At 61.4% G+C, this 57,671-nt stretch carries 45 protein-coding genes and 1 CRISPR repeat array (2 of these 46 running past the window's edge); of the genes, 27 read left to right on the forward strand and 18 right to left on the reverse strand.

Going from position 1 to position 57,671, the window contains the following annotated elements:
• The 3 genes in view from HZ994_15310 to HZ994_15320 are tightly spaced (at most 54 nt apart) and all read right to left on the reverse strand, a layout consistent with a single transcriptional unit that may run on beyond the window.
• A protein-coding gene (locus tag HZ994_15310; GenBank protein QTN33618.1) for a type II toxin-antitoxin system ParD family antitoxin crosses the window boundary here: on the reverse strand, nt 1–22 show its 5' end (the start). 215 nt of this gene lie to the left of the window's left edge; 22 of the gene's 237 nt are visible here — the first part of the coding sequence; its start codon is at nt 20–22; its stop codon lies beyond the left edge, outside the window.
• Between the two features lie 54 nt (nt 23–76).
• Nucleotides 77–2,068, reverse strand: coding sequence for a DNA phosphorothioation-associated putative methyltransferase (locus HZ994_15315; protein QTN33619.1), 1,992 nt, complete (start codon nt 2,066–2,068; stop codon nt 77–79).
• Between the two features lie 6 nt (nt 2,069–2,074).
• Nucleotides 2,075–2,407, reverse strand: a complete 333-nt coding sequence (locus HZ994_15320) for a hypothetical protein (GenBank protein QTN33620.1) — start codon at nt 2,405–2,407, stop codon at nt 2,075–2,077.
• Between the two features lie 706 nt (nt 2,408–3,113).
• Between HZ994_15320 and HZ994_15325 the strand changes: the two genes are divergently transcribed.
• Nucleotides 3,114–3,371 carry a hypothetical protein gene (locus HZ994_15325; GenBank protein QTN33621.1) on the forward strand — a complete coding sequence of 86 codons (258 nt, stop codon included), beginning with the start codon at nt 3,114–3,116 and terminating at the stop codon, nt 3,369–3,371.
• A gap of 37 nt (nt 3,372–3,408) precedes the next feature.
• On the opposite strand, the gene HZ994_15330 is transcribed toward HZ994_15325, so the two are convergent.
• On the reverse strand, nt 3,409–4,464 hold the full coding sequence (locus tag HZ994_15330; protein QTN33622.1) for a WYL domain-containing protein: 1,056 nt from the start codon (nt 4,462–4,464) through the stop codon (nt 3,409–3,411).
• An 85-nt stretch (nt 4,465–4,549) separates the two neighbouring features.
• Between HZ994_15330 and HZ994_15335 the strand changes: the two genes are divergently transcribed.
• The 3 genes from HZ994_15335 to HZ994_15345 all read left to right on the forward strand — a co-directional run bounded on the left by HZ994_15335 (nt 4,550) and on the right by HZ994_15345 (nt 7,825).
• Nucleotides 4,550–5,002 carry a hypothetical protein gene (locus HZ994_15335; GenBank protein ID QTN33623.1) on the forward strand — a complete coding sequence of 151 codons (453 nt, stop codon included), beginning with the start codon at nt 4,550–4,552 and terminating at the stop codon, nt 5,000–5,002.
• A gap of 234 nt (nt 5,003–5,236) precedes the next feature.
• A complete protein-coding gene (locus HZ994_15340; GenBank protein ID QTN33624.1) occupies nt 5,237–6,286 on the forward strand; it encodes a cytochrome c in 1,050 nt (349 codons plus the stop codon).
• Between the two features lie 69 nt (nt 6,287–6,355).
• Nucleotides 6,356–7,825 carry a hypothetical protein gene (locus tag HZ994_15345; GenBank protein QTN33625.1) on the forward strand — a complete coding sequence of 490 codons (1,470 nt, stop codon included), beginning with the start codon at nt 6,356–6,358 and terminating at the stop codon, nt 7,823–7,825.
• Nucleotides 7,826–7,837: 12 nt separating this feature from the next.
• On the opposite strand, the gene HZ994_15350 is transcribed toward HZ994_15345, so the two are convergent.
• Nucleotides 7,838–8,050, reverse strand: coding sequence for a hypothetical protein (locus HZ994_15350; protein QTN33626.1), 213 nt, complete (start codon nt 8,048–8,050; stop codon nt 7,838–7,840).
• Here HZ994_15350 and HZ994_15355 point away from each other — a divergent pair.
• Nucleotides 8,040–8,393: a hypothetical protein gene (locus tag HZ994_15355; protein ID QTN33627.1), complete on the forward strand. Its 354-nt coding sequence runs from the start codon at nt 8,040–8,042 to the stop codon at nt 8,391–8,393. The genes HZ994_15350 and HZ994_15355 overlap by 11 nt on opposite strands.
• A 259-nt stretch (nt 8,394–8,652) precedes the next feature.
• Here the strand turns inward: HZ994_15355 and HZ994_15360 are convergent, their stop codons facing one another.
• Both HZ994_15360 and HZ994_15365 read right to left on the reverse strand, forming a co-directional pair.
• Nucleotides 8,653–10,032, reverse strand: coding sequence for a hypothetical protein (locus HZ994_15360; GenBank protein QTN33628.1), 1,380 nt, complete (start codon nt 10,030–10,032; stop codon nt 8,653–8,655).
• 45 nt (nt 10,033–10,077) lie between these two features.
• Entirely contained in the window at nt 10,078–10,368 is a 291-nt protein-coding gene (locus tag HZ994_15365) for a hypothetical protein (protein QTN33629.1), read from the reverse strand.
• Between the two features lie 88 nt (nt 10,369–10,456).
• Between HZ994_15365 and HZ994_15370 the strand changes: the two genes are divergently transcribed.
• Entirely contained in the window at nt 10,457–11,374 is a 918-nt protein-coding gene (locus tag HZ994_15370) for an aldo/keto reductase (GenBank protein QTN33630.1), read from the forward strand.
• Nucleotides 11,375–11,376: 2 nt separating this feature from the next.
• Entirely contained in the window at nt 11,377–12,069 is a 693-nt protein-coding gene (locus HZ994_15375) for a hypothetical protein (protein ID QTN33631.1), read from the forward strand.
• 21 nt (nt 12,070–12,090) lie between these two features.
• Here the strand turns inward: HZ994_15375 and HZ994_15380 are convergent, their stop codons facing one another.
• Nucleotides 12,091–14,613: a DUF3516 domain-containing protein gene (locus tag HZ994_15380; protein QTN33632.1), complete on the reverse strand. Its 2,523-nt coding sequence runs from the start codon at nt 14,611–14,613 to the stop codon at nt 12,091–12,093.
• A gap of 191 nt (nt 14,614–14,804) precedes the next feature.
• Here HZ994_15380 and HZ994_15385 point away from each other — a divergent pair, with 191 nt between their 5' ends.
• The gene (locus tag HZ994_15385) at nt 14,805–15,083 is read left to right on the forward strand and encodes a hypothetical protein (protein ID QTN33633.1); all 279 of its coding nucleotides are present in this window, start codon (nt 14,805–14,807) and stop codon (nt 15,081–15,083) included.
• Nucleotides 15,084–15,197: 114 nt separating this feature from the next.
• Here HZ994_15385 and HZ994_15390 read toward each other — a convergent pair whose 3' ends face one another.
• Nucleotides 15,198–15,590 (reverse strand): translation initiation factor, encoded by a 393-nt coding sequence (locus tag HZ994_15390; GenBank protein QTN33634.1) that lies wholly within the window; start codon nt 15,588–15,590, stop codon nt 15,198–15,200.
• A 126-nt stretch (nt 15,591–15,716) separates the two neighbouring features.
• Between HZ994_15390 and HZ994_15395 the strand changes: the two genes are divergently transcribed.
• Nucleotides 15,717–17,018, forward strand: a complete 1,302-nt coding sequence (locus tag HZ994_15395; protein ID QTN33635.1) for a hypothetical protein — start codon at nt 15,717–15,719, stop codon at nt 17,016–17,018.
• On the opposite strand, the gene HZ994_15400 is transcribed toward HZ994_15395, so the two are convergent.
• From HZ994_15400 to scpB, 3 genes are read right to left on the reverse strand one after another with little or no spacing between them, the layout of a single operon-like run.
• Entirely contained in the window at nt 17,008–17,733 is a 726-nt protein-coding gene (locus HZ994_15400) for a hypothetical protein (GenBank protein QTN33636.1), read from the reverse strand. The genes HZ994_15395 and HZ994_15400 overlap by 11 nt on opposite strands.
• A gap of 53 nt (nt 17,734–17,786) precedes the next feature.
• Nucleotides 17,787–18,857: a prephenate dehydratase gene (gene pheA, locus HZ994_15405; GenBank protein QTN33637.1), complete on the reverse strand. Its 1,071-nt coding sequence runs from the start codon at nt 18,855–18,857 to the stop codon at nt 17,787–17,789.
• Nucleotides 18,854–19,594 carry an SMC-Scp complex subunit ScpB gene (gene scpB / locus HZ994_15410; protein QTN33638.1) on the reverse strand — a complete coding sequence of 247 codons (741 nt, stop codon included), beginning with the start codon at nt 19,592–19,594 and terminating at the stop codon, nt 18,854–18,856. Before scpB ends, pheA begins: the two co-directional genes overlap by 4 nt.
• A gap of 782 nt (nt 19,595–20,376) precedes the next feature.
• Between scpB and HZ994_15415 the strand changes: the two genes are divergently transcribed.
• The 11 genes from HZ994_15415 (at nt 20,377) to HZ994_15465 (ending at nt 36,039) form a co-directional block, all read left to right on the forward strand.
• Nucleotides 20,377–20,778: a TraR/DksA C4-type zinc finger protein gene (locus HZ994_15415; GenBank protein ID QTN34420.1), complete on the forward strand. Its 402-nt coding sequence runs from the start codon at nt 20,377–20,379 to the stop codon at nt 20,776–20,778.
• A gap of 30 nt (nt 20,779–20,808) precedes the next feature.
• Nucleotides 20,809–20,982 (forward strand): 50S ribosomal protein L33, encoded by a 174-nt coding sequence (gene rpmG / locus HZ994_15420; GenBank protein QTN33639.1) that lies wholly within the window; start codon nt 20,809–20,811, stop codon nt 20,980–20,982.
• 4 nt (nt 20,983–20,986) lie between these two features.
• The gene (rpsR, locus tag HZ994_15425; GenBank protein QTN33640.1) at nt 20,987–21,229 is read left to right on the forward strand and encodes a 30S ribosomal protein S18; all 243 of its coding nucleotides are present in this window, start codon (nt 20,987–20,989) and stop codon (nt 21,227–21,229) included.
• A gap of 106 nt (nt 21,230–21,335) precedes the next feature.
• A complete protein-coding gene (locus HZ994_15430; GenBank protein QTN33641.1) occupies nt 21,336–22,112 on the forward strand; it encodes a GTP cyclohydrolase I FolE2 in 777 nt (258 codons plus the stop codon).
• Nucleotides 22,113–22,197: 85 nt separating this feature from the next.
• Nucleotides 22,198–23,676: an arylsulfatase gene (locus HZ994_15435; protein ID QTN33642.1), complete on the forward strand. Its 1,479-nt coding sequence runs from the start codon at nt 22,198–22,200 to the stop codon at nt 23,674–23,676.
• A 177-nt stretch (nt 23,677–23,853) separates the two neighbouring features.
• Entirely contained in the window at nt 23,854–24,861 is a 1,008-nt protein-coding gene (locus HZ994_15440) for a MoxR family ATPase (protein ID QTN33643.1), read from the forward strand.
• A gap of 65 nt (nt 24,862–24,926) precedes the next feature.
• Entirely contained in the window at nt 24,927–25,856 is a 930-nt protein-coding gene (locus HZ994_15445) for a DUF58 domain-containing protein (protein ID QTN33644.1), read from the forward strand.
• Nucleotides 25,853–28,027, forward strand: a complete 2,175-nt coding sequence (locus tag HZ994_15450) for a BatA domain-containing protein (GenBank protein QTN33645.1) — start codon at nt 25,853–25,855, stop codon at nt 28,025–28,027. Before HZ994_15445 ends, HZ994_15450 begins: the two co-directional genes overlap by 4 nt.
• A complete protein-coding gene (locus HZ994_15455) occupies nt 28,020–30,404 on the forward strand; it encodes a hypothetical protein (protein ID QTN33646.1) in 2,385 nt (794 codons plus the stop codon). The genes HZ994_15450 and HZ994_15455 overlap by 8 nt, the downstream gene beginning before the upstream one ends.
• On the forward strand, nt 30,401–34,825 hold the full coding sequence (locus HZ994_15460) for a hypothetical protein (GenBank protein QTN33647.1): 4,425 nt from the start codon (nt 30,401–30,403) through the stop codon (nt 34,823–34,825). The genes HZ994_15455 and HZ994_15460 overlap by 4 nt, the downstream gene beginning before the upstream one ends.
• A gap of 122 nt (nt 34,826–34,947) precedes the next feature.
• Nucleotides 34,948–36,039 (forward strand): hypothetical protein, encoded by a 1,092-nt coding sequence (locus tag HZ994_15465; protein ID QTN33648.1) that lies wholly within the window; start codon nt 34,948–34,950, stop codon nt 36,037–36,039.
• A 68-nt stretch (nt 36,040–36,107) separates the two neighbouring features.
• On the opposite strand, the gene HZ994_15470 is transcribed toward HZ994_15465, so the two are convergent.
• Complete coding sequence (locus tag HZ994_15470) at nt 36,108–37,022, reverse strand: LysR family transcriptional regulator (protein QTN33649.1); 915 nt, start codon at nt 37,020–37,022, stop codon at nt 36,108–36,110.
• Between the two features lie 128 nt (nt 37,023–37,150).
• Here HZ994_15470 and HZ994_15475 point away from each other — a divergent pair, with 128 nt between their 5' ends.
• Both HZ994_15475 and HZ994_15480 read left to right on the forward strand, forming a co-directional pair.
• Entirely contained in the window at nt 37,151–37,963 is an 813-nt protein-coding gene (locus tag HZ994_15475) for a class I SAM-dependent methyltransferase (GenBank protein ID QTN33650.1), read from the forward strand.
• Nucleotides 37,960–39,723: an FAD-binding oxidoreductase gene (locus HZ994_15480; GenBank protein ID QTN33651.1), complete on the forward strand. Its 1,764-nt coding sequence runs from the start codon at nt 37,960–37,962 to the stop codon at nt 39,721–39,723. The genes HZ994_15475 and HZ994_15480 overlap by 4 nt, the downstream gene beginning before the upstream one ends.
• Here HZ994_15480 and HZ994_15485 read toward each other — a convergent pair.
• The gene (locus tag HZ994_15485; GenBank protein ID QTN33652.1) at nt 39,698–43,129 is read right to left on the reverse strand and encodes a hypothetical protein; all 3,432 of its coding nucleotides are present in this window, start codon (nt 43,127–43,129) and stop codon (nt 39,698–39,700) included. The genes HZ994_15480 and HZ994_15485 overlap by 26 nt on opposite strands.
• Nucleotides 43,130–43,414: 285 nt before the next feature.
• Here HZ994_15485 and HZ994_15490 point away from each other — a divergent pair, with 285 nt between their 5' ends.
• From HZ994_15490 to HZ994_15500, 3 genes are all read left to right on the forward strand, one after another.
• Nucleotides 43,415–45,286 (forward strand): hypothetical protein, encoded by a 1,872-nt coding sequence (locus HZ994_15490; protein ID QTN33653.1) that lies wholly within the window; start codon nt 43,415–43,417, stop codon nt 45,284–45,286.
• A gap of 36 nt (nt 45,287–45,322) precedes the next feature.
• Nucleotides 45,323–47,260 (forward strand): hypothetical protein, encoded by a 1,938-nt coding sequence (locus HZ994_15495; GenBank protein QTN33654.1) that lies wholly within the window; start codon nt 45,323–45,325, stop codon nt 47,258–47,260.
• 94 nt (nt 47,261–47,354) lie between these two features.
• Nucleotides 47,355–47,996 carry a hypothetical protein gene (locus HZ994_15500; protein QTN33655.1) on the forward strand — a complete coding sequence of 214 codons (642 nt, stop codon included), beginning with the start codon at nt 47,355–47,357 and terminating at the stop codon, nt 47,994–47,996.
• A 36-nt stretch (nt 47,997–48,032) separates the two neighbouring features.
• Here HZ994_15500 and HZ994_15505 read toward each other — a convergent pair whose 3' ends face one another.
• From HZ994_15505 to cas1, 3 genes are all read right to left on the reverse strand, one after another.
• The gene (locus HZ994_15505) at nt 48,033–49,433 is read right to left on the reverse strand and encodes a hypothetical protein (GenBank protein QTN33656.1); all 1,401 of its coding nucleotides are present in this window, start codon (nt 49,431–49,433) and stop codon (nt 48,033–48,035) included.
• A gap of 176 nt (nt 49,434–49,609) precedes the next feature.
• Nucleotides 49,610–53,417: a CRISPR direct-repeat array (repeat unit 36 nt; unit sequence CCGTCTCAAGCTCTTCCACATCGCGGGAACTGCGGC).
• Nucleotides 53,418–53,685: 268 nt separating this feature from the next.
• A complete protein-coding gene (cas2, locus tag HZ994_15510; GenBank protein ID QTN33657.1) occupies nt 53,686–53,976 on the reverse strand; it encodes a CRISPR-associated endonuclease Cas2 in 291 nt (96 codons plus the stop codon).
• A 42-nt stretch (nt 53,977–54,018) separates the two neighbouring features.
• Nucleotides 54,019–55,677 (reverse strand): CRISPR-associated endonuclease Cas1, encoded by a 1,659-nt coding sequence (gene cas1 / locus HZ994_15515; GenBank protein QTN33658.1) that lies wholly within the window; start codon nt 55,675–55,677, stop codon nt 54,019–54,021.
• Nucleotides 55,678–55,718: 41 nt separating this feature from the next.
• On the opposite strand from cas1, the gene HZ994_15520 reads away from it, so the two are divergent.
• Together HZ994_15520 and HZ994_15525 are read left to right on the forward strand one after the other, a co-directional pair.
• Complete coding sequence (locus HZ994_15520) at nt 55,719–55,988, forward strand: type II toxin-antitoxin system prevent-host-death family antitoxin (GenBank protein ID QTN33659.1); 270 nt, start codon at nt 55,719–55,721, stop codon at nt 55,986–55,988.
• Nucleotides 55,985–56,374, forward strand: a complete 390-nt coding sequence (locus tag HZ994_15525; protein ID QTN33660.1) for a type II toxin-antitoxin system VapC family toxin — start codon at nt 55,985–55,987, stop codon at nt 56,372–56,374. Before HZ994_15520 ends, HZ994_15525 begins: the two co-directional genes overlap by 4 nt.
• Before the next feature lie 4 nt (nt 56,375–56,378).
• Here the strand turns inward: HZ994_15525 and cas12b are convergent, their stop codons facing one another.
• Nucleotides 56,379–57,671, reverse strand: the final stretch of a protein-coding gene (cas12b, locus tag HZ994_15530; GenBank protein QTN33661.1) for a type V CRISPR-associated protein Cas12b. Its footprint extends 2,844 nt past the window's final position; only the last 1,293 of its 4,137 coding nucleotides appear in the window; its start codon lies off the right edge, out of view; its stop codon occupies nt 56,379–56,381.

The raw sequence follows: 57,671 nt of genomic DNA on the forward strand, positions 1-57,671 counted from the left end.
CAGGCGGAAGGGTGACTGTCATGCCGACATGGTAATCCACAGCCGGATTCTGTCCAGACCGGGATTGCGGTGATTGTCACCGCATATCGCGATTCCATCGCTCCCACTTTTCCTTCGACGGGCCGTAGCCGATGGTTTCCTCGCGGAGGCCGAGCTTGCGGAGTTTCGCGCTGAAGCGGTTCATCTTCGGGCGATCAGGGTGATCCTTGGGGAGGAAGCGTTCCTTGAAGAAGAGGAGCTGGTGTTCGGCTCCCGTGGTGTGGTCGGTTACGGTGACGAAGAGCCGCTTGAGATCGATCTTGATGCGGGTGAGCAGCTGGGGGAGCGCGGCTTTATCGAAGTCCCGGTAGTAGTGGAAGGTGAGCTTGCGGGAATGCAGGTGGATCTTGATTAGGTCGGCCTCGCGCGGGTTACCGTAGAGACGGGCGGCGCACTCGACATAGACGCGGAGGATGACGGGCAGCTCGTCGAGCAGGCTGCGGTGGAAAGTGAAGTGGGCTTCGTTCGGATCGAGGTGGCCGAAGTCGAGCTGGGAGGCGGCGATTTCGAGTTCGTCGGGATCGCCGGCGGCGAACATGAGTTCGCGGGCTTTTTCCTCGGCGTTCGCGTAGCTGCCGAAGAAGGAGCGCAGGTCGCGCTGGAGGCGGAGGGAGAGCTGGTTGAAGGGAATTTTCCACCGGAGCTGGGCGGCGGCCACGAAGACGAGGAGATCCTCTTTGCGGCGCTGGCGGGCGGCGTTGAAAGTCGGTTCGCCGAAGCGGTCGATGAAGAGCTGGAGGGCGCGCGGCAGGGAGCCGCAGGCTTGGCGGACTTCCGCAAGGCGGTCGAATTCCTCCTCGCGGGGCATGCGGCCGAGTTCGAGCACGGACTCCCAGTAGGCGTCGAGAAGCTCGCGGTGGATGTCGTAGGGATCGCGCTTCGCCTTGAGCGCCCGTAGCAGGCCGAGCTTCCGCGAGAGCGATTCCCAATCGATGAAACGGCGGGAGCGCTGCACGAGGAAATCATGGAGATCGGCGGTGTCGCGGAAGACCAGATAGATGCCGAGGCCGACGGGAACGGCTTCGGTGTGGAGGGAGTCTTCAATGAGTGACTGAATTTCAGACGGTTCGAAGAATTTCTGGAAGGTGTCGCGACTGGTGATCACACCATCCCCGAAGGATCGGATGTCGTCGTAGGCTTCCTGGCCGGCGATGAGGGTGGATACGAGCAAGGCGCGGCGGGTGTGTTGCCAGGCATCGACAAGCGCCTCGACGCGCTCTGCGGGATCTTCGATGACATTGAGCACGAAGCCGAGGTTGACGACATCGGCGGGTTGCTTCGGTGCATCGGGTGCATGGACAGGATCCCAGCCGCCGGACTCGTGGCCGAGTTTGGAAACCGCTTCGACATCGCCGCCGTGGCCGCAGCCGTAGTCGAAGAAGGAATCGCCGCGGCGGAGCTGGCCGAGTTCGATCAGGGTTTTTACCGGCTTGGAGATTTCACGGCGGACGAGGGCGGTCTTGTGGCGCTGGATTTTCCTTTTCGGGGTGGTGGTTGCCTGGAGTGGCTTATCACCGGTTTCAACAAGCCGGTGGCCCTTGAAGCAGAGTCCGCGCTCGGAAAGGGCGCGTTCCCAGTTCAGGCGGAAACCGATGCGGGAGGTGTCTTCCAAGAGGCCGGCGGCTTCCTCCTGCTTCGTGAGCTTGGCAAATTTTCCGTGGTGCGGGTGATCGGCAGGGATGAAGGTTTCCTTGCGGTGGAGGATGGGCGGGTTGGCGCGGCTGCGGTAGTCGTCGCGGCGGGATTTCCCGGTGACCAGATCCACGAGCACCGCCTCCGCGAGTTCCGGGTGGGGATCCTTTTCAAAGTCGGGATAGGAGAGGAACGAGACCTTCGGCGAGCCCGTGTGGATTTTGAGCAGGTTGAACGCGGAGCCGATGTCCAGCCGTTTGCGGAGCTCCGACACCGTGATGCGGAGAAGCGGAGGAATTCGCGGGTCGTCGCCGGGATCGAGCAGATACACCGCGCCGGGAAGCCGCTTGCCGTAGGGCAGGGCGTCGAGGGCTTGGCGGTATTCGGCGGCGGTCATCCCGTTTCATGGAATCCACTTAATGCCGCTCTGGAGCCAGCCTTCCGGGCCTGTGGTGCGGCCTTTCTTTCCGGGAGTCTCACGGAACTTGAAGTAGGTTCTCATCTTTGTTTTGCCGTCGCGTGGATCGGAGTAGTTCCGGCGTTCGAAATCGAGGATAGTCCCGGCGTTGAACGAGGGCTCAGTCTTGTTCCGATGAATGTGGAGATCGGCACCCACCATGGATGCCGCCCTTGCCACGGAAACATACCATGCGCCGGTTTCACAGATTCCATCCACAGGGTCAGCAGGCTGCGGGAGTTCGGTATCCGGTTTGTTGTGAAGATGAAGCGTGGCCATGGCTTGCAGCTTGGCAGCGGGCTTCTTGCAGGGTCAATGCACAAGACCAGAGGGCGGTCGCGTAAAGGGCTTCGCCCCCCCAGCGCTACGTTGCAAGGTGGCTGCCCTTGGTTTCATGCCCTTTCCGGTGAATGCGCCTTTGCGTTTTGGATCAGGGCCGACCGGGCCGGATCAGCCCTACCTTTGGGGGGCGCTGTCAAGGCAATGGGCTGCGGCGACGACGAGGCCAACGAGGCGATCCGGCTGAGCTGGTGCCACCTGACGCCGGAGGTGGATTGCCCTCCATCGGGCCAGCCGGAATGCGTCCTCCGGATCGCTTGCTATGAGGCGCAAATGCGCCCACCGGATTGGGAGGCTGTGGCGGAGCGGGTGAGGGGTTTGCTTTGAGCGGCAATCACGAATCACGCGCTTCATTCCGAGTGTATGCCTCCCACTTTTCCTTCGAAGGCCCGTAGCCGATGGTTTCCTCGCGGAGGCCGAGTTTGCGAAGCTTGGCGCTGAACCGCTGCATCTTCGCGCGATCCGGATGATCCTTTGCGAGGAAGCGTTCTTTGAAAAACAGGAGCTGATGTTCCAGGCCGGTGGTGTGGTCGATGACGGTGACGAAGAGGCGCTTGAGGTCGATCTTGATGCGGGTGAGTAGCTCTGGGAGGGGTGCTTTCTCGAAGTCCCGGTAGTAGTGGAAGGTGAGTTTCCGCGAGTGGAGGTGGATCTTGATGAGATCGGCCTCGAGCGGGTTTCCTCATTTACGGATCTCGTCAGGATTGTGGAATCGGGACAGGCCGCCGCCGTCCTACCCGATCTCGCCGCCGTGGACTTCGATCCAAAGCGATTCGCCGCGCAACCTATCGGTGAGCTGCCACGCAGGGAATTTGTTTTAATCGCCAATGCCAGGAGCCTCGATCGCTCGGGAATCCCAAGTGGGGTTGCTCCAAAAATGGGCAAGCTGCTGAAGCGGGGCTGAGGATTCTCATACCACTGCATTGGATTCTGCCGGAGCGTCAGCCCTTCTGCATCTCGCTCACTTCCTTGCGGACCATTTTGGCCAGTTCGGGCGGGAAAATGACCTTTGCATGGCTGCCGAAGCTGAGCACCCACCGGACAACTTCCTCAAGGCGCCCCACCTCGAAGCGCACCTCGACCTTGTTGCCGTGGTCGTCGAGAGGCGTCACCTCCTGTGTCGGGTGCCAGCGTCGCTCCTGGGCCAGCCGCGCGGCGTAATTCCGCAGCTCCAGCCTGACGATATGGCGCGTATCGTCGCCCTCGACATTCCAGACCCCGAATGACCGGTTGAGATAGGCCGCCCCGTTGAAATCCTCCGGCCGCTCGAACTGGCTCTGCAGAATCCGCACCCGCGACATGCGGGGCAGGGCGAAGGTGCGCAGCGCACCGCGGTCGAGGTCATGGGCGATGAGATACCACCCGCCTTCCACCTCCCCGAGATGGAGGGGCTGCGCCTTGCGCGGTTCCGCGCGTTCGCCCGCCAGCTTGCGGTAGTGGAAGGCAATTTCCGTCTGGTCCAGGATGGCCTTGGCAAGCTGCCCGAAGGGTTTGATCAGGCTTTGGTCTTGCTGCACGGATTTGTGGGAAAACGCCTCGTCCAGATCCGACCACGTGAACTGGATCCGCCCCAGCATGCCGCGTGTGATCTTGGCGAAAGCCGAGCCGAGCGCATCGGCAAGGCGCGTGCCGCGGATCCCCTGGAGAGCTGTGCGGGTGAAGAACAAGGTCGCCAGCTCATCGGTGGAAATCTCGAACACCGGGAAATCCGAAACATCGCCGTCGTAGCGGTAGCCGTGGAGGTCGTCGCAATAGGTCAGGGGCAAGCCCATGGTGTCTCGCATGAAGGTGATGTCCCGCTGGATGGTTTTTCGATCCACTTCGAGGGCTTTGGCAAGCGTCGAGCAGTTGGGCAGATCCCCGCTTCTGATGCGTGCGTGGATCTCGTAGATCCGCTGCATGGGTCGCCGCGTCCTGCCATCCCGCTGGGCAGTTTCCTTTTGAATCTCGGCCGAGGCTTCCATCTTCGACTTGCGTTCGCTGGGTTTCGCTTTCACGCGGTTGCTTGTTGTGGATTTCGCCATGCCTCCGTAAATCTATGGGATAGCGGCGGGGTAGGGGAAGGAGGATCCGCGGCGTTACATGCCGCAATCTCGCGAGCAGTTTGTTTCGGAATTGATCCTAACGATTTGTTTTCAGGGTTCGGGCTTGATAAAGGATGGTATGTGCGATCCGTCAAAAGAGAAGACGCCCACGGTAGAGGGGCTGCGTGCCGCGCGGCATGCGGGGTTCGCTGCAGCGATCAGCCTCTGTTCTGCAAAGGAGCGTAAACGCTCACTGAAATCCTACGTGGCACAGGATGCCAGGCGGGGATCGCAAGTCATGAAACTGGGAGAGGCTTTGAAGGGGTGCGGAGGATCCATCGACGAGAAACTCGCCGAGGAGACGGAGCGCTTTGGTGAGGTCTTCCCCGTTCTGGAAAATTCCGTTTGCGCATCCAAACCGGATGTTTCGACAAAATTTCAAATAAGTGCCTTCTTGCGGCTCATTTTCGGTGGGGTGGTCGTGGATTTTCCCTTCACCTTATTCACCTAAAATGGCCTGGGATGCGTGGCATGAGCCAAGCACCCAGAAAATGGCCATTGATGGTCAACGAGTTATGCGTTTAGGCGTAGCCTTCGCCATGAGCAGGACGTCGGCTTGAATCCGACCAGGGGCTCCATTGTCATTTCAACTGGGGACGGCCTGTTTCATCGGACGGACATTTCGGAATTCCGGCTATGAGTTTGGGTTTGTAGGGAGGAGTGAGACTTGGTTGACTGCGTCGAGATGCAATTCCAAAACCCCCTTGTCGTTTTGTTTGCCATCGCCCCGATGGTTGCAGCGGATCCTCTCAGCTATGACAATCTGCCCCTGGGATCTGAGGAGAAGCCATTGGTGTTGCGCACCTACATGCCGGATCCGGGGCTTGATCCAGGCTACTTCGCCCACCACGGGAAAGCATCCAAATCGCCGAAATACAATCCCGGCACAGGCATGGACGTGAAGGGCGAATACGCGCCCATCAAGGGGTTGCCCGCAGCCATCGGTGTCAACCACGGGCCGGCGCTTTCCTATGCCTTCGATACCATCGAGTGCCGCATCGCCTATGCGTGGCAGGGCGGTTTCATCGACATGTATCCGTATTGGGGGGATGTCCAGCGGGGCAGCCGCCTCAGCTACAACTACGTCCCGCATCTCGTTGGCATCCTTTTTTACAAAGCCGATCCGATGTCGGAAATCCGTGTCGACGGGAAACGGATGACCGATCTGGGGAACCCGAAGTTCATCGGCTATGACATGGAGAAAGGGATCCCGGTTTTTCTTTTCTCGCGGGGCGGGCATGATTTCAGGCTCAAGGTGGGACCTGAAACCGGAACACCGCTTTCTTACTCGTTCACACTGAGCTCGCCGCAAAAAATCGGCCTGACCTACGGAGCCGCTCCGGGAGAAAAGGCCACCAACATCCTTACCCACACGCTCACCGGCACAAGCCTTGCCAGTTTCCAGGGTTTTCCCCGCGACATGAAGCTCAAGGAGGCCAGCATCGCCAACGGCCAACTCCTCTTCGACAGCCTCGGCTGCTCCGCCTGCCACTCCATCGACGGATCCCTCGGCCACGGCCCCACGCTCGCCGGGGTCTATGGAGGTGAGCGTATTGTCGAGGGGCAAAAGGATGCCGTGAAGGCGGACAAGGAATACATCATCGAGTCGATCAAGGCACCCGCGGCGAAGACAGTGAAAGGCTTTCCGCCAAACTACATGCCTCCCTACGCCCTCAAGGATCTCGAATATGAATCCCTGTTTCTCTTCATCGAATCCATCGCCAAGGGTGAATGAAAAGCCCGAAAGACCGTTGGCTGCCGGACTTCCCCTGATTGGTGCCTCCATCTTTTCCCCGCCTTCGCCATGAAATCCCTCCTGTTTCTCGCAATCCTCAGTTCCGCCGTCGCGGCGGAATTCAAGGCCTCCTACAGGCTCGATGACATCCTCCTCCCGGCGGGTGTCCCTCCCGAGGTCGGCGGCATCACCTTTGGTCCCGACGGCTTCCTTTACGTCTGCCTGCGCCGCTCCGACGTGTTCCGCGCCATGCCTGTCGCCGATCCGAAGGCTTTCGGTTGGAAGCACTTCGCCAGCGGGTTTCACAACGGCTGCGGCATCGTTTCCCCGGAAGCCGGGAAAATCCTCGTCAGCCAGATGGCCGAGCTCACCTCCGCCGCCGACACGGATGGCGACGGCGTCGCCGACCAGTACCGAAAGGTTGCCGATGACTGGGGTCTTTCCGGGAATTATCATGAGACCAACCACCTCACGCCGGACGGCAAGGGCGGTTACTTCCTTGCCATCGGCACCGCATCCTACAACGGCCCGACCTTTGAGCATACCAAGGGCGAATATTCGGAGATCGGGCGGCGCGGGCGGAATTTCTCCGCCGTGAAAAACCGTGGCTGGGTACTCCACGTCGACAGCAATGGGATCATCCGCCCCTGGGCCTCCGGTTTCCGCATGCACAACGGCATCTACACCGATCCCGACGGCGAGACGTGGTGCGGCGACAACCAAGGGGACTGGAAGGCCGTCACCCCTTTCTATCATGTTGAAAAGGGCAAATTCTACGGCCATCCCGCCTCCCTTGTCTGGGACAGGGATTGGCCTGCGGACAAAGACCCGACGCTCACCTACCGCAACGATCTCGATGCTTACAACAGGCATCGTACCGAGGCCGCCGTCCTCATCCCGCACGGCTTCTGCCGCTCCGCCTCCGAGCCGGCCATGATCCCTCGCAACGGCTCTTTTGGCGAAGCATACGCGGGTCAATACATCCTTCCGGACAACAACGGCACCCGCCTCTGCCGGATTGCCGTGGAGAAAATCAATGGGCGGTTCCAGGGCATGGCGACCTATCTCCAGGACGGCGGTGGCCTGCGCTCGGGCAACAACCGCCTCGCCTTCTCGCCGGACGGGAAGCAGCTCTACATAGGCCAGACCGTGCGCGGCTGGGGCAAGCCGGCCGAGGGGCTGCAGCGCATCACCTATCTGGGCGGAACGCCTTTCGACGTGAAGGACATCAGGATCACCAGGGACGGATTCCGGCTGAACTTCACCGCCGATGTGCCGGAAATCGCCGCCGACTCGGTCAAGGTCTCATCGGCGGTTTACCAATCGAAATGGACCTATGGGAATTCCGCCGAGAGACAGGAAAGCCACAAGGTTGGAAAGTCCAGCAGGTCGGGCGCCCGCTCCATCGACATCACGCTCTCCGGATTCGTTGCCGGGAAAGTCTATGAGATCAAGCTCCCGGAATTGGTCTCCGCCGATGGCTCCAAGCTCCACAACAGGACCTTCCACTACACGGCCCATAACATTCCCGGGGAGTGAAGCCGGAAGGGTTCACCGCAAGGCCTGCAGGTAGTTTTTCCGGAGCTTCTCGGACTGGCGCTTGGCATCGCTGAGGGATTTGATCGCGTTGTCCACGCCGCTGCGCGTTGCTGCGAGAGATGCCTCCATGTCCCGGAGGGTGTCGGAAAGGTTTTTTACCGAGGCATCAAGGGCGCGGAGCGTTGCCAGGGCTTCATCGCACCCGGTCGCGGAGGTGCCAAGCATCGCGGCGAACGCATCGCGCTCGGATCGCTTCGCGGCAAGCGCGGAGCTCGGGCCGTCCAGGGTGGAAAGCGCCTGGTGGAAGGTGCCGATCTCCGCCTCGCAACGTTCCGTCAGGGCGAGCGCTTCCCTGGCGGCCTTGAGGGCGTGGGTGTTGATCGCCGCAGCCGTCCATGATTTTTCCTGCTCGCGGAGCGATGCGATCTCCGCCCTGGCGGATGCGATGATGTCTTGGGATCCCCCCGTCGGCTTGGCTGCTTGTGCCTGCTTTTTGGCCGCCTCAAGCGCTGCCAGGGCAGGGGCGATCCTTGCCTTTGCGGCATCGCGGGTTTTCGCAGCGGCCTGAAGTTCCGCAGCGGCTTTCCCGGCCTCGGGCGTGCTGCCTTCGGAAGGATTAAACTTCGCAAGGTTCCTTGTGGCCTGCTGGAAGCCGCTTTCGCAGGCCGCGAGGATTTTCTCCGCTTGCCGGTGGTTCTTCTCCGCCGTGGAGAGGCGTTCTGCGGCTTCGGCGGCGGACTTTGCGGCGAGGCCTGCGGAGGCTTCCGCCTGTGCGATTCTTTTCTGGGCGGTGGTGATGCGCTGCGCGATGAGGTGCAGGCGGGTTTCTATGCTAGGCGGGTTGGAGGGCAGGGTGGCGAGTTCCGCGTTTCCCTTTTCCTCTGAGGAAAATGCGTGGACGCTTCCGGCGGCATCGGCGACGAAGGCGCGTTTCCCATCCCAGGCGATGGCGGCGGCGGTGGGCAGGGCGGGGATTGCGATCTCACGGAGCTGGTTGAAATCCGGCTTCCAGAGCCTGGCTTTCCCGTCGCGGTAATGGTGACGAATGCGCCGCCCTTCGCGAAGGCAAATGCGGTGACCCCGCCGGGATGCGCATCGAGCTTTTTCACCTCTGTTCCGTTGTTCATTTCCCAGAAGCGCACCGAGCCTTCCTCGGAAGCGGAGGCGAGCAGGTTGGAATCCGAGCGGAAGGACAGTGCGGTGATGCCGGCCTGGTGGCCGCGCAGGGTGTGGAATTCGTTCGCCGTTTCCGCCTCCCAGACCCAGACGCCGCCGTTGCGGTCGCCGCTTGCCAGCAAGATTCCGTCCGGGGAAATGTCGAGCGCGGTGATCCAGTCTGTGTGCTTCTTGATGGAGTGAAGCTGGTCGCCGGTGCGGGTGTCCCAGAGCTTGAGCAGCTTCGAGGGGCCGCCGGTGGCCACGATGTCGAAGGACGGGCGGATGTCCGCCGCGAGTATGGAGTCGAATTCCTTTCCGGCGGAGACGGCGCGGGATCCGTCGGTGACATCGAAGGTAACGGTCAGGCCGTTTTTTCCGGGGATGCCGCCGCCGACGATGAGGTAGCGCGCGTCCGGCGTGAAGGCCAGGGAGATCGGATCGCCCTCGGGAAAGGGAAGGATTCCGATGAGTTCCAGCGTGTCGGTATGGTGGAGCAGAACCTGTTTCTGGCCGGTGACGGCAAGCAGCGGTGCCCAAGGCGAGGCGGCGATCGCATGCACGGCGGATGCCTTCTCGGTGATCACCTGCGGCTCTAACAGCAGATGCTCCGGCATCGGGGGCGGGCCGTCCCGGCTTCGCCGAGGATCGGAGCGGAGGCTTGTCTCGAACTTCGGCTTGGATGCCTTCCGTGCGGTGGAGGACTTGGTTTCCAAGAGGCCTCCCTCGATCCATTTCACGATGAGGTCGATCTGGGCGCCTGAGAGCTTTTCACCCTCGGGAGGCATCTCCGGCTCCACGGTGTGTTTTACGCAATTCACCAGCGTGGAGGAGGTGTCGCCGGGCTCGACGACCTTGCCTGAGGAGCCGCCCCTGATGGTGCCCGCGTAGTTGGAGAGATCGAGGCCGCCCTTGGTCTTGTCCGGGTTATGGCAGTTCAGGCAGGCTTGCTCGAAGATCGGGAAGATATGGTCGTCATAGGAGACCTTCTCCTGGGCGGGGAGCAGCGCTGAGGCGATCAGGGAGATGGCAGTGAAGCGTAGCAATGCCACGAATACGGCAATACAGCCCCGCAGATTTCAGGAAACCCGCTTGCTTCATTCGATCCCGAGTTCCTTCCGGAGCAGGAGATCCAGCTCGGTCTTGCCAGGTTTGAGGCATTCGGAATCACCGAGCTTGATGATCTGTGTCCGCTTTTCCGTCTCGCCGATCGCGAGGTAGGTGATCTTTCCGTTGGGCAGGCCGGCATACATGGTGGCGGCGACCTTGCCGAAGAAGCGCCCGTCACCGCCCTCGTCAGTCATGATTTCCCCGGACTCCGAGGTGAAGCCGTCGAAGCGGGAGCGGATCGCCGAGTCGATGTATTGCTGGATTTCCTGCGTGGTCATGGGATGTTGGTCGGCACATATGCTCGCAGAGGGCAGGGTTATATCAAGGTCGGCGTGCCCGGCCCGCACCAACAACCGATCCCAGGCCATGAACATCACCCGCAGACACTCGCTCAAGCTCATCGGCACCGGCGCCACCGCGCTGGCCGCCTGCCCCGGCACCACATTCGCCGGTGAGACATTCCGGAAAATCCCCGCCAGCGGAGAATCGCTCCCCGTGATCGGGATGGGCACCTGGCGCACCTTCAACGTAGGCGGCGACAATGTCCTGCGCGACGCCCGCACCGAAGTGCTCAAGGCATTCTTTGCCAACGGCGGGCGCATGGTCGATTGCTCCCCGATGTATGGCTCCGCCCGCGAAGTCCTGGGCCATGCCCTGCGCAAAGCCGGCATCCCGGAGAAACTTTTCTCCGCTGAGAAAATCTGGACCGAAGATGGCTCGGCGACGCGCGCCCAGGCGGCGGAGTCGGCGGGTATGTGGGGCGTGAAACGCTTCGATCTCATGCAGATCCACAACCTGGTTGGATGGAAGGAGCATCTCGCCGCCCTGCGTGAGATGAAGCAGGAAGGGATGATCCGTCACATCGGCATCACCACCTCGCACGGGCGACGGCATGGGGACCTTGAAAAAATCATGGGCAGCGAGGATCTGGATTTCGTTCAGCTGACGTACAACCTCACGCACCGCGAGGTCGAGGCGAGGCTCCTTCCGTTGGCTGCGGAAAAGGGCATCGCGGTGATCGCGAACAGGCCTTTCGACGGAGGCGATCTCATCGGTTCCCTGGTTCGGAAGAAAGCCCCGCTCCCCGGCTGGGCGGCGGAGATCGATTGCGAGAGCTGGGCGCAGTTCCTGCTGAAGTTCGTTGTTTCCCACCCCGCCCTGACATGTGCCATTCCTGCCACCAGCAAGGTGGCGCACATGAAGGACAACATGGCGGCCCGCCTGGGGCGGATGCCGGATGAGGCGATGCGCAAGCGCATGATCGGATATGTCGCCAATCTGTGAGGATGAACGGGGGTTTGGGCAGCTACTCTGTGAGCCATTTCATCCCGTTCACGGATGAGGTGTATTTCCGTCTCTTCGAGCGGCAGTCAGAGGCATGGTGGCCCGCGCACCTGTTGATGCTCGCGATGGGTGCCGCAAGCATCGTGCTGGCATGTCTCGGGACGATGCGCCCGCTTTCGGTTTTGCTCGCGCTTACCTTCGCGGCCTGTGGGATCACCTTTCATCTGAAGCTGTACGCGGAGCTTACACCTGTGGGCACGATCTTCGGCAGGGCGTTTCTCCTGCAGGCGGCGCTCATCGTGATCTGGGGTTTTGCCACAAGATCCCGCGATGTGTTCCGCCCTTCTGTCCATGCCATCAGCGGGGTGGTGATCGCCGTTTCCGGCATCGTCCTCTTCCCCATCCTGTCGCTGCTGGCAGGACGCGGATGGGCGGGGGCCGAGTGTTTCGGCATGGCGCCGGATCCCACGGTTTGCCTCTTGCTTGGGATCGTTCTCCTCTGTGCGCGTCCCGCATGGCTACTGCTCCTGTTGCCCATCCCCCTGCTCTGGGCGGTCACCACCGGGGCGACCCTCGACGCGCTGGGAGCGCCCTTCGCGAGGTGCCTGCCTTTCATCGCCGCGGGCAGCGTGGTCATCGCGATCTGGAAAGCCGTGCTGCCGCGCTTGCGTGGATCCGGCGCGGGCGGTGGATGAGTGCGGGAATTCCCCCTTTGGTCATCCCTGTGTTTCCAGACCGATGAAGTGCAGGATCGGTTGTTTCCCCTGGTCGCTGGCTGCGAGATCCAGGTGGAAGGTGGCGAGGTGGTCGTTGGTTTCCCCGTGATCCACGAGGGTCTGTTCGATGATCCAGGTGGATTTTTCCGGCAGCTCCCGGACACGGGTGTGCTTGCGGTTGCGGGCTTCGGGGTCGAGTCGGAATGCTCCGCGCGCTTCGCCGAAAGCGGCAATGCCTTGCTGGAGTGTGGCGGCGGATGATTCGGATCTGACGAGAGACAGGGCGTGTTCGGTACGGCCTTGGGCGAGGGATTTGATGAACTCGAAGACGACGGCGCGGGTGGCTTTCAGCAGGGCGGCCTTGTTGCGGGTGTAAGGGATTTCGCGCTCCGGTTTTTGGTCGGGTTTCGCGGTAATTGTCTCCGGATTGCGGAGTTTCTCCCATTCATCGAGGAGGGAGGAGTCGGTGTTGCGGATGATGTCCCCGAAGAAATCCTCGGCTTCCTCCAGCTCCGGGGTCTTTTGATTGGTCGGGACGGTCTGGGCGAGGATCTTGTAAACCTCAGTCAGGTGGCGCAGCAGGATCGCCTCGCTTTTCTCCAAGCCGTAATTCTTGATGTAGTCCTCAAAGGACGAGTAGTCCGAGAACATTTCCCGGGCGATGGATTTCGGGCGCACCCCGGCTTCCTTGGCCCAGGGATTGTTGAGGACGAATTCGTTGTAGGTCGCGTAGATGAATTCCTTGCCGGGTTTGGGATGCTCCACCTGTTCCAGTGCGTCCATCCGTTGGTCGTATTCCATCCCGTCCGCCTTCATTTCCGCGACGAGCCTGTCCTTCGCCTTGTCCACCTGCTTGCGCAGCACCTGCGATGGATCCTCTACGATGGCCTCGGCGAGCGAGATGACATTGAGGGTGTGGGCAGGGTCGTTGGCATCGAGTTTTTGGAGCGCCTCGATCATGTAGGTCGCCAGCGCCTGGTTGAGCGAAAAGTCATCCTGGAGCTCGATGTTCAGCGCCACCTTCGCCGGGCCGGTGCGCTGATCCTCAGGGATAATGCGCAGGATATTTCCCTCTACTAGGCCACGGAAAAGCTCGAAGGCGCGTTTGCGTAGTGCGGCTTTTTTCGAGGGAGTCTCATGGCAGTCCCGGATGATGCGGCGCAGCTCCGCGCAGCCATCATGATCCGAGCGGGAAAGGACGTTGAGCAGCATCCCGTGGCGCATCACGAAGGACGAGCTGAGTTTTTCCGGGGGCGAGTCGATGAGTTTCCGGAAGGTGTTCTCATCCCAGTTCACGAAGCCATTTTCCGGCGGCTTTCGTTTCATCGCCTTGGATTTCCCTCCCTTTGCGGCAGCCTTGGCATCCGCCTTGATGTTGGCGATGACATGCTCGGGCGCCTGCGCGACTACGAACCCGAGGTCGTCGAAGCCCCGCCGTCCCGCCCGTCCGGCGATCTGTTTGAAATCCCTAACGGCCAGTGTTTTCGTGGACTGGCCGCCGTATTTGAAAAGCTGGGTGAAGACCACCGTGCGGATGGGGACGTTGACGCCGACCCCGAGCGTATCCGTTCCGCAGATGACTTTCAGCAAGCCCTTCTGGGCGAGCTTTTCCACCAGCGTACGGTATTTCGGCAGCAGCCCGGCGTGGTGGATGCCGAGGCCGTGGCGGAGGAGTTTTTTCATCTCTTTCCCGTAGGGGCTGCGGAAATCTGCATCGATCAGGATCTCGGCGATGGCTTCCTTTTCCTCCTTGGAGCAGAAATTCCGGCTCATCAGATCCTGCGCGGTCTTGGCGCAGGCGAGCTGTGAAAAATGGACGAGGTAGATCGGCGCGCGGTTTGCTTCGACAAGTTCCTCGATCTTTTCCTCAAGCGCCGTCGTCGAGTAATCGAACTCCAGCGGCACCGGTCTGTCCTCCGATTTCACCAGCACCGCCGGCGCTCCTGTTAGCTTGGTGATGGATTCCTGGAAAAATGCGGTGTCCCCGATCGTGGCGGACATGAGCAGGAAGCGTGATTGCGGCAGGGTGAGCAGCGGGATCTGCCATGCCACCCCGCGCTCATGATCCGAGTAGTAGTGGAACTCGTCCATGATCACGTCATCGGCGGAGGCGCTGGCACCCTCGCGCAATGCCAAGTTGGCGAGGATTTCCGCCGTGCAGCAGATCACCGGGGCGGAAGGGTTCACCGTTGCATCGCCGGTGATCATCCCGACCTTTTCGGGGCCGAAGGTGTTGCAGAGGGAGAGGAATTTCTCGTTGGCCAGCGCCTTGATCGGGACGGTGTAGTAGGATCGACGACCGAGGCAGATCGCGCGGAACTGCAGCGCCAGCGCGACCAGGGATTTCCCCGATCCCGTGGGGGTGTTGAGGATCACGTTGTTCCCTGCGAAGAGTTCAAGGATCGCCTCCTCCTGGTGGTCGTAAGGCGTGGTTCCGGATTCCTCAAGATAGGCCAGGAAGACTCCGAGGATCTCGTCGGAGGAGGTCGGGTCTGGAACATTTTCGGGCGAGAGGGCGGGCATCTGGGGAGGAGTTTAGGCGGGGATTTCCGGAACTCCAAGGCTTGGCAGCAATGGGTTATGAAGAATGGCTCGCACATTGCCCGGGATTCAAAGCCCGTCATCCAAAGTACGGGTCTTTAACCGGTAATCATTGCTAATACCGGAAATTTGAAGTTTTGGAAACTTATGAATAATGAATTTGCGTCTTATGCATGAGGATAACCTCGGACATCGAAAAACCTGTTCTGGAATGCCTCAAAAGGCTTCAGAAAAAGGAAAAATCCCGTTGGGCAAAAATCGCCTCCCTTCTGCTTGCGGAAGCGCTGTCGCGTGAGTCTTCAAGGAAACCGAGCGAAGCACGCCTGCGGTGGATTTCCGCGCCGATGGGGGCGAAGGTGGATCTCGCCGATAAGGCTGCCCTCTACCGCGAGATGGAGACACCCTGGTGCCCGATGCGCACATCGCCACAATCCTGCGGTTGCATGGGGTGAATCGCATCTACACTGCGGACACGGATTACCTGAAATTCGGTTTCCTCGAGATCATCAATCCGCTGGCCTGGGGGGCGGCGAGCCTCGCGGTCGCCCTCCATCCGTAAGCATTGGCTAGCCGCCTGCGAATACCGGGTTGAAGCCGGCTTCTGTGAGAATGCGTTTCACCTCTTCGCGCTTGTCGCCCTGAATCTCGATGAAGCCGTCTTTCACGGTGCCGCCGACACCGCAGGTTTTCTGGATTTTCTTCGCGAGATCCTGTTTCTCTGCAAGTGAGATCCCGATGAAATTCTTCGCGATTGTGACGCCTTTCCCGCCACGGGCGTTCTGGCGGATGATGTCCACGCGGCCTCGCTTGGTGTTCTTCTGGCCGCGCTTGGAAGTTTTCAATGGGGTGGCCTGGATATGCTCGATTGGCCCGGCAGGTAAGTCCGCGAATGTGTCCAGGGCTGTAAATGCGTTTGGGTTCCGCGCTGCATCCGTGGCGTTTTTTTTCTTCCTGCTCATAGTGACCATTCAACGCCTGTTTGTTCGGAGTTCACGCTTTTTCCGGGAAATTTGTCGGGATCTTCGGGTGGCTTTTTCTCCATCCGACACCTTGCGCTTCCTAGCTTTTGGATTAGCGTCCGCCAAATGTCAGGAAAATCTTTGAAACTACATCTGCTCTGGGGATTGGCTGCGATCGGCGCCTATGCGCTGGGGTCTGTCATCGCTTCGCGACCCGCTGAGTCTTCTGCTGCTGTGGGCAGGGAAACAGGCGATGGCACCCGCGCCACGAATGGAGGCCTATCGCGACCCGATGGCAATGAGTCCGCGACCCGGCGCACCCGGTCGCAGAGGGATGCGGACGCGGCGGAGCGCAGCCGGATTTCTGAGCTTTTCGGGGCGTTCAAGGCGGGTTCCGTGAGCTTGGACGAGCTCGCAAAACAGGCTTTCAAGGATCCGAATCCGATCACACGGCGGCTTGCCTTCGGCGAGTTGCTTGCGTCCATGACACCGGAAAACGCCGCGGAGCTGAGGGAGAAGCTCCTTGCCTACGGGGCTCGGGAGACGGAGTGGAATGATTTCAATTACAGCTGGGGTGCCATGGCCGGACGGGAGGCGCTGGAGGTGGCTGCAGCATCCAAGGAAGATGATCTTTCCGCAGTGATGAGCGGCTGGGCTGCGGCTAATCCCACGGAAGCCATGGCGCTGCTCACCAATCTTCCGGAAAATATGGTCAACTACAGATCGCAGATTGCCGAGGCGCTTGTTGCAGGATTGGCAGATACGGACACGTCGCTTGCCACCAGCCTCGCCCTGCGTCTCGCGCAAGAGGGGACGGGTCGTGCCGACCGGATGATAGTCGGGATCGCATCGGAGGTCTTGCGGATGCAAGGTGGGGCCGCAGCCTCGGTGTGGGCAAGCGGTCTGCCGGATGGTGCGGCGAAAGGTGCGGCGATGTCCCGCATCGCAGGGGACTTCGCGCGAGAGGATGCGCAGGCTGCGGCGAAATGGGTGGAGGGTTTCGCGTCCGACAGCTTCGCCAGCAGGGCGGTTGCGGAGGTGGGAACCGAGCTTGGCAGGCAGGATCCGGACATGGCGGTCAACTGGCTGGAGAGCCTGCCCGCAGGGCCAGGGCAGTCGGAGGGCTTCAGGAATGTCATGGGCGATTGGGAAGACACCAATCCGCAGGCTGCCAGCGCATACCTTGCGGGAATGCCGCAGTCACCGCAACGGGATGCCGCCATCAGCGGATTTGCCAGCGGCTATGCATGGCAGAACCCGAAGGCATCCATCGAGTGGGCACAGGATATCTCCGATCCGTCCTTGCGCCAGCGGACTCTCATCAGGGCGGGGCAGGCATACTACAACCGCGAACCGGAAGCCGCCCGCGCATGGCTGGAAAGCAGCGGCCTCCCGGCGGAATCCCGCTGGCAGGTCCTCAACCGCTGACCCTGCATTTGGAAACGACCTCATCCCATGTGAAATCCTCGTGGAGCATCCTTGCGAGCCATGGGTCGGCGGCGGGCGATTTCTCGGCGGCTGCGAATTTTTCCGGGCGGGTGATGCGGGTGAAGAGGACGCGTTTGCAATCGCTGCGGGGGACTGATTTCGAGCCGTAGCCGCCGGGTTGGTTGCTGGACCAGAAGCGCACGGCTTCCGCATCGTGCCCGAGATAGACGACGTGGTGGCCGCGCTCCTTGCCGCCGATTTTCTCCGTCCACCAGATCTTGAGGAAATCGCCCGGTTGGGCATCGTTCCATGAGGTGAAGTTTTTCCCGGCACCGAGGTCGGCGACGAGCTTCGCGGCTCCGGGGCCGTTGGCGTTCCAGCGACCGAAGGTGCCGTGGCCGTCCTTTTGGTCGATCCCGGGCAGCAGGGAAGGGGATCCGCTGCCGAGGGCTTTGAGAAGGACAAGGTAGGTTGCTCCGGAGCAGAAGCTGGGTTTCGCAAGGGATGCGTCCACGCGGATATTCCCGGCTGTTAGGCCGCAGGCACCGTGAAGGAGGTTCTTGGTGGCGTCGCTGCCGTCGTAGCCGCCGCCGGTGGGCATGCTGCGGATTGCGGTGAGGATGCGTTGGTTGAAGTCCGCCGGTGCGTTTCCGGCAGGGGTGGTGGCGCAGCCGGTGGCGAGGGCGGCGAGGAGGAGGGCGACAGGACGATTCATTGGATTTGCTGCTGGCGCCGGTGCGATGTAGCCGGCTGGAAACGCGGCTCTCCCTACTCGCCGGTGTCCGGGTAGGAGCCGAGGATTTTCACCATCGAGCAGTGGCCGGCGAGTTCCTTGAGGGCGGCGGACACGTTTTCCGTTTCCGAGTGGCCGGAGAGATCGACGTGGAAGATGTATTCCCAGTCCTTTCGCTTGGAGGGGCGGGACTCGATCTTGGAAAGATTGATCTGAAGGTGGTCGAAGGCCTGGAGCGCATTGACGAGCGAGCCGGGCTTGTCGTTGATGGCGAAGAGGATGGAGGTGCGGTCGTTGCCGGTGGGCGGGCAGGTCTTTTCGCCGATGACTAGGAAGCGGGTGGTGTTCGTCGCGCGATCCTGGATTGCGGTCTCCAACAGATCGAGGCCGTGGATTTCCGCGGCGAGAGCTCCGCCGAGCGCGGCGGCCCCTTCGTGGGATTTCTCCCTGGCGAGCTGGGCGGCCTTGGTGGTGGAGGAGACCTCGACGAGATCCGCCTCGGGGAAATTTTTCAGGATCCAGCTGCGGCATTGGCCGAAGACCTGGGGGTGGGAATAGAGGGTGCGGATTTCGTTTTTCGGAATCGCGGCCATCAGGCAGTTCTCGATGCGCAGGAGGATCTGGGCGCAGATGTGGAGAGGGGAATCGACGAAGAGGTCCAGGGTGTGGGATACCGCTCCCTCGGTTGAGTTCTCGATGGGGACGACCCCGTAGCTCGCCTGCCTGCGGGCGACCTGATCGAACACATCGGAGAAATTCGGTTGCGGGGAGTAGCCCACCGAGTGGCCGAATTTCTTGATCGCCGCCTGGTGCGTCCAGGTCCCCTCGGGACCGAGGTAGGCGATGGTCAGGTCTTCCTCCAGGGCGAGGGCGGCGGACATGATCTCGCGGTAGATCGCCTTGATGGATTTCTCCGGGAGACGGCCCTGGTTGATGGCGACGAGGCGGTCTAACAGTGCCTGCTCGCGCTCCGGGGCGTAGATCTGCAGGCCGTCGCGCTTCTTGATGACGCCGACCTCGTGGACGAGATCGGCGCGCTGGGAGAGGAGCTTGAGCAGATCCTGGTCGATCAGGTCGATCTGCTTTCGTATGTCATCGAGGCTCATGGGGATTGTTCTTCGGAGGTTGGTTCGGCCTCGGATTCATCGGCGGCTGCGGCGGGCGTGCCTGCGGCGGAAAGGGCGAGCTGTTGTTCACCGTTCTCGATGGAGGATTCCTCCTTCGGCTCAGGCAGTTTCACGCGGCGCAGCTCCGAGGAATTCGGGAGGTCGTCGATGCTGTTGATGCCGAAGTGCTCGAAGAAAAGCTCGGTGGTCTGGTACAGGAGAGGACGACCCGGAAGTTCGGCTCGTCCGCCGATGCGGACGAGGTCGCGGTCGAGGAGTTTCTGGATCATGCCGTCGCAGGAAACGCCGCGGACCGCCTCGATGGCGGCTTTCGTGATTGGCTGGCGGTAGGCGACGATGGCCAGGGTCTCCATCGCCGGGCCGGAAAGGCGCTCCGGTTTCCTGCCGGGGAAAAGGTGGCGGACGAATTCGCCGTATTCGGTGCGGGTGTATAGCTTCCAGCCCTTGGGGCGCTCAAGGATGGTGAAAGCGCGCCCCGTTTCCTGGTAGTGGGCGTTCAGTTCGGCGACGACGGAGGCTGCATCCTCAGGGCTTGTCTGGGCAAGGGCTAAGAGCCATTCCGGCATCGGTGCGGGCGCCGATCCCTCATCCGTTTCCCGGACGATGACATCCTCCGCCTCCGCCACACGGGCGCGGACGAGGCGGGCCATTTCCTCGGAGGAAAGGGGTTCTTGGGAGGCGACGAGGAGGGATTCCAGGATGGCGCTGAGTTGCATGGCGGGTCGGCAGGTTAGGGGAGGTGCTGGGCAATTCAAGCTTTGCGGTGCGGTGGGTGGCGACAGATATTTTCGAGTTTATGAAATTTCCCCTTGAATCGGCCTGCTCCAAGGGCTAATCCACCGCGCCCTTTCCGGGGGTGGAAACTCAGGCGACATGCCGCGAGCAAGAAACGAACCCGGACACCAATACATCGATCATGGCCTCCAAAAAGACCCCGAATAAGCCAGTTGCAAAAAAAACGGTCAAAAAACCAGCGCCAAAAGCTGCCAAAAAGCCCGTGGTCAAGAAGGCTGCAAAATCCTCTCCGACCAAGAAAGCCGCTCCGACCAAGAAAGCCGCTCCGGCCAAGAAAGCCGCTCCGGCCAAGAAAGCCGCCCCGGCCAAGAAGGCGGCTCCCGCGAAAAAGGCGGCCACTAAGAAGGCGGTGAAGAAATCTCCCCCTGCGAAAAAGGCCGCTCCTACGAAAAAGGCGGTACCCGCCAAGAAAGCACCCCCTGCCAAGAAAGCCGTGAAAAAAGCGGCTCCCGTCAAAAAAGCGGCTCCGACTCCAAAGCCCGCCCCTGCCAAAAAAGCGGCTCCGGCCAAGAAGCCCGCAGCAAGGAAGTCCTCGCTGGTGAGCACCCCGCCGCCGCCGGCGCCCGTGAAGCCCCGCTTTGTCCCACCCAAGCCCGCACCGCCGCAGAAATCCTCTTCCAACGGCACCGGCAGCCACAGCGCCTCTTTCATCGAGAAGCAGCACCAGCGCCTGCTCGACCTGCGCGATTCGCTCGTCGATTCCATGTCCGGAATGACCCGCGACACGATCCGCAACGCCCCCGAAGGCAGCGAGGCATCCGGCAGCGGGCAGCACCAGGGCGATGCGGGCAGCGATGCCTATGACCGCGATTTCGCCCTCTCCGTCCTAGCCAAGGAGCAGGATGCCCTCTACGAGATCGAGCAGGCTCTCTATCGCATCAAAAAGGGAACCTACGGGAACTGCGAAATCTCCGGCCACAAGATCCCCATCGCCCGCCTCGAGGCCATCCCTTTCGCCCGCCTGACCGTTGAGGAACAGGCGAATTGGGAGAAGGAATATGGCAACCGCAGGTTCCGCCCCTCCGACGAAGTCGGCTTCAGCGGAGGGATTCCGCAGGAAGATGAAGATTCCGTGACGGTTTCGCTTGACGACGACGACGATTGATCCAGTATCCGCCCCCCCACGAATTGAACCATGCCACGCGAGATCATCATCCTTGAATGCACCGAAGCGAAAGCCGAGGGCAAACCGACTTCCCGTTACGTCACCACGCGTAACAAGAAAAGCCTGCGTACACCGGGCCGCCTAGAGAAAGTGAAATTCAACCACTTCCTCAAGCGCCGCACCCTCCACCGCGAACTCCGCTAATTTTATGTCCGAGCCAAAGACAATCCAACGCCGCATCAATTTCCGCAAGGCGAACCGCCAGATGACCCGCCGCAGGCAGGACATCCCCGTCGAGCAATTGACCCCGACCAATCCCGAGCTTCTCGGCAAATTCACCTCCGAGACCGGGAAGATCCTTCCACGCCGCGTGACGGGTGTTTCCGCGAAGCTTCATCGCAAAATCAACAACGCGATCAAGCAGTCCCGCGCGATCAACCTCATGCCGTAACCGGCAGGGGGATTTGTGCGAAACGCATGGAGATTCCATTTCAAGGCCCGCCCGAGCAAACGGGCGGGCTTTTTCGCCTTCCCAGTCACGGGTGTTTTGAGAAAAGATGAACGTCTTGCCGGATACGCAGAGCGAAGAGGATCACCGCGAGATCGTGATCGACCGCGTGGGTGTGAGGGAACTGCGCTACCCCGCCACCTACCTGGGCGCGGGTGGTGAGGTGCAGGCCACCGTGGCCAAGTATGAGATGACCGTGGAGCTTCCCGCGCATCTCAAGGGCACCCACATGAGCCGTTTCGTGGATGCACTGCATCATTTCACAGGCCCGCTCTGCAGCGCATCGGTCATGCAGCTGACCGAGGATCTTGCCAGAAGGCTGCAGGCGACGCGCGCCTTCGTCGGCTGCGAATTCACCGTTTTCCGCGAAAAGGAAGCTCCGGTTTCCAGGATGCGAAGCATGTCGGACTACGAACTGGGAATCGAGTGCCGCTATTCCGAGCATGATGGCAACGAGATCTTCCTCAGTCTCCAGGTGCCTGTCGCGACCCTCTGCCCGTGCTCGAAGGCGATCAGCGAGCGTGGCGCCCACAACCAGCGCGGCATCGTGACAATCTCCGTCGAGGCAAATGAAACGCTCAGCTTCGAGGAGCTCATCGACCTTGCCGAGGCGTCCGCAAGCTGCGAGCTGTATGCCGGATTGAAGCGCAGCGACGAGAAAGCCGTCACCGAGCGCGCCTTCGACCAACCGGTCTTTGTCGAGGATCTCGTCAGGAATGTGGCCGCCGGCCTGAAAAAACATGCGGCCGTCAGGTGGTACCGCGTTGAGGCCGAGAATTTCGAGTCCATCCACAATCACAACGCCTATGCGATGATCGAGTCCTGATGGGCAACTGGGCTTCGGATCGCTTCGCCCAATTGTGGATGGGTGCCCAACCGCCTCACCCATGGGTCTCCGGAAGTGAACAGCCATGTTACGTCTCAGCATCATCCACATCCTCGCCCTCATGCCCGCCGCCCTCATCGCCGGGGGCGCTCCTCGCAACGCCGTCTTCATTCTCGCGGATGACCTCGGCTGGGGGGAGCTGGGATGCTATGGTCAGGAAAAAATCCGCACCCCTAACATCGACAGGCTCGCTGCGGAGGGAGCGCGCTTCACCCACCACTACTCCGGGGCACCTGTTTGCGCTCCGGCCCGCTGTGTGCTGATGACCGGCAAGCACCTTGGCCATGCCGAAATCCGGGGCAACCTGCAGGCGACAAGGAATTTCCCGCACTTCAAGGAAGGCCAGCACCCCATCACCGATGCCAGCTTCACCCTGGCTGAGCGGTTCAAGGCCGCCGGCTTCGCCACCGCAGCCATGGGCAAGTGGGGGCTGGGGCCGGTTGGCTCCACCGGAGATCCCAACAGGCAGGGCTTCGATCTATTCTTCGGCTTCAACTGCCAGGCGCTCGCCCACTCCTTCTACCCGGAGTTTCTCTGGAAAAACGACAGGCGTGTGCGGATCAACGGCAAGGCCATTCCGGGACATGCCAGGCAGCCGGAGGGCACTGTCCGAATGGAGGATTGGATCGGAGGGACCTATGCCTCGGCATCCATCCTGGAGGAGGCGCTTGGCTTCATCGATGCTCACGCGGAAGTGCCTTTTTTCCTCTATCTGCCCTTCACCGAGCCGCACGTGGCGATGCACCCGCCCATCGAATCCGTCAACGAATATCCGGAGCAATGGGATGACAAACCCTACCGGGGCGAGTCCGGCTATCTGCCGCATCCCCGGCCGAGGGCGGGCTATGCGGCGATGATTTCCGATCTCGACCGCCACGTCGGCCGCGTGGTCGCGAAGCTTCGCGAAAATTGCATCCTCGATGAGACTCTCATCATCTTCACCTCCGACAACGGCACCACTCACAGGGCCGATGGGGCTCAGTTCGGGGTTGGTGGGGTGGATGCCGCTTTCTTCCATTCCACCTCCGGCTTGAAGGGCTTCAAGGGCAGCGTTTACGAGGGCGGCCTGCGGGTGCCGATGATCGTCCGTTACCCCCCCGCGGTGAAAGCGGGCGCTCTCAACACATCACCCGGCTACTTCGCCGACTGGTTTCCGACTCTGTGCGCCGCATTCGGGCTGGAGGCTCCCGCTGGACTCGATGGTGAGAACCTATGGCCCGCCATCACCGGCGCTCCGGCCATCACCGACCGCAAACCCATGGTCTGGGTCTATCCCGAATACGGTGGCCAGGTGGCAGTCCGGATCGGCGATTTCATGGTGTTGCGCCGCAACCTCAAGGCAGGGAAAATCCAGCCATGGGAAGCGTACGACATCCCAGGCGATGCAGTCCAGGCAAACAACCTTGCCGCGGAACGTCCGGATCTCATTGCGAAGGCGGTGGAAATCCTCAAGCAGCAAACCGATTCGAACCCGCTCTTCAATTTGGAGATCCCTGAGCGATGAGGATCGCCATCCGGAAGGCAGTTTGCGGTGGATTCAGGCCTGCTCGGGATGCATCCCATTTGCGGATACAAGGAGTGCATCCGCGACAGTCATTCCGACGATTTTTTTTTGCGGAATTGAAACACACCCCGAACTCGCCGGGTAGAGGTGTGATCCATTCCGGTGGAAATCCAATTTATGAACGATACAACTGACGACGTACAGGCCGTGGCGAAGCTCGGCGAAGCGAGGGACGAGGTGGTCAAGGAGCTGCGCAAGGCGATCATGGGCATGGAGGATGTCATCGATGAGATGCTCATCGCCATTTTCGCCCAGGGCCATTGCCTCTTGGTCGGGGTGCCCGGACTTGCGAAGACCCTTTTGGTTAGCACCCTGGCAAAGACACTCTCCCTTTCCTTCAAGCGGATCCAGTTCACGCCCGACCTGATGCCCTCCGACATCACCGGCACCGAGTTGCTCCAGGAAGACCCGGAAACCCACCAGCGCCGCTTCAAGTTCCAGAAAGGGCCGGTCTTCACCAACCTCCTGCTCGCCGACGAGATCAACCGCACCCCACCCAAAACCCAGGCAGCCCTGCTTGAGGCGATGCAGGAAAAACGCGTTTCCTCAGGCGGCGAGGACTACAAGCTCGACGCCCCGTTCTTCGTGCTGGCCACGCAGAACCCGATCGAGCAGGAAGGAACCTACCCGCTTCCGGAAGCGCAGCTCGACCGTTTCCTTTTCAACATCCTCGTGAAATACCCGAGCCTCGACGAGGAACTCCAGATCATGCGCAGCGTCACCAGCGCGAACCAGCCGGAGATCAACAAGGTGCTCGACGGTGCCACGATCCTCGAGTTCCAGCAGCTTGTACGCCGCATCCCGGTGGCCGACCATATCTTCGACTACGCCGCCGCCCTGGTCCGCGCAACCCGCCCCGACGAGGCCGACGCCCCGGAGTTCGTGAAGAAATACATGGCGTGGGGAGCAGGCCCGCGCGCCTCGCTGAACCTGATTCTCGCCGGGAAATCCCGCGCAGCCCTCCGCGGCCGCTGCCATGTTTCCATCGATGACATCCAGGCCGTCTGCGTGCCGATCCTCAGGCACCGCGTCATCCCGAACTTCGCCGCGCGCTCGGAAGGCATGACCTCGGACAGCCTCGTGGCCCGTCTCCTCAAGGATATCCCCGCCGGCGAAAAGAAGTAGTTCGGGAAACAGGCATCAGGAATCAAAGCCTGACCCCTGACTCCCGTCCCCTGACTCCCTGATCAATGTCCCAGCACCTTCCCGATCTCAACTACCTGACTCCGGAGATTCTCCAGAAGCTCGGTGACCTGGAGTTGATCGCCCGCGAAGCCGTCGAAGGCCTGCGGGCGGGCGCGCACCGCAGCCCGCTCAAGGGCTTCAGCACCGAGTTCGCCCATCACCGGCAATATGCGCCTGGCGATCCGATCCGCGATCTCGACTGGCGGGTCTTCGGGAGGACGGAGCGTTATTACACCAAGCTCTACGAGGCGGAGACGAACTTCGACTGCCATATCCTGATGGATGCCAGCTCCTCGATGACCTACGCCTCCGGAAAAGTCAGCAAGCTGGAATACTCAAAATATCTCGCTGCGGCTCTCGCCTACATGGTGCTCACCCAGCGGGATTCGGTGGGGCTGAGTGTTTTCGATTCGGAAATGCGCGCCTATCTCCCGCCGCGATCCGCGATGAGCATCATTTTGCAGATCGAGAAAACCCTCAGGGAAATCGTTCCGCAACCCAAGACCAGCATCGGCAAGCAGCTCAACGACATCGCGATGCAGATCAAGCGCCGCTCGTTCGTGATCCTGATCTCGGATCTTCTTGCCGATCCCGGGGACGTCATGCGCGGACTCCAGCGCCTGCGCTTCGGCGGGCACAACGTGATCGTTTTCCACACGCTCGACTCCTACGAGCTGAACTTCCCTTTCAAGGGAATCTGGAAATTCGACGGCCTCGAAGGCGAGGAGGAGGTGACCACCCAGCCCGAGCGCATCCGCAAGGACTACATGGCAAACCTCGAAAAATTCCTCGGCGATATCAAAACCGGTTGCGTCAGCAGCGGAGTCGATCATTGCCTCGTCGATACCTCGCTGCCGCTCGACCGCGTGCTCAGCGAATTCTTTGAAAACCGCTCATTGTCATCGATGGGCCCAGCCGTGGGGGCAAGGCCATGAGTTTCTTCAATCCATGGGTGCTGCTAGCCGGGCTGGGGATCGCGCTTCCCATCCTCGCCCATTTGCTCAACCAGCAGAAGGTCAGGACAACCGATTGGGCGGCGATGCGGTTCCTCAACAAAAGCATCCAGGTGCGCTCCCGCGAGCTGCGGCTCCGCGACCTGCTGCTCTTGATCCTTCGCTGCCTTGCCCTGCTTCTGCTGGTCTTCGCGCTGGCGAGGCCGGTCTGGAAAGACAGCGGCTTCATCACCGGCGAACCGCGCTCCGGCGTGCTAATCGCGATCGATGCCTCCTACAGCATGGCGGAAGGCGGCGAGGCATCCACCCGCTTTGACCGGGCGCTCAGAATGGTCGATGCAATCAGCGAACAAATCCAACCCGGCGATCCGGTTTCCGTGGTCTTGCTGGGTGGCGAAGACAAGGTCTTGGTGCGCAACATGGCCTTCGACCGCGAGCGTTTCCGGGCAGCCATGGAAAAGGCCGGGGTCGCACCCGCAGGGCTGGATTTCGACCGCGTCCCCGGGCTGCTGAAGGAGCTCGCGGTGGATCTCAAGGCTCCGCAGGCGGAGGTCTATTTCATCACCGACACGCAGTCCCGCGACTGGCGCACAGCCTCGGCCAGCTTCCAGGGTGCGCTCGCCGACCTGGAACGCGAGGCGCAGGTTTTCCTCGTCCCGGTTCCGGGTGCCGCGGCCAATCTCGCGGTCACCGATCTCGATCTCGTATCCGGCGTCCTGCGCAAGGGAACCACCGCCCGCTACCAGGCGACGGTGAAAAATTTCGGCACCGAGCCGGTGCCCGGCGTCGAGGTTCAGTGCCGGGTGGAGGGCGTGCAAATCGACAGCAAGATCATCCCGGTCATCGCTCCGGGCGCTTCCGAGACGGTTTCGCTGTTCGTCCCTTTCCACAATGGCGGCCCGACGCGGATCACTGCGGAAATCAGCGGCGATCTCCTGCCTGCCGACAACGTCCGGCGCGTGGTGGCCGTGGTGAAGGACAAGGTTTCCGTGCTCTGCGTCGATGGCTCCGATGGCGATGCCGGGCGTCTTGTCATGGCCGCCCTGCTGGCCCGTGCCGGCGGTGCGCAGGACGAGGATTACTCGGTGCGCTCCGTGCCGTGGCTTTCCCTGCCTTCCGAAAACCTGACGGAAGTGGATGTCATCATCCTGGCGGATGTCCCGGAAATCACCGCCGAGCAGGTCGGGCAGCTCAGCCGCCATGTCCGCCAGGGAAATGGCCTCGTCTGGTTCGCCGGGCCGAATGTGAAAGCCACCGCATGGAACGAGAGCTCCGCGAGCGGGAAGAACCCCTTGCTTCCCGCGAAAATCGGCCAGCTTGTCGATGCCCGGAACAATATCGGCGCGGGCAGCCCGCTGGATCCGGCGATGCCCGACCACACGGTTTGCCAACCGCTCCGCTCGCTTCCCGAAGACCTTTTCAGCGAAACACAATTCTTCACCCGGCTGGAGGTCGAGCCAAGCGCGTCGAGCTTTGCCGTACTGAGCCTGGCCGGCAGCGGCGCACCCATCCTCCTCGAGCATTCCCTCGGGCGCGGGCACGTTTTCCAGTTCGCGACTTCCGCGCAAACCGCCTGGAACAACATGGCGCTGACCCCGGTTTTCCCGATGCTCATGCAGCAGATCGTGACCTACCTCGCGGGCCGCGAGTTCGAGCAGCCCCGGGTTGTCGGGGATTCGCTTTCTCTCTCCTACGTCCAGCAACCCGATGCGAACGACGCGGTTTACGAAACCCCTTCGGGCCATACCGTGACCGTTCCGGTCAGCGAGCATGACAACCAGTTCGTGGCCATGCTCGGGAGTGCGGACGAGGCGGGCTTCTATGAGGCGAAGGTCAGCGTCCAGGCACCGGGCATGCCGGTGGCCGTGAACGTCGATACCCGCGAGTCTGAAATTGCCTCCCTGACCGCCGGGGAACTCCGGAAAAACGTCGATGGGCTCGGCCTGACCATCGCGTCCTCGGAAACGGAACTCGCCGCCGCGATCCAGGAGGCGCGCATAGGCAGCTCGTCATGGCGTCAGTTCATGATCGCGGGACTTGTCCTATTGCTGGCCGAAAGCCTGATGGCCGACTGGCTGCGCAAACGGAAAGCCGCCCGCGCCAAAAAACCGGCCATCGCGCCGGAAACCCCTGCCCCCCTTTCCGATGTTTGAACCGATACTATCCATCGCGAAGATCGAGCAGGTCTTCTTCGCACGGCCCATCCCCACGGTGGCCCTTGCCGGAGTGCTTGTGGCGATCCTGCTGCTGACCATCCACCTGTATCGGCGGGCTTGGGGCATGCCGCAATGGCTTCGTGCCGTGCTCGGGGTTTCGCGCTTCGTGGTGCTGGCCTTGGTCGTCGCCACCTTGCTGGAACCGACCGCCCTCGTGACCGAGACGCATACCCGCGTCCGCAGCCTGCCGGTGCTGCTGGATGTTTCCGAAAGCATGTCAATGAAAGACCAGCGCAAGCGCTCTGGGGATGTGGCGGATGCGGCCGCCGCACTCGGGCTGTTTTCGCTTGATGACACATCTGATCCCGATTCGCTGGTCATGGGACTTGACTCGAACCAGCGCCGGGCGATTTCCGATTCCTCGCGCTTCGACCTCGCGGGAGCCATCCTGACGAAATCGGCTCGCCCTGTCCTTGAATCGCTGGGTGACGGCGTGGATCTGAGTTACCACGCCTTCGGCCAGGCTGCGCGGCTGCTCAGCGACGGGAAATTCCTCTCGTCCGGAGAGCTTTCAAGACTGGAGCCCAACGAACAGGGAACATCCATCGCGGCCTCGCTCGAAGCGGTCGCCAACTCGGGCGGAATCCCTCCGGCGGGCATCCTCCTGCTTTCCGACGGCATCGACAACACCAGCTCCCAGCGCTCCGAGGCCGTGCTCCGCGATCTCGGCGCGCGTGGCATCCCCGTTTTCACCGTGCCCCTCGGCCTGCCCGATCCCGATGATGTCTCGATCCGCAACATCGTGATGCAGGAGGTGGCGTTCTCCGGCGATCAGGTGCCGGTTCGGGCCCACATCCAGTCGAAGGGCTACGAGAAGCGCACCGCCAAGCTCACTGTGAAACTCAACGACCGGCAGGTCGCCCAGAAACGGGTGCGCCTCGAGGGCGGCCTGCAGTTCGAGGACATCGAGTTCAACGTCGACCTCTACGAAAAGGGCGCGGCGCGGGTCGAGGTTGCGATCGAGCCTTTCGAAGACGAGGTGTCGGCGGCCAACAACCGCATCGAGCGCAGCGTCCGGGTGGTCAACGAAAAGGTCAACGTGCTCTACATCGAGGGCAACAACCGCTGGGAATTCCGCTACCTCACCGCGATCCTCAAGCGCGACCCACGCCTGAAAACCACGTTCATCTCATCCTCGGCCGGCCCAGAGTTCGCGCGCAACTCGCCCGAATACATCGAGCGCTTCCCCGCGAAACGCGAGGAGGCTTTCCAATACGACCTCGTCATCCTCGGTGATGTCGATGCCGCGTTTTTCACCCCCGAGGAGCTGGGTCTGTTGGAGGAACTGATCCGCGACCGGGGCGGCTCCCTGCTGGTGCTCTGCGGGCCCATGCACACGCCCGCTTCGTATGGAGGCACGCCGGTCGAGGCGATGCTGCCGGTTCGTTTCGATCCCGACAGCGAGTGGGATCTCACATCCGAATCGGTCTATCCGATGCTCACGCCCGAGGGGCGCAGCAGCATGGTGATGGTGCTTGAGAACGAGCCGGAGGAAAACGACCGGATCTGGAGCCGCGTCGCGCCGCTCGACCACCTCCCGCCCCTGCTCGGCGCCAAGCCGGGAGCTACGGTGCTCGCCACCCTTTCCGATGCCGCAGAGGGATCGCAGCGCTACCCGATGGTCGCATGGCAGCGCTACGGCACCGGCAAGTGCATGTCGCTCGCCACAGACCGCCTCTGGCGCCTGCGTTTCAACACCGGCGACAAATACCACTGGCGCGTTTGGTCCCAGTCCATCCAGTTCCTCACGCTCTCGCGCCTGATGGGCGAGCACATGCGCATCCGCCTCGAGACCGACCGCTCGACCTATCGCGGCGGTGAGCAGGCGCGCCTGTATGCCCACGTGCTCGACGAGGATTTCGAGCCGGTGATCCAGCCCTCGTTCGAGATCGCTGTCACCGGGGTGGATGGAAACGCCCAGCAACAATCTGTGAGCCTGCAGCCTGACCGGACGACTCCCGGCCTTTACGAAGGTTATTTCACCCCGGCGGCCGCAGGCAGATACCGCGTCGAGGCCAACGAGGACGACAAGGCGGTCTCCAACTCCACCGAATTCCAGGTGGCGGACGTGAAACAGGAACTGGCAAAAACGGATGCGGATCTAGATCAAATGAAACGGATCTCCACCCTCACCGGCGGTGCCATGCTCGGCATCCGCGAACTCTCCAAGCTGCCTTCGCTTTTGAAAACCGCCCCGTCCGAGACGTCGGTGCGTTCCGAACGCCCCCTCTGGGATCACTGGATCATCGTCCTGATGCTCGTCACCCTGCTTGGGGCCGAGTGGATCATGAGAAGAAAACACGACCTGCCATGACGCAACCCACCCCAAACCACGCCCTCGAATCCTGCGTGCAAGCGGTATGGCGCCGCACGCAACGGAAACATCTGGTTTCCGGCCTGCTTGCGGCCTGCCGCTGGGGTGTTCCGCTCTTTTTCCTGGGAATGCTCATCGACCGCTATGCCTACCTGCCGGGTGCGGGTCGCGCGGTCATCCTTTTGGTCCTTCTCGCGACATCGCTCTACAAGGCATGGCAGAACGGCTGGCGCAAGCTCCGCTCCTTCGATCCCACACGCACGGCGATGGGAATCGAGAAACAGGAAGGAGGCTTTGATAGCCTGCTTACCACCGGGATCGAGCTTTCCAAAACGGGAGCGCCTCCCGGCACATCCCAGGCGCTCTGCGACGAAACGATACGCAAGGCCGAACAGGCCGCCGCCGGGCTGCAGCCCGCGAAAATCGTCAGCCTCTCCAGCCTCCGGATCCCGGCCCGGATCGCGGTGGCGCTGGGTGTGGCGGTTCTGCTATTCGCCGCGTTCAAAGGCCCCTTCCTGGCGGCCGGACTTGCGCGCATTTTCACGCCATGGGTGACGGTCGCCTACCCGACGAAGACCAAGCTCGATCTCGGCAACGCGGATCTCGTGGTGAAGGAAGGCTCCAGCGCACAAATCCTCGTAGGTGTTTCCGGAGCCGTTCCGGATTCCGCGAAGCTGCTGCTGCAGACCGGGGATGGAAGTCCCCGCGCAATGGATCTGGCGGTCACGGACGGCCAGGCGGAATACATGATCGAATCCGCCTCCCGCGATTTCACATACCGGGTGCATGCCGGGGATGCGAGGAGCGAGTGGCACCATGTCCGCGTCGTCTCCGCTCCACGGATCAAGAACGTCGCGGTCGCGCTGGATTTCCCCGACTACCTGGAAAAGGAAAACGAAACGGTGGAGGCCATGACCCTGACCGTCCCCGAGGACACCAAGATCCGCTGGGAGCTGGAACTCGACCAGCCGGTTCGTGATGCCGTCCTCCACCGCGATGGCGAGGAGCCGGTGGCGCTGGAAACCGCCGCTGGCGGGCGTCGCATTGTGATTGATGAGACCGTCGATGCCTCAAAGGGCTACAGCTTCTCATGGGTGGAAAAAGAACACGGCTTCGAGTTCGCCAGCCCGCGCTATTATCTGCAGGTCGCCTCGGATCAGGAACCGCGCGTCGAGCTGGTCTCCCCGGAGCAAAACCTCAGCGCCATGCTCGGTCGCCCGCTCGACCTCGTGGTACGCGCCAGCGACGACCATGGGATCGGCGAAACCACGGTCACCTTCCGGGTCAACCTCCGCCCGGAAAAAACCATCACGCTGCCCAAGCCCGTGCGTGCCGGCGAAGGCGCGCAGAAGATCGACTGGGACTACCGCAAGGAACTGCCCGATCTCCAGGTCGGCGACTCGGTTTCCTTCGTGGTCGGGGTGGCCGACAGATATCCGGGCGAGAACGGCCCGCACCGAGCGCGCACCGAACTGCGCCGCATCACCTTCCTTTCGCGCGAGGATTACCTTGCCGCGATCACCAAGCAGATGGAGCGCTTGCTCACCAACGTGCGCGCCATCTACCGGCAGGAGCGCGCCGCCCACGAGCTTGTGCTAGGCCTCGATCCCGCTGCGGAAAGTTTCCTGCCGACCTGCCAGCTCGAGGTGATCCGCCAGGAAATGATCCGCGAACAGCTGGTCACCACCGCCGATGGCGTGAAAGCCTTGCTCGACGACTTGGCGGCCAACCAGGTGAGCGACGCCGTGGAAAGCGAATCGCTCTCCGCCATGCAGGATGGCCTGCGCGGCATTGCCTCGGAGCACGTCGCCCGTGCCGCCGATCTCCTGCGCAAGCAGGTCGGCGCGGATTCGCAAGATCCGCAGCCCGCCATCGAAGCGGTGAACGAGGCAGCCCGCGAGCTCGGCGGCTTGGTTTTGCAGCGCGACATCGACGCCGCCCGCGAGGTCTTCGCACGCGAGACCCACATGCTCGCCCGCGAACTCGCCCGCCTCCGCCTTCGCCTCCTCACCGCCGGCCCGGATCGGGCCGAGTCCCTCGCGAAGGGGCATGAGGATGTCGCCGAGTGGACGGACCAACTCCTCGGCAGGCTCACCAAGGGCATGATCTACGAAAAACGCCCGCTCGCCGTACTCGGCCTCAACCGCCGCATCCACGCCCTGCGCACCGGCGGGGTCGCCGAATCGATTCGCAAAACCGCATCGCTCGCACGAGAGGGCAAAACCGCCGAGGCGGCCGCACTCCAATACCCCCTCATCCGCCCGCTGCTTGAGGCGGAGTTCACGATGCGGGCAGGTTCCGAGTATGCCCTGATCCGGGATCTCCACGGGCAGATCGCCAGCCTCGCTTCCGACCAGCAGGAACTCCTCGCCGCCTGTGAAAAACTGCCGGACTTTTCCGGCCGGGTGGAGGAGCTGAAGAAACGCCAGACGGACTTGCGCGATGCCCTCGTGCTCGCCCCGCTTCCCGCCATACCCGCCGCACGCGCACGGCTCTTCGATCTCGTGTTGCCATCCATTCCGCCAACCGACGAGTTCCGGCTCCGCGCCGAAACCCTGATGGGCGAGGCCATCGCCGGGCTTGGGAAGGGCTCCAGGGATGACACGCTTGCACACCAGCGCGGGGCGGTGGAATCGCTCCGCGAATTCGAAGGCATCCTCAAACGCTGGTTCGGGGAGTTGGCCCAGAAGTCGCTCGGCGTTTCCACGCTCGTTTCCGATGCCACCAACCGCGCAGGCGCGCTTGAGCAATTCGAAACCCGCCAGATCGTCCTGCTGGAAAGAACCGAGGAGGCCGCCCTCGACGAGAAGAACCCCAAGGAACTCGCCGAAGACCAGGATTCGATCGCGGCGGAGATCGAAGACTTCCGCAAGGAAATCGCCGGAGCCGGAGCCTCGAAAGAGGTTCTCCCGCTGATCGGGAGGCTCGATGCGGTGGCGAAGGCCATGAATCTCGCCACCGCGACCTTGCGCGGAAAGAGCGCCGAGGAAGCCCTTGGGCACCAGGAGGCCGCCGCCGCTGCGCTCACCGAGGCACGCGCCATCGCCGATGGCCAGCTGGCCCAGCTCAACCTGCTCCAGCAGCTCATCGGCTTCGAGCAATCGGTCGCCAAGGCCAGCGAAGGCATGGCAGATGTCGTCGGCGGACAGAATGATCTCATAGCCGCCACGGAAGCCGCCGACGAGGATTCGTTGCCGCCCTTGCTCGCCCCGCAGAAAAACCTCCTCGCATGCCTCAGCGACATCGCGCCCAGCCTCGATCTGGTCGCCGCGCGCCTCGATGTCGGCACGCCGCTGGTCTTCGCCGCATCGGATGTCGAGGACGCGCTCCTCGCCATGGAGGATGGCGACGCCGAGGGCGCGGCCGAGATCCAGGGCATCGCCGTCGAGTCGCTGGCCAAGGTGCGTGGCCTCGTTTCCGAGATCTCGGTGCAGACCGGTTACGTGGCGGAGATCGTCGAGTTTCTCCATGAAGCCACCTCGGAAGCCTCCGTGCTCGCCTTCCGCCAGCGCCAGATCCGCGAGAACCCCGATGCCAAGGACGCTGCATCACTCCAGCAGGCGCTCGCCTCCGAAACCGGAAAATACGGAAACATCCTCACAGCGGTCGCGGGCACCATCGATTTCCAGCAGCTCGACGAGAAAGCGAAGGAAAGGCTCGGCGAGATCGATCTCACGGTCGATTTCGGAGCACCCGCCGCGCAGATGGAGGAGGCGGTGAAACTCCTCGGATCCGGCCAAGCGGCGGACGAAGCGATGTTGGCCGCCGAGAAGGCGCTCGGCTCGAACGCGGAGCAGTTGCTGGTCATCATCACCATGCTCAATGGCCTGCCCGCCATCGAGGTGACCAGCGCCTCCTTGCCGGAGCTTCATCGCCTCATCGCCGTCCTCGACATCGCCAGCAAGCACCGCCAGCTGATGCGAGAAACACAGGGCGCGGCCGACAAGGATCTCCCTGCGCTTGCCGCCAGGCAGAAAAAAATCGCCGAATCCGCCACCAAGTATCTCGGTGGCGAAACCAGCCACCCGATGCTTGTCACCGCACACGGACAGCTTGCGCCCATCGAGGCCGCGCTCACGGCTTCCCGCAAGGCCGAAGCCGGCTCCGCCCAGCTTGCCGCCGACCAAACACTCCGCCACTTCATCCTCGAGCAGGCGCTCGTCCTCAACACCGCCACGCCGCCCCCTTCCTCCAGCTCCGACCCTGTCATCACCGAATCCGAAACCACCGACCTCTCGGAATCGGACACGGTCGGTTTCGTCTCCGATTTCGTCAGCGGCGAGGCACCCAAGGACAAGGAATCCGAATGGGAAATCCTCGGCACCCGCAACCGCGCCGCCCTCAACCAGAACTTCGCCCGCGAGCTCCCGCTCGAATTCCGGGCCACCTTGAAAAACTACTACGAAAGGGTCGCGAAATGAGAACACCTACAAATCCTGGCGGCGGATCCCATCCGTCATGCCAATCCAATGCCCAGGCCATGCCATCTCTTCATCCGCGTCCATGCGCTTGCATTGACTCCATTACATTCCGTCCAAACGGATTGGCTGCGCGTTTCGATGGAATTCGCCAAAGCTCATTAAGTGTTCGTGGTTCAAGTTTCTTTCGTCGGCTGCTCCTCGCCACCCTGATCTGCGGTTTCACCCCACTCCACGCCCAAGACCCGTCAGATTCACCCACCGACGCCCCGGAACTGACGGAAGCCGCCGACCTTGCCATAGAGCGCGGCCTCCAATACCTCATCGCCAGCCAGAACGCCAACGGCTCATGGACCTCCAAGGATGGGAACTTCGATGTCGCCGGAACCTCGCTGGGCCTCATGGCTTTCATGGTCAAGGGCGAGTTCCCCGGCTTTGGGCGCAACGGCGCAGCGCTCGACCGCGCCAAGGAATACCTGCTCAAGAAAGCCGAGGAATCCTCCACCGGATATCTCAACGGGATGTATGAGCATGGGCTATTCACCCTCGCCCTCTCCGAGATGTGGGGCATGACCAACAACACCGCCGACAACAAGAGGATCCAAACCGCCCTGGAACGCGCCGTGCAGGTGATACTCCGCGCCCAGAGCCCTCTCGGCGGTTGGCGCTACCAAGCCCGCCCGGATGCGGGACAGGACACCTCGGTCACCGCCATGGTATTCGTCTCCCTCGCCTCCGCCCGCCAGGCCGGGATCCTGGTGCCCACGGAAACGATCGACCGCGTCGTCAGCTACCTGCGCGATCAGGTATGGAACGAGAAATCCGGCGGCTTCGGCTACCAAGGCAATGGCGGCGGCACCCTCGCCTGCACCGGCGGCGGCGCCTACGCGGCCCAACTTTGCGGCATGCGCGACACCGAGTGGGTGCAGGCCGCCATCCGCTACCTCGAGAACAGCCCGAAGATCTTCAACCGCGCGGAGATCGGCCACTACTACTACGCCCACTACTACGCCATGCAGGCGATGGTCCAGGCCGGCGACGAACACTATGCGAAGTGGTACCCGCAGATCCGCGATTCCCTCATCTCCCTCCAGAAGCCCGACGGCTCATGGAACGAAGGCACCGCCGACAAACCCGAGCCCTACCCCCACAAGACCCCGATGTCCATCATCATCCTCGGCACCCCCCACCGCTATATTCCGGTTTACCAGCAGTAGGAATCCGGATCTGCCGTTGGTCTTTGTCCGTCGGTGCAGTGCCACGATGTGACGAAAATCTGTCGTTGCTATCTTTTGGAGGCGGAATTGCCACGCATGGAATCCGCCAGTTGCTGCGCCTCATCGAGAAAAGCCCTGGCGAGCTCGTTGGGCGGGCCGTTGGTGAATCCGCCGAAGAGGATTTCCGGGAATCCCGGTAAATCCAGTGCACGCACGCCGGAGGGCAGGCTGGCACCAGGGACATCGAGAGCGAGGCCGACTCCGAAACCGGAGGCCACATAGCGGGTGACAAGTTCCAGGCTCGCAAGTTCGTAGGCCGGGTACCAGTCGATGCGGCGCCGGTGCAATTCCTTTTGGAAAATCCGGCAGGTGGGTTCGTTTTTCGGGAGTGCGATGAGCGGCATGTCGATGCGATCCTGCCCGAGGATTTGCGAAGCCTCCTTGATCGGCGAGTCGTCTTTCACCAGCAGGATACAGGGAAGCCGGAAAATCACGCGGCAATCCCACTGGGTGGCGACCGTTTCATCGGCCGATGCGAGACCGATATCAATTTGCCGGCTGCGCAGCATTCGCGTGATTTCGTCGATTCGCGCCGAGACCAGGCTGAAATGAAAACGGGGAACGCGCTGCCGCATGCGCTCCATCAAATGCGGGAGGTAGTCGCGCTGCACGATTTCCGGGCAGGCGATCCGCAGGTGATTGGCTCCTCCACCCCGGATGCGCTCGGCAAGTCCGTCGAGATTGCCGAAAAACGGCTCGATGGCATCAAACAGGATGCGCCCCTCGGCGGTGAGCTCGAAAGGGCGCCTTTGGAAGAGGGTTTTCCCAAGGTTGTCCTCGAGCTGGAGGATCTGGGAACTGATCGTGGATTGCTGGATGCCGTAGGGCATCTGCCGCGAAGCGGTGGTGATCCCACCGAAACGGGCGACATGATAGAAGAGTTCCAGGTGGTGGATGTTCATCGACTGATACGATGCGATCATGGATATTTCCCATTAGGGAACAAGCATCGGTTTGATGGATGATGTCTGCATTGATTGCGAACAGCCAACACTCCAGCAAAACCGCCAAGCTTGTTGCACGAAGCCTGTGGCTGTCTTCCCACGATGCCATGCTGCGCAAATTGCTGCCAGGCGGCTCCGTGAAAATCCTGGGCTCGGTGCCGGAGGTGTCAGGCGGTGCGTTTGGGATGCTGTGTCGTTTCACTCCATTCCGTTGGATGTGCGGGTTGATCGAACGGATCGCCCTGCCGGGGATCGCAGCCCATTACCTTGCCCGCAAGGCCTGGATCGAGCGGGAAGTCCGTAATGCGCTGGCAGATGGCCTTCGCCGTGTGTTGGTCATCGGTGCGGGATTTGATCCGCTCGCGGCGCGGCTATCATCCGAGTATCCGGAGGTGGATTTCATCGAACTCGATCATCCTGCGACGCAGAAGGAAAAGGCGAGATCGCTTTTCTCTGGAAATAATCTGCATTTGCTCGGGGTGGATCTGGGGCACGAATCGCCCTTGGGCGCTTTCAGGGAAGCCGGCCCCGTTGCGGAACCGGCCATGGTGGTCGCAGAGGGATTGACGATGTATCTCCGGGAGGAACGCGTGATCCGCTTGCTCCGGGACGCCGCCATTCTCGCCGGCGACGGAGGTAGGGTTCTGTTTTCATTCATGGAGCGACGCGATGACGGATCCATCGGTTTCCAAGGACAAAGCGCATGGGTGAGGCGCTGGCTCGACGCTTGTGGGGAAAGCTTCCTGTGGGGGATGGAGCTTACCCGGATCGGTTCCTTTCTCGCCAAATGCGGACTCGCTCCATCCGAGATGGCTGGAGCCGAGATCCTGCGCCGGGATGTCCTGAAGCCGAACGGCCTGCATGCCCTCCGCCTCGCCCAAGGGGAATGGCTTTGCCTGGCAACACCCAAACGACCATGAAACCAACCCTCTGCAATGACATCCACTCCAAGCTCAATCCGTCGCTTGTCGCCGGGGTGTGTCGCCCCACCACGACCACCGAAGTGGCAGCGGCCATCCGCAAGGCGGCGCAGCTAGGTCTCGCGGTTTCCGTTTGTGGCGGTCGCCACGCGATGGGCGGCCAGCAATTCGGTGCAGGCACCCTGTTGTTGGATCTGACGCAGCTGAACTGGATCGGAACGCTTGATTCCAAGGACGGGATCATCGAAGCGGCTTCCGGGGTGATGTGGCCACAGCTCATCGATGCCCTGCACCGCATGCAGGAAGGCTGCGACCTCCTCTGGAGCATCCGCCAGAAGCAAACCGGCGCCGACAAGCTGACGCTCGGTGGCGCTCTCGCTGCCAATATCCACGGGCGCGGCCTGCTGATGCGCCCCATCATAGATGACGTCGAATCCTTCGCCCTTGTGAACGCAGAGGGTGAAATCCTCGAATGCAGCCGTTCCGAAAACGCCGATTGGTTTCGTCTTGCGATCGGTGGCTACGGCCTTTTCGGCGTGATCGCTTCCGTGCGCCTGCGCCTTGCCCCCCTGCGGAAACTCCGGCGTCGCGTCGAGCTCGTTCCGATCGATCAATTCCTCCCGAAAATCGGAGAACGCATCCGGGAGGGGGCCGTTTTCGGAGACTTCCAGTTTTCCATCGACGAACAATCTCCGGATTTCCTCAGACGCGGTGTGTTTTCCTGTTACCTGCCGGCGGACGAAGCGGAGGAAATGACTGTTCCGAGAGGGCGGTTGGGCCCGGATGACTGGAAGCGTTTGATGAAACTCGCCCACGACGACCGTGCCAGGGGATTTGCCGAATACTCGTCCTTCTACCTGAAGACCGATGGCGGAGTGTATGGGTCGGACACCCATCAGCTTAGCGTTTACGTGGACGATTATCATAGCGGGCTGGATCATGCCTGCGGTGCGAAGATCCCATGCAGCGAGATGATCAGTGAGCTGTATGTCCGCCGGGAGCATCTCGTGCGGTTCATGGGAGAAGCCGCCTGCATGCTGCGGGCGGGTGGTGTCCCGGTGATCTATGGGACGGTTCGCCTGATCCGGCGCGACGAGGAAAGCTTCCTGCCCTGGGCGAAGGAGGATTATGCATGTGTCATTTTCAACCTGCATACCGAGCACAGCCCGGAAGCCATCGCCCGCACCGCAGTGGTTTTCCGCAAGCTCATCGATCTCGCGCTGGGTTGCGGAGGATCGTTCTATCTCACCTATCACAACTGGGCGAGGCTGGATCAGATCCAGCGCGCTTATCCGGATTTCGGGAGGTTTCTCGCCGAGAAGAACGCGCGGGATCCGTCCGCGCGATTTCAGAGCGATTGGTGGCGGCGCTTCGAAAACCATCGGCGAATGAGCGTGATTTCCGCAGTTCGACTCACATTTTTTCACCTCAGGGTCGCAAAACCATGCGAGCTGCCCGCTGAGAACGAAGCCGGTGCGTTTGGACTTGAGCATGAAGCCAAGGCCGCGACGGATCGCGGAGCCTCGCCTGTTAGGAGGGACGAATGGTTCAAGGTCCGGATGCAAAATTCATTCACCCGATGGGTGAAAGCGGTGCGCCGGAGAAAATCCCCCGCAATGATGGCTTTTCCCGGAGTTTCCTTGGGTATCCCTGCGTCTCCTGCGGCGGATCCTACGATAAGGGCGGCCTCCCGCGAAGGAGGGGCCGCCTTGCCAGTTCTCACGGTTGGGCTGGTCAGGGAATGGTCACGACAACCTTGAGCCGGGCGAAGATCTTGCCGTCGGAGGAGAGTGCCGAGCGGCGGAGTTTCACCACGACCCTGTCAACGGCCGTGTCAAAGCCGTCGTCGGTTGTCTCGATGATCACGTTGGTGCCATCGTGAACCGCATCGGTCCAACCGCTCAGACCCGTGCCATGCTCCACTGCGATCGCGGTATTGGCATCGGCATTGGCCGCGTCCGTCCGCCTGAAGGTGAAGATCAGGAAATCAGGGTCGGTGGTGTTGTCGATCGTCGGTGCCAGGCCCGGATCGTCATTTCCATCCGTCGGATTCCCACCTACCACCCATTCGATGCCGGTGGCAAGCCCGCCGTTGTCGAAGTCAAGGTCTGCAGAAGTGTTGCTGAGGCCTGGGAAGCCGCCGGCCCAACCGGCGTAGCCAGGAGGAGGGGTTCCCGTGCCCAAAACGGTCAGTTCTTCTGAAAGCGCGTAGAAGTTGTATCCGCTTGTTGCCGCTCCGTTGAACGATTGCGTCCACCGGCCATCGGAAAAATGGGATCTGCCATACTGAATCGCGGGAGTTGTCGCGTCATCGCCACCCAAAACCTGCGGGGTCGTGGCTCCACCAGCCGCATTGATGACGGCCGTAGCGACTCCGGTAGGGTCCGTGCCCGTAGCGACGTTCGTGAAATCGGGGAAGAGGTTGCCGGTTTCGTCGTAGTTTATGCCTGCGTCAAGGCTTCCATCCCAGAAATCCTCGTAGCTATCGGCGATCTTGACATTCTTGATGTTGAAGATGCCGACACCAGTTCCGGTGGTGTTCGTGTTGTCGATTGCATCGACCGTCAGGGTCGAGCCGATGGCAGTCCAGTTGACCGCGCCGTATCCGGCAGCATTGGCAACGCCCTGAACGAAACTGTTGTAGTCCGCGATGTCGGTGGAATCGGCCGGGCGCTGGGTGCTGGTGATGAAGATGATCCGGTAGGTGTCGCCCTGCGCCCATGCCAGGCCGGTGGCTGGGTTGATCCCTCCGTTCGCGTTGACAATGTCGAGCAATCCGAGCTGGCCAGCCAATTCCGGTGCAGGGTTCACCGTGATGGCAGTGTCATCCGGAAGTGCGGAGGTCGTTTCCAGGAAATTGCCTGACAAGTCTTCGATCACCGCTCCTGCCGCGATCTGGAGAATCAGGCTGCCAGCGCTGGAAGTGGTCACCACCACCTCGTAAACCGCAGGGTTCCCGGTGGCCGAGACGCTGTCAATCGTCACACCGGCCGTTCCGCCGTTTTCAAAGTCGTCCGTTCCGACCGTTCCCGACTTGACCCCTTTGTCGAAGGTGACCGTATAGGTCGGGGTGGAGAACTTGGTCGCAACGATGGGTGCTCCCGAAACGTTGTCATCGATGGACACCAGAACCGGCGGGGCGCTGTCATCGATGACGTTGAGCGTGGTGTCGTCGGGGATGGCCGTGGCGGTGTCCAAGGGGTTCCCGTTCAGATCCGTAACCACTGCCCCTGCGGCGAGCTGCAGGACAAGGGTTCCTGCGCCCGTCGGCGTGACCTTAACCTCGAAGCTTCCGTTGGAAGTGAAGGTGGGGCGGACCAGGTCGATCGTGGCGGTGGCCGTGCCGGCGTTCTCGAAATCCCCGGCATCCAGGGTTTTGGGAGCGATGCCCTCGTCGAACGACACGGTGTAGACCACCGGGCCGGCGTTGAGCAATACGTCTGATCCGCCCTTGTCATCCACGATGGACGAAAGGCTCGGGCTCACGCTGTCAGCCAGGTCAACGACGGTGAGAGGGTAAGAGATGGCATACATCCTGTTGGCCGTGGTGGTTGTGGTTCCAAAACGGTTCCAAACCCGGCCGGGGTTGTTGGCATTGGAGCTGCCGTACGAGGTGTCATTCGGGTTGGTGTCCGCGCTCTTGCCCATGGGCCTGGTGGTGTTTCCTGCGCTGTCGCAGCCGGTCACACAGTTGGCCCCATGAACGTTTGCGCTGTCGCCGAGGCCGAATTGGTTGAGGAAGGGCGAGTAATAGACGCTTTGCGAGGCCACCACATCGTTTCCACTCGAATCCTTGTTGGTGGTTCCGGCAGCCAGGCGAAGGGTATTGTTGTTATCGAACGGGTTGCTCCAGCTGTTCCAGATGTCAGCGTTGTTCCTCGCGATGCAGGTTGTCCCATCCATGGCATAGACCGGATCGCCGGCTCCGCCTACTCCGCTGCCGCCGGTGAGATCGGTCGTTCCCGAGAATTCCTTGACCGTCCTTAACGGGGCGCTTGCATCCGGGAAGTTGGAATCCAGGTTAAGCGTGATCATGGGAGCCCAGTAGGAACCTTGCAGAGCCGTCACCTTCGCAGCCTCGCTGTCCACGAAATCGTAGTAAAACTGGGGATCGTTGGACTCCGTTCTGGTGGTGCCGTCGGTATAGAAAGCGAGGCGGTATCTGTCGCCGACCTTCCAGGCCTCACCCGTGTTCGGGTTGATCCCGCCGTTGGCGTTGAGATCGAGGATGCCCAGCTGGCCGCCGAGGGGTGCGGCGATGTTGACGGTGCCCTCGGCGATGCTTGTCTTGGGGGTCGGCGAGGAATCGTCGGTGACGCGGAGCTTGATCGTGTTGGCTCCGACGCTCATGCCGTAGGTGGTCTGGAGATCGGCGTAGCTGATCGCGGTCGGGGTGGCTCCGGTGATCAGCTCGTCGAAGTCGCCGTCGTTGTCCAGGTCCCACTCATAGGTGGTGATCGTTTGGCCGTCGGAAGGCGAGGAAGCGCTGCCATCCAGGGAGACCGAGCCGCCAATGGCCACGTCATAGGGCCCGCCCGCATTGGCGACAGGTGTGCCAAGCGCGACGGTGAGCTGGACGTCGTCGAAGTCGGTTTCCCCTCCTCCCACGAGAGCCTTGGTGAGAAGGCGGATCTCGAGGGGTTGGCCGACCAGCGCCGCGTCGGCGGCATTGTAGACATAGGAAACCGTGGAAGTCGTGAAGGTGCCTTGGGCGGGCGGGTTGGAGTTATCGTCCTGGCCATTGGTCAGGACGGTGCCTCCAGCCAAAAGCTGCACCGTGTAGCCCTCAAAGTTGAAGGCATTCGAATACCCGACCCTGACGGTGAGCGTGTAGTCCGAATCGGCCGCGAACGTGGCACCAAGCACCTGGGCGAGGCCTTGGCCGGCCGCGCCACCAAACACATAGCCTACATTCGATCCCTCAGGGGCTTCCCCGGTGTAATCTGTGGCGGAAGGATTCCATACCCCCGCATCCACTCCGCCGATGACAGTCCAGCTTGCAGGAGGGCCGTCGATCTGGGTGTCCGCCACCGCGGGATTCTCGAAGCCGGGGTTCTCTATGTTGATCGGCACGGCAGCGAATGCGGCGGTGCTCCAGCCCAGCGCGGCTGCGGTTGCGAACGCGGCGAGGGATGCATGCAGTCTCAGGTATTCATTAGGTTTCATGTTATGTGTATCGATTGGATTTCGAGGTTATGTTTTCAGGGATTCCGCACTCATGGCTTTTCGCAAAAAAGCATTATAAATGAACATCAATCTCAGTACAGCGAGTGGGACACCCTCATGGCAAGACAAATCCTCCGAAACGGTTTCAGGGCGGCTTCGGAGCCCCGGATTACCGTCCCAATGGGCGCCAGAGGGCAAGAACGGCTGCGACTGCATGAAAGAGACTCAGCCGCTTGCTCCGTAAGCTCATCCGTCTCCACCAATATCCCTATGATTCCACTACGCATGCTAACCGCAATCGCTCTTGCGACAGCTTCCATTGCAACCCACGCCACGGCCAAGGAGGTGGTTGAAATCCCGCTCAATGGCCGCGGCACGGCGTTGCTCGGGAAGTATTCCGGGGAGCTGGAATCGCTGCGTTCGTCAGTGCTTGCTTCTGTGCCGGCGGTTGAGGAGGCGAAAAAGACCCGCTTCCAGGAAGCCCGCGCGAAATGGAACGGGCTGACCCAACCCAATGACGAAACCCCGCCCGCCGAGCGGAAGGCTTTGGAGGAGCTGAGGGATCGGACGCAGGCCGAGGGCATTGAAGCGGCATCCGCGCTGCTGGCCGATCTCAGCCCTTTTCTTTCCTCGGATGCGCTGGATTCGAAGCTGATTCGCATTGCCGTGCTCACCCACGCCACCCCTCGCGGGCTTGCCGAGTTCGCCCAAAAAGGTGCCGCACAGGAGAAACTCCTGGAAACGCTTTTCGCCGACGAGGGGCTGATGCGGCAGGTGCTTGAGGCGGGTGGTGCCAACGGCGGGGCGTATGGGGAAATGATGCAGGTTTACTCCGCGATCCTTGCCAAGAGCGAGCGGGCACGCGAGGTGGGAAGCATCTTCCAGAGGCTGGCCCTCGGCACCGCGATCCATATGCCATGGCAGGGTGGGAAACCGGCGGCCGGTGTGCACGGTATCGTATACCGCACACAATATGATATCGATCAGGTCGAACGCTACCTCCACTACGAAAAGGCCTACCTGGACGGCGAGCTGGACGCCGCTTTCCCCGACTTCAATACCTGGGAATGCCGCTTCATCACCGATTCCGAATACAGCAACGAGGATCTGACCTGGATGCGCCAAATGATGCGCACCTACCGCCCCGACCAGATCACCACCGAAGACATGAAATGGCGCTACGTCCGCATCATCAAGGATGACGTCCCCTACTGCAGCACCACGCACGACCCATCGATCGGATCTCCGGCGCAGGAGCAGATCGCCCTAGGCGGAATCTGCGGGCGGCGTGCCTTCCTCGGGCGTCTCTCCACCCGCGCCTTCGGCATCCCGACGCGCGCCTCGACACAAAGCGGGCATGCCGCGATGAGCCGCTGGACGCCCGATGGCTGGGTTGTCGTCCTGGGTGCATGGTGGAGCCAGGCATGGTGCGGGCCGCAGGGTGGGCTCGACTTCCTGCTCGATTCGCAGGCCCGCGAGTTCGGGGACGAATACCAGATCGTGCGACGCGCCCAGTGGATCGGCGATGCCTTGGGCGAGGATGACGTGGACATCGGCCATGGCAAATTTGGCAAGGGCGGCGGGTTCTGGGACGGCCTCGCATTCGTGAAGAAGCAGCTCATCGTCAAAAAGGCCGAGGTCGAGGCGCTCGAACTGGTCGGCGGCATGAAGCTCGGCGAATCCGACGAACTGATCGGCGACGAGGAAGGCGAAGACATCGAGATCCCCGATGCGGACAAGGAGATCAAGGTGGCGGACGACGGCACGATCAAGATCCCTGCCGTCGCGTGCTACTCGCCGCGCAAGAGCTCGGATCGCGTCCTGTTCCTGAAGAGCTGGGATGAAGGTTACCAGCTCCACTACAGCCGTCTCGGCCAGCGACCGGAGCTTTTCAAATACAACATCGAGGTGCCGGCGGAGGGGGAATACGAACTCACTGCGGAGGTGGCCACCGTATCGCTGAACCTCGAGGTGCTTGTCAGGGCCAACCGCGACGATCCTGCCCCATACGCCATCCCCTACACCAAGGGGATGTGGGCGGAATCCAAACCCATGAGGCTGAAACTCTCTGAGGGACGCAACCTAATCAGCGTCACCGCACGCACGCCGAACCGCGGGGTGAGCATCAGGAACTGGCTTCTCAAGCCGGTGAAGTGAGCTGCCTGCCAAAGGTTTATCCAAACTCGAACCCCCATGAAGAAACGCTTCGCCCATGCCCGCACCCTTTTCCTGGGAGCCATCTGCCTGACAATCTCCGGTCTTCTCACCCCGGATGCGGCCGCGCAGGACACGATCTCCAGGCAAACCATCGCCGAACTCGACAAGGCGCTGGCAACCGCCAAGGAGGGCACGTCGGAAGCGCGCCAGCGGCTTGCCATCCGCCGGGTGATCCGGGACGCGGAGAAACTCGTCGAGGGCCATGCCGATTCGCCGAGCCGTTTCCATGCGCTCGGTTTCCAGTTCCGCGCCTACCAGCAACTCATCGCCCTCGATGACGATACGGAGCACCGGAAAGCCCTTCTCGCCACCGCCCGCGAGCTGGCCAAGGCACCTGATGACCTCGCCGAGCTGCGCCTTGAGGCGGATCTTCTCCTTTCACAGGCGGATCTTGCCAAACAAGGTGCAAATGCCGAAACCCGCGCCGGGGCGCTCCGCCCGTTTGTCGCCCGCTATGTTGATACCCCGGTCGGGGCGAAGGTGCTGCGCCTTGCAATGGTCATGGCCCTTGAGCTCGGCGACAACAAGCTCGTAACCGACCTCCAGGAAATGATCGAGGAGCGCTATGCCGGCGATCTCGACATGATCGCCTTCCAGCGCGACAAGCTCGGCGGGCAGGTCTTCGGGGCACCGTTCACCGGCACCTTTGAGAACTCCCAGGGCAAGATGCTCCGTTACCCCATGGATGCGCTCGGGCATTCCACCCTATGCCTTTTCTGGTCCAAGGAAGATGGCGGCGAGGAAATGATCAAGGGCATCGCCGCCGCCTATGTGGAGAAAAAAGAGGAACTCGCGGGACGCCTTGAGATCGTCAGCTTCAATCTCGATGAGCTGCCAGACGCCGGCGAATCTTTGGTGCGCGGGCTCGGGGTGGACTGGCAGGTGCTGCGCCTGCCCGGTGGCAGGGAAAACCCGATCTACGAACCCTACGTGAGATCCGACCCACGGATACTAACCGTGAGCCCCACCGGATACACCGCCATGATCATGTCCGGATCGGAGCGAAAGAGAACGAATTCCGAGGGCGTGCCGGATTACGGGCGCATGTTCGAATCGACGCTTGCAAGGCAGTGGACCCAGCCGCGTTACGTCGAGCAGCTTTCCTCGCTGATGGCCGGCGATTTTCTGATCCTGGATCCCGAGGGTGGGATGGATCCTGCCATGCCCCCCGAAATCAAGGCGCTGGCCGACGCCAAGCCCCTGGCCCGCAACGCGGCGTGTGTGCCCGAGGAAACGCTGAAAGCGATCCAGGACAGCTTCGCCGCCCCTCCCATGCGCTACCGCCTCGCCCATTCAGAGATCCGCGAGGGCTACGCGAAAGCTGCCGGGCTTTGCCGCAAGGCCATCGCGGAACATGCTGATGCACCGGATCTCTGGATCGTCCGCAACCGCCTCATGGTTGCCCTGCTGGGGCTCTGGAAAACCGACGTGGACCTGGCACATCTCGAGCAGGCGATCGCCGAAGCGAAGACGGCGTTGGCGGCGGGTTACCCGCCGGGCTGTGATGTCATCGCCCGCTTCTGCCTCGCCCGCGAGGCACTCCGCCAACCGGAAGCGGACACCCGCCTGGTCATCGGCAAACTGCAGGAAGAAACCGGCGGCGCAGCGGCGCCGGTAAACTCTCGCCGCCGCGGCTCTGCTCTCGCTCGAAGTCGCGGATCGGAAGGGCTTCGAGAAATACCGCGCAACGATCATCAAAGACCACACCGAAAGCCCGATGATGTGGGCATTCAGCGCATTCCTCCTCGATCGCTACCATCGTTACTGGCTGTTCCAGGTTCCCTTCACGGCAGGTTGGTCCTACGGGCGCAGGGAAGCCTATTTCCTCAGCAAAGGAGACACCGAGGAGGCTCATCGCATACTTCAGACGGAGCTGAATGCAGCCGACGGCAAGCCGCTGCGCATCCCCCGTGACCTGGACAGCGAATTCACCCTGATCCATTTCACCGCTCCGCCGCCATGGAGCAAGACCCGGGATGACGGCTTGCCGCCATCACCGGAACGTACGGTGAAATCCCTCGTCGATTTTGCGGCAACCCGTCCGAATGGGGATGTAAAGGTTCTGCTCGCAAGCTTCGGAGGGGATCCCGCTGTCATCCGTGCGGAATTGCTCGCCAGCCGGAGCAAGCTGGACTGTTCCGTCCTTTCCGTCCCGGGAGGACTGGGCAACCCGCTTGTCCACCGGCTCGGCATTTTGTCCGAAGACACCGATTCCAACAGCGTGTTGCTCGATAAGGACGGGCGCATCCTGTCGGCCGTTTCCGGCCTGGTCAGAAGCAAGAATGGCAACCCCCTGGGCAACGTGGTGACATGCCAGGATGAGCGGTTGGTTGGCGCCGCACTCGAGAGGGGCGATATCGAAAAAGCCAAGGCATACATCATGGCGCTGGCCCCACACTTCGATCCCGATGCCGTTGATGACAAGGGCAGGAAACTCAAGGCACCTACCTATGACCTGCCCCACCTGCGTGCCCGTGCCCGGGTTTACCTGGCGCTCGGTGAATTGGATCTCGCCCTCGCCGACGCCCAGGAAGCCGTCCAGCGCCAGCTCGGCACCGATGGCGGCATGAGCCTTCGCACCGACGAGCTCGACGAAACTGAAGCGCTGCGCGACACCATCCTCGGCAAGCTCAAGGAAGCGGAGAAGTAGCGTGGCGAAGGCAGGATCCGCCCGCCATTTCCCGGGTCAGATCCCGAAGACCTTGCCGATCGCGCCGAACACCCCTTCCCAGAGGCGTGCGGCCGGATTGCGCCGGCCACCGCTGACCTGCTGCTGGATGACTTGGCCGGAGCCTTGGAAAAAATCGTCGAAGAGGGCGTTTTTTCCGCGGATGTAGGCGACGAATGTCTCGGCGCGCCTCGGGGAATAATTCAGGTGCGGGCTGAATGCGGCGGTGAGGTGGCTGTTGACACGGCGCCCCGGCAGATCCGGCGAGACATCCTCCACCTGCACCCCGCGCTGTGCGGAAAACACCAGCTTCGCCGGACCATCGACCATGAGGTAGCGGAAGCGGAGGTTCACCCAGGAATGGAGTTTCCGGAAAACCCACTTCGAGCGTATCCTCGGCGGCTGGCCGAGGGGATGGGAGACGGCGACGAGGTAGTGCGGACGGAAGACCATGGATTTCCCTTCCGGGATCGAGACCACGGCCAGCTCCTCGGTGGCGTTCTCCTGGGTGGAAAGCGTGATCTGGCCCGGCTCCGCGCCGATGTTGCGGATCTGCGTGAGGACATACAGGCCGGCGGCGATGCTTGATAGCGGATAGTGCCAGTCCATCAGCCACTTGGTTTTCTTTTCGAAATTCCCCATCGAGCCCTGCAGGTAATCGACCTTGGTCATCATCACCTCGTTCTCCGCGAGGGAAATTCGCTGCGCGGGATGGCTCGGGGTTGCCGTGATCTCGCCGGAGCCGGGGACATCGGAGCCCAGCAGGATGGGCGCGGAGGATTGCGCCAGAGGGGCGATGACGTAGTAGGCGAGCAGTTTCCAGAGAAAAGGGATGAGGATGAGCGCGGCCAGGATCATCAGGGCGTTTAGGGCGAGCTGGCGGAATTGGTTGCGCATCAGCGAGTCCAGGGCAGCCCGCATCCCCTTGATCTCGCCGAGCTGCTTTTCCTTCTCATCGCGCAAAAGCTCCCGGCGTTTCAGTTCCTCCTCGGACTCGCCGCCCTCGATGCGGAGCTGCCGCTTGTCCTGCGCCAAGGCGCTGATCTCGCCCAGCAGCCGCTTTTCCTTCGCATCGATGCGCCTTTTCTCCGCCTCGATCTCATCCTTGCGGAAAAGGTTCATCACCTTCTCCAACCACTCCTCCATCGCCTTCCGTTTCTCATCGAGCTCCCGGAGCTCCTGCGTGCGCCTGTCGATCTCCTCGCCCATGCCCTTCGCGCGTTCCGCCAGTTCCCCGACCAGGGCGCGGCTCTCGCTCAGCTCCGCGATGGCCTTCTCCAGCTCCTTCTCATGGTATCTGACCACCATGGGCGGCACCACCTTGATCACGAAAATCCCCAGCAGGAGGGCAAGGATCACCAGATAGATGACCATTTTCCCGGCCAGCCATGTGATGAGTTGTGCGATGATGCGCGCCATTTCCCCTTGGGTTTACGATATCAGCCCGGGGGCGGCAACAACAGCGCCTTCCGCCTCCACAGCCAGCGCAACTATCAAGGGGAGCCAAACCATGTCAAGCGAGGGCGGGGCGGTTTCCTTGCTGGAACCATGCTTCATTCGGATCGCGCGCCCCGCTCATGGCTCTCAGCATCCTCCCGTCTCAAGCTCTTCCACATCGCGGGAACTGCGGCAATCTCCACGTTAGACACGCGCAGGAGCATTCCTACCGTCTCAAGCTCTTCCACATCGCGGGAACTGCGGCAATATCACCTTCATTGTCCAGGACTCAGAAACCCTGCCGTCTCAAGCTCTTCCACATCGCGGGAACTGCGGCGCAAGAGCCGAGCAACCATAAAACGCATTACTGCCCCGTCTCAAGCTCTTCCACATCGCGGGAACTGCGGCGATTTCCTGCTCCTTGGTCATCCCCTTCTCCCCCCGCCGTCTCAAGCTCTTCCACATCGCGGGAACTGCGGCCCCTTCTGCGGTCGATGTGGGGTCAGCTTGGAACGCCGTCTCAAGCTCTTCCACATCGCGGGAACTGCGGCCAGGAGGGGAACCATGGCTGAAAATGCCACGATATGCCGTCTCAAGCTCTTCCACATCGCGGGAACTGCGGCCTTTCGATCCGGCTTGGTGTTTCTCCCTCAATGTACCGTCTCAAGCTCTTCCACATCGCGGGAACTGCGGCCGCCAAAGCTCTCGACGATGTGGCGTGCTGTCGTGCCGTCTCAAGCTCTTCCACATCGCGGGAACTGCGGCGAACTCATGCTCATCAGACTTGGCTATCACATCGCTCCGTCTCAAGCTCTTCCACATCGCGGGAACTGCGGCGGACGGAAACCTTGTCTCCCTTCCTAGCTGCATCGCCGTCTCAAGCTCTTCCACATCGCGGGAACTGCGGCCAGATCGCTCATGGTCAGATGCGTTTCCGGAAACTCCGTCTCAAGCTCTTCCACATCGCGGGAACTGCGGCCAGATCGCTCATGGTCAGATGCGTTTCCGGAAACTCCGTCTCAAGCTCTTCCACATCGCGGGAACTGCGGCGCTTTCAGCCTCTTCCTTCAGCTGCTTTGGCGTTCCCGTCTCAAGCTCTTCCACATCGCGGGAACTGCGGCCGTTTTGAAGCATGTCGAGAACGGCACAAGATATGCCGTCTCAAGCTCTTCCACATCGCGGGAACTGCGGCTGCGAGCGAGGGAAAGACCCCGCAGGAGGTTATCCCGTCTCAAGCTCTTCCACATCGCGGGAACTGCGGCTCAAATCCTTCCGGTTTCCTCTTCCATGCGTCGATCCGTCTCAAGCTCTTCCACATCGCGGGAACTGCGGCTTCCTGGACAACGCCCTTGAAGGCATACTTGAATTCCGTCTCAAGCTCTTCCACATCGCGGGAACTGCGGCCGGCATCCAGATCACGGAATCGCTTTCCCCCTCGCCGTCTCAAGCTCTTCCACATCGCGGGAACTGCGGCTGCGAGCGAGGGAAAGACCCCGCAGGAGGTTATCCCGTCTCAAGCTCTTCCACATCGCGGGAACTGCGGCTCAAATCCTTCCGGTTTCCTCTTCCATGCGTCGATCCGTCTCAAGCTCTTCCACATCGCGGGAACTGCGGCTGCAGACTTTCACATGATCGCGGATGCCCTCCGCACGCCGTCTCAAGCTCTTCCACATCGCGGGAACTGCGGCCGGTCTGCATCCGGCGGACGGATCGCAGATCCTTCCGTCTCAAGCTCTTCCACATCGCGGGAACTGCGGCGCAAGGGCGTTGTTCTTGTTTTGGAGGGACTGCTGCCGTCTCAAGCTCTTCCACATCGCGGGAACTGCGGCCATTTCCTCATGAGCGAATCTTCGGGGTGCGGGCACCGTCTCAAGCTCTTCCACATCGCGGGAACTGCGGCCGCACGGGGCGTGATCTGCTCCTCCCCTTTGTAGACCGTCTCAAGCTCTTCCACATCGCGGGAACTGCGGCCGACTCGGATATTTCACCAAGTTCGTCCGCAACCAGCCGTCTCAAGCTCTTCCACATCGCGGGAACTGCGGCCATGCTCCGCACCGATTGCATCCGCCTGCTGCAACCGTCTCAAGCTCTTCCACATCGCGGGAACTGCGGCGGCTGTGCCCGGAACGAAGTCCAACACCACGGTTGCCGTCTCAAGCTCTTCCACATCGCGGGAACTGCGGCGCGCAGCTTCTCCCCAAACTGGTGAAGTCATACTCCCCGTCTCAAGCTCTTCCACATCGCGGGAACTGCGGCGACGGCGGCTATCTCGCTCACCCAATTCACGGCCCCGTCTCAAGCTCTTCCACATCGCGGGAACTGCGGCCCAACGTGGTATGCCGAGATGGTGGCCGCTGTCGACCGTCTCAAGCTCTTCCACATCGCGGGAACTGCGGCCATGGGAAAGGGAAGTAGAGTCCGAGCGGAGTCTTCCGTCTCAAGCTCTTCCACATCGCGGGAACTGCGGCCCTGATTCTCTACGTTCTTTGCCGATATCCTGGACCCGTCTCAAGCTCTTCCACATCGCGGGAACTGCGGCCGCGACGATTAACGAGAACCTACACCTTGCCGATGGGCCGTCTCAAGCTCTTCCACATCGCGGGAACTGCGGCAGCGTTGGGTGCGGGCGGGTGAGGGGGAGGCGCTGCCGTCTCAAGCTCTTCCACATCGCGGGAACTGCGGCCGATTATGAAAGATTCGTCAAGATCGGTGAACTCCGTCTCAAGCTCTTCCACATCGCGGGAACTGCGGCTTAATGACCCCGCGGGCTATCGCATCAGCAACGATCCGTCTCAAGCTCTTCCACATCGCGGGAACTGCGGCTCAGCCGATGCGGTTGCGATGGAGGCGATACCCGCCCGTCTCAAGCTCTTCCACATCGCGGGAACTGCGGCTTCCGCTTCCAAAACGCTTTACCTCAACAGCCCTTTCCGTCTCAAGCTCTTCCACATCGCGGGAACTGCGGCATACAAGGACACGCACGAAAACCGCCGCAAGCTCCATCCGTCTCAAGCTCTTCCACATCGCGGGAACTGCGGCCGGAGTTCAAGCGCCGCCACGATGCCGTCGCAGACCGTCTCAAGCTCTTCCACATCGCGGGAACTGCGGCGCTACAAGACCGGGGGATGTGCTGGCGAGGCGCTCCGTCTCAAGCTCTTCCACATCGCGGGAACTGCGGCAATCTGGAGGGTTGTATCCGATGGGGTCTTGCCGCTCCGTCTCAAGCTCTTCCACATCGCGGGAACTGCGGCACGGGGTGGGCAGCAATACGCAGCAGGATGAAACCCCGTCTCAAGCTCTTCCACATCGCGGGAACTGCGGCTCAAGGGTGTGCTGCTGGTCTGCGGTGGATGCGCGCCGTCTCAAGCTCTTCCACATCGCGGGAACTGCGGCTCGATCTTTTCTGCGGTTATTTCCCTGCCTCTGACTCCCGTCTCAAGCTCTTCCACATCGCGGGAACTGCGGCGCGTTAGCTTTCGCCGCAAGATCGGTGGTCAGATTCCGTCTCAAGCTCTTCCACATCGCGGGAACTGCGGCCACATATTCTACTGTTCAAGCCAATAGTGCTAGCTGCCGTCTCAAGCTCTTCCACATCGCGGGAACTGCGGCGCCTCCACGGATGGTCGCAGCGAGGCGATCCTGACGCCGTCTCAAGCTCTTCCACATCGCGGGAACTGCGGCGAAGCGTTTCATATCTTAGTGGAAAGCAGTGATTCCCGTCTCAAGCTCTTCCACATCGCGGGAACTGCGGCGGCAACATGAAGGTTCAAACAAGAGCAAGGAAGAACCGTCTCAAGCTCTTCCACATCGCGGGAACTGCGGCCCCGGTTTGGAGAAGCAGGTGCCCGAGGTCGTTGTGCCGTCTCAAGCTCTTCCACATCGCGGGAACTGCGGCTCGGCGCGGGGATCGAGCTTGGCGCGGATCTTCTCCCGTCTCAAGCTCTTCCACATCGCGGGAACTGCGGCTGCGGGGTTCTGAGGGTGTGTGATTACCTTGGGTAGCCGCGCCTTTTGCGAGCGCCGCTGCGTATTTGTGTCCCGGTGATGCGATCCGATGCCGAAAACGTGACCGCAAAGCCTTTTACTAAAAGGTTCGCGAGCGCGTTCCGGCTGGTGGTGGGGCATCGCAGCTCTCGCGATGTCAAAGAACAAGTTAAACCCAAGGACGGATGGGAGAAAGGTCGGTGGCGACGTAGCCGGGAAGAGAAAAACAATTCCTAATGCCCCCATCAAGTCAAATGATGGTGACCCGTGATCTTTCCGTATAGGGCTGGCCTAGGGATTCGATGCGGAAGGGGGAGCTTGAAGATTCCTGTCCCAGCGAGACGAAGAGGATCTGGTCTTCATCGTGATTGATCAGGATGTGGAGGGCGGCGCGCAGGTTCGCGAGACGGAGATCGTCGAGGGGGCACTCGAAGACGGAGTATTGGATGCGGGAGCCGAAGGACTCGCAGGTTTTGGCGACCTGGCGGAGGCGTTTCGGGTTCGCGATGTCGTAGGAGACGAGGTAGCGGGTGCGGGGCATGGGGCTAAGCTTTGAAACGGCGACCGAAGATCGCCGCCACGTTTATCGGGTGGTGAAGCCGTAGTAGGTTTGCGCATCGCCCCGGAAATATCTCCATAGCTGGCGGGTCTGGACATCGAGCATGCGGCGGTAGGACATGCGGTAGTCGAATTGGGGATGTTTGACTTCGGTATCAAGACGGCGGAACCACGCGCGCCAGAATTGCCTTCGCCCGGAGTCTCCCATGAAGACGCCTTTGGAGGTGTGCTCGAAGTCATGGGTGCCGAGTTCCTGACGGTTGAGGAGTGAGAGCGCGACGGAATCGGCGATGAGCGGGCGGAACTCCTCCATGAGATCAAGCGCGAGCGCGGGGCGACCGTAGCGCGGTTGGTGAAATACCCCGATGAAGGGATCGAGTCCGACGGCGTGGCAAATGCCGGTGAGTTCCTTGGCGAGGATCGAATAACCCTGGGAAAGGAGAGCGTTGAGGGGGTCATTGGGAGGGCGGCGGTTACGGCCTTCGAAGTCGAAGTTTTCTCCTGCGGTGCCTTTGAGCATGGTTTTGAAATGGCGGAAGTAATGGGCGGCGGCGGCCCCTTCGATACCACGCAGGGAATCGAGATCTTTGGCATCGGGGCATTGGTCGCGGAGGTCGGCGAGTTGCTTGAGGATGAGGTCGGGAGGGGAGCCGTTGCGCATGAGGAGGACGCGCTGGTTGTGGATTTTCGCGCGGATCATTTCGCGGGCGATGGGCAGGCGGTGCTGAGGGGAGTTGAACAGCCGCGCCTGGCCGAGACGGGCGTCGATCCCGGATTGGGGCAGTCCGGAAGTGGTGCCGAGGAAGCGACCGGCGGGAGAAAAGTAGGCCACGGGTATGCTCCTTTCCAAGAGGGAGTGGATCGCTTGTGTGCTGGTCTGGACGGCGCCATACAGATAGACCGCTTGGATTTGCTCGATGGGGTGTTTGGAAACGGTTTCCTCGTTGAGGCGGACTTGGATTTCCCCGCCCCGGCAGCCGAGGTAGGCTTTCGCATCTTGAATGACGATGATTTCCCCCTGGTCGCCGGGAGGGCGGGGCGGCTCGGTGGTCTTCGGGGCTTTCGAGGTGCCCGACCAGAAAGCGGATTCGTTGGGCAGGCAGATGGAGTAGGCGGAGCAATGGAGGCAGCGGGGATCATCGAGCAAGGGCGGCGGGCATACGCCGGAGGCCGCGAGGGCGCGGGCTTCTGCGAGGGTGTCGCGGACGGTTTGGAAAAGTGAGTCGGTGAGAGGGACGGGGATGCGGGATTTTTCAGCGGCGTAATAGACCGAGGCTTTCTTGATGGGCATTCCGGCTTCGGCGAGAAGCATCGCGTATGCGGCCAGTTGGAGGCAGTCGTTTTCCTTGGCGATTCGGTGGTTGTTTTCGTCGCGGCGTGCGGTGCCCTTTTTGTAGTCGATGATTTCCCTGCCGGATGCGGTGTTCTCTATGAGGTCGATGACTCCGCGCAGGCCGAGGGTTTCGGATTCCAGGGAAAGGGAGCGGAGGGAGGAGCGCTCGGAGGGATCGAGGTTTTCTCCCCAGTGGGAGGGTTTGTCGGTGTTGCGGTGGGTGTGAGAACCTGCGGCGGTATCTGCGTCCTCCACCCAAAGATCCTCGACCCACTGGAGGTAGAAGAGCCGCTTGCAGTAGGAGTAGTTGTGCAGGCGACGGACGGGCATGGGAGGATGTTCCGGATTCATGGGGGATTGACGGAGTTGGTTCAGTTGACTAAGTTTTCCCCATGCAGGTTACGATCCATGAGGCGAAGACACATCTTTCGCGGCTGATCGCCGCTGTGGAGAGGGGGGAGGAAGTGGTCATTGCGAGGAGGGATAAACCGGTGGTGGAGCTGCGAGCCGTTGAATCCCCTGCAAAAATCAAGCGTTCTTCGGGATGTGGCGTTTTGGCCGGGTATTTCAGTGATTCGCTCATCGAGCGCCTCACCAACGATCCGGAACTCGACAAGCAAATTGAAGAAGACTTCGAAAGCTTTGTGGAAGATTGGAAATGAAGTTGCTCTTTGACACCCAGGCTTTCCTCTGGTGGTGCTTGGTCGCCCCGCAGATGACCCCTGCGGCTCTCGCAGCCCTGGATGAGGCCGAGCAGGTGTTCCTCTCGCCAGTGACTCTCTGGGAGATCGGATTGAAGGGCAGCGGAAGGGGATTTGATTTTGATCTCCCAAAGGATTGGGAAACCGTGCTCCCCGCCCATGCCGAACGCTACCAGATCTCGTGGCTGGCGATATCGCCCCGTCATTGCCGTTTGATTCAGGATTTGCCCTTCCATCACAGAGACCCCTTTGATCGGATGCTCATCGCACAAGCTTTGGAGGGAGGCCTGTCCGTGATAGGCTCGGATGAGCAGTTTGAGAAATACGGGGTGGAGAGGATTTGGTGAGGGGTTAGATGGGGATTTCGTCGGACAAGCCCCAAGCTTCCAGCCGGCGCTGATTGAGTGCGGCGCAGCGGGCGTAGATGGCTTGGTTCACGGCAGACCAGAGGGCGAGGCCGGAGACCAGTGGTTGGCCCTTCAAGGAGGCGCGATCATCGAGCAGATTGCCGTCCGGTCGGACGAGGCCATCTGGTTCGTAGAAGAAATTCGGGGATGCGCTTTTGGCGAATTTCTTAGAGATAACCGAGGTGATTTCGATCTTTCCGGCGTCCTTGAAAGCGGCCTTTTCACGGGCGTTCTTTTGCACGGCAATGTAGTTGCCTTTCTCCATCTTCGCGCGGACACGGCGGTGAATGGCGATGCAAGATGGTGCCGCGACGGCGCGAAGGCCTAGATTGATCGCGGCGTTCACATCGGATTGGATCGGGTTACCATCGCGGGCTGCGAGGAAGAGTGGGCCGCCTGCAACGGGGAAGTACAGGGTGCGTGGTTTCTTTCCTGACGCGATGCGGGCAGAATTTTCCTTGGAGATGATTTCAAATTGTTCGAGAATATCTTTTGCAGCCAATGCACGGATCCTATCGGCTTTGCCCGCGGGTTGCGTGGTTTTTTCGAGAGAGGTTTTTTGATAAGGTTCCAGTTGGTGAAGTTCCTTGAGTCTTGCTCCGGGCTGGCCGTTGCGGAAATGGAAGCGCGAGGAGTAGGCGGGTGCGATCTCCAGGACGGGGATACCGAAAGGCTCTTCTGCGAGCATCTTTAGCTTGTCTCGGACAGCGCGGTGCGCCCATTTCATCAGACGCGAATTTTCCGATGGGGCGCGACCTTGGCTGGAGAGGTAGCGGGAGAGATCCTCCATGACGATGAAATCGACGGGTTCCCTGCCTGGGGATTTTTCATATTCGCCGTGGATGTCGCGGAGACTGCGCTCGGCTTCCGGAATGCTGTGGGCTTTCAGTGAAACACCGAGGGCTTTCGCGAGGATGAGGTGAGCGGTCTGGTTAACACGCTGCTCTTTCATCCGGTCGATTTTATCGAGGAGGTTCTGGCAGGGTTCGCCGGATTCTCGGCCTTGGTCTTCGCGGCCGAAGTTCGCGGGAACGTGCGCTACCTTATCGAGCGAGCGGTTGTAGCGGAGGAAGAGGCGTCTTAGGTCTTCGAGTTGCTCAAGGCGCGACATGGAGAGGCCGCGCTGGCCACGGATTTTCGGTGTGGCATCCATGAACGGGACGGGGGTGAGATTCCCGTAGGGGCTTTCGCCGCCGCGGTCGATCCATTGCCAAATTTTACCGCGCAAGGGTGCGAC

The organism is Akkermansiaceae bacterium, from assembly GCA_017798145.1.
In the GTDB taxonomy this organism is placed as follows: domain Bacteria; phylum Verrucomicrobiota; class Verrucomicrobiia; order Verrucomicrobiales; family Akkermansiaceae; genus Luteolibacter.

Excerpts from the sequence above, each read along its gene's own strand:
- HZ994_15315 (QTN33619.1), bottom strand. The coding sequence starts at position 2,068 with ATGACCGCCGCCGAATACCGCCAAGCCCTCGACGCCCTGCCCTACGGC.
- HZ994_15320 (QTN33620.1), bottom strand. The coding sequence starts at position 2,407 with ATGGCCACGCTTCATCTTCACAACAAACCGGATACCGAACTCCCGCAG.
- HZ994_15335 (QTN33623.1), top strand. The coding sequence starts at position 4,550 with ATGCCGCAATCTCGCGAGCAGTTTGTTTCGGAATTGATCCTAACGATT.
- HZ994_15340 (QTN33624.1), top strand. The coding sequence starts at position 5,237 with ATGCAATTCCAAAACCCCCTTGTCGTTTTGTTTGCCATCGCCCCGATG.
- HZ994_15345 (QTN33625.1), top strand. The coding sequence starts at position 6,356 with ATGAAATCCCTCCTGTTTCTCGCAATCCTCAGTTCCGCCGTCGCGGCG.
- HZ994_15350 (QTN33626.1), bottom strand. The coding sequence starts at position 8,050 with ATGCTTGGCACCTCCGCGACCGGGTGCGATGAAGCCCTGGCAACGCTC.
- HZ994_15365 (QTN33629.1), bottom strand. The coding sequence starts at position 10,368 with ATGACCACGCAGGAAATCCAGCAATACATCGACTCGGCGATCCGCTCC.
- HZ994_15370 (QTN33630.1), top strand. The coding sequence starts at position 10,457 with ATGAACATCACCCGCAGACACTCGCTCAAGCTCATCGGCACCGGCGCC.
- HZ994_15375 (QTN33631.1), top strand. The coding sequence starts at position 11,377 with ATGAACGGGGGTTTGGGCAGCTACTCTGTGAGCCATTTCATCCCGTTC.
- HZ994_15380 (QTN33632.1), bottom strand. The coding sequence starts at position 14,613 with ATGCCCGCCCTCTCGCCCGAAAATGTTCCAGACCCGACCTCCTCCGAC.
- HZ994_15385 (QTN33633.1), top strand. The coding sequence starts at position 14,805 with ATGAGGATAACCTCGGACATCGAAAAACCTGTTCTGGAATGCCTCAAA.
- HZ994_15390 (QTN33634.1), bottom strand. The coding sequence starts at position 15,590 with ATGAGCAGGAAGAAAAAAAACGCCACGGATGCAGCGCGGAACCCAAAC.
- HZ994_15395 (QTN33635.1), top strand. The coding sequence starts at position 15,717 with ATGTCAGGAAAATCTTTGAAACTACATCTGCTCTGGGGATTGGCTGCG.
- HZ994_15400 (QTN33636.1), bottom strand. The coding sequence starts at position 17,733 with ATGAATCGTCCTGTCGCCCTCCTCCTCGCCGCCCTCGCCACCGGCTGC.
- pheA (QTN33637.1), bottom strand. The coding sequence starts at position 18,857 with ATGAGCCTCGATGACATACGAAAGCAGATCGACCTGATCGACCAGGAT.
- scpB (QTN33638.1), bottom strand. The coding sequence starts at position 19,594 with ATGCAACTCAGCGCCATCCTGGAATCCCTCCTCGTCGCCTCCCAAGAA.
- HZ994_15415 (QTN34420.1), top strand. The coding sequence starts at position 20,377 with ATGTCCGGAATGACCCGCGACACGATCCGCAACGCCCCCGAAGGCAGC.
- rpmG (QTN33639.1), top strand. The coding sequence starts at position 20,809 with ATGCCACGCGAGATCATCATCCTTGAATGCACCGAAGCGAAAGCCGAG.
- rpsR (QTN33640.1), top strand. The coding sequence starts at position 20,987 with ATGTCCGAGCCAAAGACAATCCAACGCCGCATCAATTTCCGCAAGGCG.
- HZ994_15430 (QTN33641.1), top strand. The coding sequence starts at position 21,336 with ATGAACGTCTTGCCGGATACGCAGAGCGAAGAGGATCACCGCGAGATC.
- HZ994_15435 (QTN33642.1), top strand. The coding sequence starts at position 22,198 with ATGTTACGTCTCAGCATCATCCACATCCTCGCCCTCATGCCCGCCGCC.
- HZ994_15440 (QTN33643.1), top strand. The coding sequence starts at position 23,854 with ATGAACGATACAACTGACGACGTACAGGCCGTGGCGAAGCTCGGCGAA.
- HZ994_15445 (QTN33644.1), top strand. The coding sequence starts at position 24,927 with ATGTCCCAGCACCTTCCCGATCTCAACTACCTGACTCCGGAGATTCTC.
- HZ994_15450 (QTN33645.1), top strand. The coding sequence starts at position 25,853 with ATGAGTTTCTTCAATCCATGGGTGCTGCTAGCCGGGCTGGGGATCGCG.
- HZ994_15455 (QTN33646.1), top strand. The coding sequence starts at position 28,020 with ATGTTTGAACCGATACTATCCATCGCGAAGATCGAGCAGGTCTTCTTC.
- HZ994_15460 (QTN33647.1), top strand. The coding sequence starts at position 30,401 with ATGACGCAACCCACCCCAAACCACGCCCTCGAATCCTGCGTGCAAGCG.
- HZ994_15470 (QTN33649.1), bottom strand. The coding sequence starts at position 37,022 with ATGATCGCATCGTATCAGTCGATGAACATCCACCACCTGGAACTCTTC.
- HZ994_15475 (QTN33650.1), top strand. The coding sequence starts at position 37,151 with ATGCTGCGCAAATTGCTGCCAGGCGGCTCCGTGAAAATCCTGGGCTCG.
- HZ994_15480 (QTN33651.1), top strand. The coding sequence starts at position 37,960 with ATGAAACCAACCCTCTGCAATGACATCCACTCCAAGCTCAATCCGTCG.
- HZ994_15485 (QTN33652.1), bottom strand. The coding sequence starts at position 43,129 with ATGAAACCTAATGAATACCTGAGACTGCATGCATCCCTCGCCGCGTTC.
- HZ994_15490 (QTN33653.1), top strand. The coding sequence starts at position 43,415 with ATGCTAACCGCAATCGCTCTTGCGACAGCTTCCATTGCAACCCACGCC.
- HZ994_15495 (QTN33654.1), top strand. The coding sequence starts at position 45,323 with ATGAAGAAACGCTTCGCCCATGCCCGCACCCTTTTCCTGGGAGCCATC.
- HZ994_15505 (QTN33656.1), bottom strand. The coding sequence starts at position 49,433 with ATGGCGCGCATCATCGCACAACTCATCACATGGCTGGCCGGGAAAATG.
- cas2 (QTN33657.1), bottom strand. The coding sequence starts at position 53,976 with ATGCCCCGCACCCGCTACCTCGTCTCCTACGACATCGCGAACCCGAAA.
- cas1 (QTN33658.1), bottom strand. The coding sequence starts at position 55,677 with ATGAATCCGGAACATCCTCCCATGCCCGTCCGTCGCCTGCACAACTAC.
- HZ994_15520 (QTN33659.1), top strand. The coding sequence starts at position 55,719 with ATGCAGGTTACGATCCATGAGGCGAAGACACATCTTTCGCGGCTGATC.
- HZ994_15525 (QTN33660.1), top strand. The coding sequence starts at position 55,985 with ATGAAGTTGCTCTTTGACACCCAGGCTTTCCTCTGGTGGTGCTTGGTC.